Below are 57,671 nucleotides of genomic sequence, written 5' to 3'. Positions count from 1 at the left end.
TCCGAAGAGCTCCGTTCATGCTATTCAAAAGCTTGGAACGCGACGGCGGCTTGCGCGTGTTCCTGAAATACGTGGCCGAGCACGATCCCAAGCTGTACGGCAAGTGGCGCAAAAAAAGAATAGAGGGCGTCGACTTGGCGGACATTCCCCGCCTGCCGCGTCCAGAGAAGCTACTGCATCGGGCGACTTGACGGTCGCCTTCTTCGTGCTGATTAATCGTCCCCCGTGCTTCTGCCCGACCGGAAAGTGCTGGGAGAGTGTTCGAAGAGAGCCCGAAGAGCGTCCGTCGGACTGAATCGGCAGGGCAATAGTGAACCGAAGTATGTGAACAGTGAGTCTGATTGTTACTGCTTAGGTATCGGAATATTGAATGCGAAAATAGAATTTCTCTATTGGCCGGCCGGTTGACGAGAGTGATACAGTAAAGATCGTCTCTACCTATATGCCTGGATGTCGGGAGGATGGCATGGAGCTGTATTGGAAGCGTAATTTGTACATATTATGGCTGGGCTTGTTTTTCAACCACATGGCGTACACTCTCTCGGTGCCGTTTTTTCCTCTGTTTTTGCAAAATGATCTGGGCATCCGGAGCCGGCTGGAAGCCTGGTCAGGCATTTCGATTTCGATCAGCTTTCTGATCAGCGGGCTGTGCGCGCCATTCTGGGGTTCGCTGGCCGATAAATACGGCAGCAAGCTGATGCTCGTCCGCTCGGGTATCGGGCTCGGCGCGGCCCATCTCGCCAATTATTTCGTGCATGACCCGTACATGTTCATCCTCGTGCGCATTTTCCAAGGACTTATGGCCGGTTCGGGCGGATTGGATCTATAGAAGTTCTGAATGGATGAATAGAATATCGTGATATACGGTACGGCCGGATTTTGGTATACAGTATACATGCACGATATAAATCCGATAAAACCGATATGTATATTTGGTTTAGAGAAAAGGAGGAGCCAAGCGATGTCGCCACGACAACTAAAGCTGGGAGCCAATTTGAGCGGAGTCGGAAACAGCATCTCCTTCTGGCGGCACCCGGATGTCCGGACCGATGCGAGCGTGAGTCTCGATTTTTACAAGCAGCAGGCGCTCAAGGCGGAGGAAGGCAAATTCGATTTATTGTTTATCGCGGACGGCTTGTACATTAACGAGAAGTCCAATCCGCATTTTCTGAACCGGTTCGAGCCGTTGACCCTTTTGTCCGCTCTTGCGGCGGTCACCGCGAACATCGGACTCGTCGCGACTTTATCCACCTCTTACAGCGAGCCGTTCACGGTCGCCCGGCAGTTCGCATCGATCGACCACCTGAGCGGAGGCCGAGCGGGGTGGAACGTGGTCACCTCGCCGCTGGAAGGCTCTGCGCTGAACTTCGGCAAAGGGGGCCACCCGGACCACGCCTTGCGTTACGAAATCGCCGAGGAGCACTTGGAAGTCGTCAAAGGCTTGTGGGACTCGTGGGAGGACGATGCATTCGTGCGCGACAAAGCAAGCGGCGTTTTTTTCGATCCCGCCAAGCTGCATGCATTGAACTACAATGGGCCGCGCTTTTCCGTACAAGGTCCGCTCAACATCGCCAGATCCAAACAGGGCTACCCGGTCATTTTCCAGGCCGGTTCGTCGGAAGCGGGCAAAACGCTCGCCGCCAAATCGGCCGATGCCGTCTATACGGCGCACGAAACGTTCGAGGAGGCAAGGGAGTTTTACCGGGACGTGAAGTCGCAAGCGGCGGCATACGGAAGAAATCCCGACGAAATATTGATCTTTCCGGGCATCGGTCCGATCGTCGGCAAAACCGAAGAAGAGGCCGAGCGAAAGTACCGGGAAATCGCCGGGCTTGTCACGATCGATCAGGCGCTTCTTTATTTGGGTCGATATTTCGAGCATTTCGATTTCTCCCGTTTTCCGTTGGATGAGCCTTTCCCGGACCTCGGCGATTTCGGCAGCAACAGCTTCCGCAGTACGACGGACAAAATCAAGCGGGAGGCCAAGGAGCAGGCGTTGACGCTGCGGCAAGTCGCGCTTAGAGCTTCTACGCCGCGCACCGCGTTTATCGGCACGCCCGGGAAGATCGCGGATTTGATTCAGCAATGGTTCGATGGAGGAGCGGCCGACGGCTTCAATATTCGTACGGTTGTGCCGAACGCCTTGGCCGACTTCGTCGATCTGGTCGTGCCCGTTTTGCAGCAGCGGGGATTGTTCCGCACCGAGTACGAAAGCGATACGCTTCGCGGCAATTTGAATTTGGCCGTGCCGGGCAACCGGTATGCGCGGCAGTCCGTCCGCAATCATTAGAAAAATTGAATCGATCGATAGAGGAACTCTATTGGACGCCGGGGCGGAACGAATGATAGTGTTACATTATAAAATTAAATCCAATTATAACGATTGGAATTATTGGTTATAGAGGCGCGGCTGAAAATCTGCTGCAGACGGAGCCGCGCATTCATTTGAAGGAGGAAATTGGATGAGTCGAGTCGATATTGGGGCGTACTTGGATACGCACAATCAATTAATACGGGCCGTAGAAGGTCTGAGCAAAGAGCAGCTGACGTGGAAGGCAGCCCCCGAATCGTGGAGCGTGACCGAAGTGATTGCCCATCTTGCCGATCACAGCATTGTCGTTTCGTTCCGGATCCGCGATATTTTGGCCGATACGACGGTACGGCTCCCCGCTTTCAATCAAGATGCTTGGGTGAGCGGCCAAAAGGCGAACGACGGCGATGCGGCGGATATTCTGGCTCTGTTCGGGCAACTGCTCCGGTATAACGGTCTGCTGCTCCACCGATTGAGCGACGGCGATTGGGAGAGGACCGGCGTAAACGCCAAGGGCGAAACGGTGCGGATCGCCGATATCGTCCAAGGGTTCACGAAGCATGCGGGCCAGCACCTGAACCAAATCGCGCGGATCAAGCAGTCTTTCGTCGCCGTGTAAGGCATCAACTATAACGATGTGGAGTGTGAACAACGGTATGCAAAGGTCACTCAGGGTCAAATTCATCGCCCTGCTCTCTGCGGCAGTCATGATCTTGGCGGCTTGCTCAGAGGCGAATCCGAAGAACGGAACAAGCCAGCCGGGCAATGCCGGAAGCACGGGGAGCGCGGCGCAAGCGGCGCCCGGAGGCGAAATCTCTTACGCACTGGCCACATCGCCGGATACGCTAGATCCGCACCGCAGCGGTTTGGCCGTGGCCGTGAGGGTGTTCCGCACGTTTTACGACAGTCTCGTCGTACAGCTGCCGGACAATACGATCAAGCCGTGGCTCGCTACCGAGTGGACGATTTCCAATGACGGCAAAAGCTATACGTTCAAGCTGCGCAAGGATGTCAAGTTCCACGACGGCACGCCGTTTAACGCCGAGGCGGTCAAGTACAGCTACGACCGCATCCTCGATCCGGCGACCAAGGCCGCGAACTCTACGGCGCTGCTGAAGCCTTACAAATCGTCCGAGGTGATCGACGAATATACGATCAAGCTGAATCTGGAGACGCCCTCCGTCGCGTTTCTCGGCAACTTGAGCCAAGCGATGCTCGGCATCGTATCGCCGACGGCAGCGAAGAAATACGGCGATCAATTCGGCAAAAATCCGGTCGGCACGGGCCCTTTCAAATTCGTGAAATGGGACGACAATTCGGAGATCCGAGTCGAACGCAATCCCGACTATGGATGGTCGCCGGAGCTGGTCGCCAACAAAGGCAAGTCTTACCTGGACGCCATCGCCTTTAAAATTATCCCGGAGGAGGCGACCCGCATCGGCAGCGTCCAGAGCGGGCAAGTGTCAGCCGCCGAAACGGTTCCGCCGCAAAACATCGTGTCTCTCAAAAACGATGCCAAGCTGCAGCTGCTTCAAGTCAATACGGGGGGCGTGCCGTACACCCTGTTCTTCAATCAGGACAGGGCGCCGTGGAACAACGTGAAGGCGCGGCAAGCGGTGCAATATGCCGTCGACATCGACTCGATCGTCAAAAGCTTGTATTTGGGCACGTATCAACGGGCATGGTCGCCGTTGTCGCCGACCACGTTCGGCTACGATCCGTCGTTGGAGAACGGGGTCAAGCCGGATCTCGACAAGGCGAATCGGCTGCTCGACGAGCTCGGCTACGTCAAGGGGGCCGACGGCGTGCGCGAGAAGGACGGCAAGAAGCTGACGCTGCGTTATGTCGACGGCTCGCCCAACCGCGAGAAGCGCAACGACATCGCCGCGATCATCCAGCAGCAGCTGAAGAAGGTCGGCATTGCCGTCGACGTGGAAATTACGAAGGACGTGGCGACCGTCGTATACACGAATCAGGCTTACGACCTGTACGGCAACAGTCAAGTGAACTCGGACCCGGTCGCGCTCAATGCATTTTATCGGACGACCGCTCCGAACGTCCGTCCGTCCCTGTCCCACCTGTCCGACCCGGAGATCGACAAGCTGCTCGACCAAGGCGTTGTCGAGACGGATACCGTCAAGCGCAAGGAAATTTACAAGAAGGTGCAGCATTATATTATCGACAATGCCGTCATCCTGCCGATATACGTGTTCCCTTATACGGTCGCGGCTTCGAAGAACGTATCCGGGCTGAAATTCGATTCGCTCGGTTACCCGCTGTTCAACGACGTGTCGCTAGTCAAAAAATAAGGAGGCTGCGAAGATGGCCAAGGCCATAACGATTCGACTGTTGACCTCTCTCGGCGTCGTTGCAGGCTCGTCGATCCTGGTGTTCTGCGTGCTGTACGTGCTTCCGGGAGACGTCGTGATGAACATGATCGACCCGAGCTCGATGAGTCCGGAGGCGATTGCGAATTTGCGGCGTCAGCTCGGCGTCGACCGGCCTTTCTACGAGCAGTTTCTCCACTATTTCGTGCAGGTGCTCCAGGGAGATTTCGGGAAATCGCTGGTCAATTCGGAGCCGGTCCTGCCGAAAATCGTCGCGCATTTCCCGGCTACTCTGGCGCTGACGACCGCCGCCGCGGCCGTCTCCGTCGTCGTAGGCGTCGTGCTCGGCGTGCTGTCGGCCATTCACCGCAACAAGGCGATCGACATTGTCGCCCGCATCGTCGGATTATTCGGCATCTCCATGCCTACGTTCTGGTCCGGTATTTTGCTTATTCTCGTATTCTCGGTCTACTTCGGCTGGTTTCCGGCGATGGGCTCGGGCGGATTGGATACGCTGGTCCTTCCCGCCTTGACGCTGGGCATGCTCGGCGCCGGATTTATCGTGCGCATGGTGCGCAATTCGATGCTGGAAGTGCTGGGAGAGCCGTTTATTACGACATTGCGTGCCAAAGGCTTGCTGGAGAGGGCGGTTATGTATCGGCACGCGCTCCGCAACGCGCTCATACCGGCCGTCACGATGCTTGGCATCCTGGTCGGCGAAATGCTGGCGGGCGCGGTCGTGATCGAAACGGTATTTTCCCGGCAAGGCATCGGGCGCATCATATCCGACGCGATCATGACGAAGGATTTGCCGGTCGTACAAGGCGTCGTCTTGTTTACGGCGATCGTGTACGTCGTCGTCAACGCGCTCGTCGACATTTCGTATTCGTACATCGATCCGCGGGTAAGACGGCTGCAAAGCTAAAGGAGGTACATGCAGATGAGGGAAGCTGCATCCGTGAAACCGTTATGGCGAACGAAAGGGGCCGCTGCGGCAAGTCATCGTACGGTCCCGAAAATTCCGATGTCGAGACTGATGGCATACGGAGCCGGGCTGATCGTTTTGTTTCTTGCCGTCTGCGCCATCGTTCCGCAGTGGATTGCCCCCTATTCGCCCACCGACATGGCGGCGGACCGAATTCTCCTCTCCCCGGGAGCGGCGCATTGGCTCGGCACCGACTATTTCGGCAGAGATATATTCAGCGTCATCGTGCACGGAGCCCGGGAGTCGCTGTTCATCGGATTCGCCTCGGTCGTTGTCGGCGGACTTTCCGGAGGGCTGATCGGCGCCGTAGCGGGTTACTTCGGCGGCTGGGTGGACAGCGTGCTGATGCGGATCATTGACGTGGTCATGACGATTCCCGGCGTGCTGCTCGCTCTGGCGGTCGCCGCCGCGCTCGGCCCCGGGCTGTGGAATATTATTTTGGCCGTTGCGATAGCCTCGGTACCGAATTATGCCAGAATTATGAGGGGGCAAATTCTCGGCATCAAGAACCGGCCGTTCATTATGGCTTCCCGCTCCATCGGGGCTTCGGAGCTGTCGGTATTCGTCAAGCATGTGCTGCCGAATTCGTTGTCCCCGCTGCTGGTCATGGCTTGCATCGGCGTTGGCACGGCGATTTTGACCGGGTCCGGCCTCAGCTTTCTGGGGCTCGGCGTGTTGAAGGAAATACCGGACTGGGGGGCGCTGCTCTCCCAAGGAAGAGGTTATTTGACGGTCGCATGGTGGATTTGCACGTTTCCGGGACTGGCGATCACGCTGTTCGTCTTGTCGGTCAACATGATCGGCGACGAGCTGCGCGATGCGCTGGACCCGAAGAAGCGGCGGCTATAGGAGGAGACGCGGTTGAGTGGATTACTGGATATGGAGCGCGTAAGCGTCGATTTCGTTACGGGTCGCGGGGTGCTGCAGGCGATCAGCGACGTCAGCCTCTCGATCAAGGCGGGCGAGACGGTATGCCTGGTAGGAGAATCGGGGAGCGGGAAGACCGTTGCGTCCAAAGCGGTCATGCGTCTGATCGACGACGAGAACGGGAAGATCAGCGCCGGCTCGATCAAGCTGGACGGGATCGACATCGCCGGTATTCCCCCGCAGGCGCTCCGGTCGCTGCGCGGGAAGAAGATGGCGATGGTATTCCAGGAGCCGATGGCGGCGTTCGATCCCGTATTTACGATCGGCACGCAGATCGTCGAGACGATCCGCCGCCATGACCGGCGGCAGACGGCGAACCAGGCCCGGGAGCGGGCCGTGGAGCTGCTGCGGCGCGTCGGCATACCGGAGCCCGAGCTGCGGATGAGGCAATACCCGAACGAGCTGTCGGGCGGGATGCTGCAGCGGGCGATGATCGCGATGGCTCTCAGCTGCCGGCCCGAGCTGCTGATCGCGGACGAACCGACGACGGCGCTCGATGTCACCATCCAAGCGCAAATCTTGCAGCTGCTGCAGGAGCTGAAGAGCGAATTCAACATGTCGATTTTGCTCATTACGCACGATCTGGGCATCGCCGCGGAAATAGCCGACCGCATCGTCGTCATGTATGCGGGGCGGATAGTCGAGCAGGCTTCGACGGAAGAGCTGTTTGCAGAGCCTCACCACCCTTATACGCGCGGGCTGCTGCAGTCGATTACGACGATGGACAGCGACCGTTCGAGGAGATTGTATACGATCCCGGGCGCGATCCCCGGCCTTGCCGATTTGCCGGAAGGCTGCCGCTTCCATCCCCGCTGCCCTTACGCCACGGAGACATGCCTTCGCGAGACCCCGACGCTGCTGGACAGAGGAGGCAGGCAAGCGGCCTGCTGGAATACGGAGCGGCTGCTTGGCGACGGTCCGTACATATCTCCGCAGACGACAGCGGCTGCGGTCGAAGTCGTCGTCTCCTCCGTGTGGCTTCCGACGGAGGCGTCCGAGGAGCCGCAATCCGGCGCGTTGTTCGAGCTGCGGCATGTGACGAAGCATTATCCGATCGGTCGCTCGCTCTTCTCGAGACAGAAGAAAGCGGTGCAAGCGGTAGACGATGTGTCGTTCTCGATCCGAAAGGGGGAGACGTTCGGTCTGGTCGGGGAATCCGGCAGCGGGAAGTCGACGCTCGGCCGGGTGCTTCTCCATCTGGAGAAGCCTACTTCCGGATCCGTCCTGTTCGAAGGCCGGGAGCTGGGGGCGTTGTCCGGCGCACGCTTGCGCGAGGAGCGCAAGCATATGCAGATGATTTTCCAAGATCCGTACGGCTCCGTCGACCCGCGCTGGAAGGTCGGGGATATTATCGGCGAGCCGTTCGCCGTGCACGGCAATGTGGGCGTCCGGGAGAAGAGGGCTGCCGTCGAAGAGCTGCTGCGGCTGGTCGGCTTGAACGCGGCGTCCTACGACCGGTATCCGCACGAATTTTCCGGAGGACAGCGGCAGCGAATCGGCATCGCCAGAGCGATCGCGCTGCGCCCGAAGTTCGTGCTGGCGGACGAGGCGGTATCGGCGCTGGACGTATCCGTGCAGGCGCAAATCGTCAATTTGCTGCAGGAGCTCGGGCAGCGGCTCGATTTGACGTTCCTGTTCATCGGCCACGGATTGAATGTCGTGCGGTATGTATCGGACCGGATCGGCGTCATGTATTTGGGCAAGCTGGTCGAGATCGCCCCCAGCGAGCAAATGTTCCGTCGGCCTGCCCATCACTACACGAAAGCGCTCATCGCCTCGATTCCGGTACCGGAGCCGCAGCGGCGTCGCGAATTCGCGGCGATCCAGGGCGAAATTCCGTCGCCCGCCAATCCGCCCTCCGGCTGCCGATTCCGTACGCGCTGCCCGGCCGCCACGGCAAGATGCGCAGTCGAGCCGCCATCGCTTCGCGAAATCGATCGAGGTCATTATGTCGCTTGCCACGACCCCGTCTTATAAACGGAATATGGGATGCGTAAATGTTTTAATACGTAAAATCCGATTGACATACTTGGTGATGATAAGTAAAGTATAGGAAACATCAATAGCCGTCCACCGGGCACCCGGAGACCTGTAAGGCGATGAACCGATAGCGTACGCGGATTCGGTCCATGCTCTTGTCGGTCTCTTTATGCTATGAGGCGCGGGTTTCCCATTCTGAGTCGATCTGGAGAAAAGCTTATGAATATCGAAAATATCGAAGCGTTTGTGTACGTATTCCACTACGGAAGCTTTAATAAAGCGGCGGAGGTGCTGTTCCTGTCGCAGCCGTCGGTTACGGCGAGAATCCAGACCCTGGAGCGGGAGCTGGACTGCCGGCTGTTCGATCGACTGGGCAAGCAGGTACAGCTGACCGAGAACGGGCACAAGTTTCTGCCGTACGCGCAAGCATTGCTGCACACGTATCAGAAGGGCAAGCAGCATATTCGGCGGCAGCGGAAAGTTCCGCACGAGCTGCGGATCGGCTGCACCGTGTCGGTCTCCAACTATATCATCCCGGAGCTGCTGCCGAAGCTGATGGCGCTATACCCGGGCCTTCAAATCAAGGTGACGACGTCGGTTACCGACGATATCGTCGGCAAGGTGCTGAGCCGGGAACTGGATATCGGCTTCGTGCGCAACGTAAACCATCCGAATCTGCAGTCGCTCAAATTTTACGAGGATCCGATCCGGTTGTATACGTACGCGGACCATCCGCTTGCGGGAAAGCCGGAAGTATCGGTCGAGCTGCTCGTCGACCAGCCGTTCGTTTTCTTCGAGTGCGGCTCGCTGGATTGGCTCCGGATTCATCGGGTGTTCCAAAGTCTGAACAAGCCGCCGTCGATCGAGATTCATACCGATAACGCGGAGATGGCCAAGAAGCTTGTATTGAACAAAGCCGGCATCTGTTTTTTGCCCGGATTGTGCGTGCGCAAGGAAGTGGGGGAGGAGCTGCTCTGTCCGATCGATGTGGCGGAAATATCCGGCGTGGCGCTGCAAACGAACATCATCAGCCTGAACGGCGAGCAAACGGAGATCGTCCGTTTTTTATCCGACAAACAATTAGTGAGCACGCTAAAGTGAGAATGTGATATGCAACTTACGGGAGTGGAAGATAGTGGCGATCAGGCTCAGTATTTTGGATCAAACCCCCATCCTGCCGGAGGAAACGCCGACGCAGGCTCTCCGGCATACGATCGAGCTGGCCCGGTTGGCGGAGCGGCTCGGCTATTACCGGTTCTGGGTGTCGGAGCACCATGACTCGGACCGGGTGGCGGGCACATCGCCGGAGGTGCTCATCTCCCATCTGCTGGCGAAGACGGAGCGCATTCGGATCGGCGCCGGAGGCGTCATGCTCCAGCATTACAGTCCTTATAAAGTCGCGGAAAATTTCAACGTGCTGGCATCGCTGGCGCCGGGGCGGGTCGATCTGGGCGTAGGTCGCGCGCCGGGCGGGTTGCCCCGCTCGACACGGGCGCTGCAGCAGGGCGTCACGGAGGCGGCGACATTGGCGGAGAAGCTGACGGAGCTGCAGCATTTCGTGACCAACCAAGTCCCGGAAGAACACCCGCTCGCGGGGATCGTGGCCGGCCCGATCGCCCCGCAGCCTGCCGATATTTATGTGCTCGGCACGAGTATATCCAGCGCGGAAATCGCGGCGGAATCGGGTCTGCCTTATGTATTTGCACTGTTTATCAACAGTGACGAACAAACGGCCCGCGAGGCGTTCAAAACGTACGCGGACCGGTTTCGGCCGAAGCGCGGTCACGGACCGCAGCCGATATTGGCGCTTTCGGTCATCGTGGCCGATTCCGAGGAGGAAGCGCGGGAGCTCGCGCAAGAGTATAAGCTCGTGAAAATCAAGCTGGCCGGCGGCAGGACGCTTACCGTCGGGACGATCGCGCAGGCGGAGGAATACGGGCGGCAGTCGAACGAGGAATACACGGTCGAGACGCAGCTGGCCCAAATCGTCAAAGGGACGAAGGATTCGGTTCGCGCCCGGCTGCTGGAGCTCCAGAGCGCCTATGGGGTCGAAGAGTTTATCGTTGTCTCGACGAATTTGAAGAAGTTCGAGCAGCGCAAGCGTTCCTACGTTTTGCTGAAGGAGGCTTTCGCCGGGGAGACGGCGGCGACGGAACATTCGGCGGCCGGTCGGGAGCTGGAACAGTTTCATTGAATCTTTAAGGAGGAGATCGAGTATGGGAACGAAGAGACAAATCAAGCTTGGGGCGATTCTGCACGGCGTCGGGGGCAATATATCCGGATGGCGCCATCCCGATGCGATTACGGATGCGAGCGTGAACTTCGAGCTGTACAAACGATGGACGCAAAAAGCGGAGGAGGGGAAATTCGACTTCGTCTTCATCGCCGACGGGTTGTATATTACGGAAAAATCGATCCCTCATTTCTTGAATCGCTTCGAGCCGCTTACGATATTGAGCGCGCTGGCCGGGGTGAGCTCGAAGATCGGCTTGGTCGGCACGCTGTCGACCTCGTACAGCGAACCTTTTACGGTGGCGCGCCAATTCGGGTCTTTGGACGTAATCAGCCAAGGCAGGGCGGGCTGGAACGTGGTTACTTCCCCGCTGGAAGGCTCCGCGCTCAACTACGGCAAGACGGAGCAGCAGCATCCGACCCATCCGGAGCGGTACCAAATAGCGGATGAATATTTGGAGGTCGCGACGGGGCTGTGGGACTCTTGGGAGGATGACGCGTTCGTGCGCGACAAGGAATCGGGCGTTTTTTTCGACCCGTCCAAAATGCATGCGTTGAACCATAAGGGCCAATATTTCTCAGTCAAAGGCCCGCTTAATATTGCCAGATCCAGGCAAGGGCAGCCCGTCATCTTTCAGGCGGGGGCGTCGGAATCCGGGAAGCATTTCGCGGCGAAATGGGCCAACGCGATATTCACGGGTCAAGAAACGCTGGAGGAGGCAAAGCAGTATTACGACGACGTCAAAGGCCGCGCTGCGGCATTGGGACGCGATCCGGACGAAATCGTCATCCTTCCGGGAATCGGACCGATTATCGGCCGAACGCAGGAGGAGGCGGAGCGCAAATACGAAGAGGTCGCCAATCTGGTGTCGATCGAGAAAGCTTTGGATTTTCTGGGACGATTCTACGAGCATCACGACTTCTCGCAATATCCGCTTGACGAGCCGTTTCCGGATCTGGGCGACATCGGACGCAACAGCTTCCGGAGCGCAACGGACCGCATGAAAGTTTGGGCGAAGCAGGAAGGGCTGACCCTTCGTCAAGTCGCGCTGCGGGTCGCGACTCCGAAGACGGCGTTTCTCGGAACGGCCGAATCGGTCGCCGACAAGCTGCAGGCCTGGTTCGAGGCGGGGGCCGCCGACGGCTTCATCGTAGGGGCGGCGGCCCCGCACGGGCTGGAGGAATTCGTGGACCATGTCGTCCCCATTTTGCGGCAAAGAGGATTGTTCCGCGACGAATATGAGGCGGATACGCTGAGGGGCAATCTCGGTCTGCCGATTCCCGAAAATCGCAATTCGAAGCGGAGACAAGGAGTCGCGTTGGGCTAATCTCGGAATCGGGACCGGCGAGGGACGAGACTGCAAAAGTAGACCCAAGGCTAGAAGTTCAAGGTAGATGCTCAGGGTAGAAGTTCATGCTAGAAAGTTCAAGGCAGAAGCTCCAAATAGAACACCAAATAGTAGCCCATGCTTTGGCGCATGGGCTTCTTCTGCATGTTCATGCCTCTTGGCGGTAAAAGCCGAAAGTCAAAAGGAGAAAAGAACCATCTATAAGGAGTCGGGGAAATGTACGTAAAGCGAAGCGTCTGACTTTTAAATCAAGTTATAACCGCTGCGGTTCATAAAAATAACTCGATTTTAACGGAAGTGGAGTGCATTCCCCGACTCCTTGCCTTCATCGCTTCCTCTTTTTGCACGCTTTCTCAACAACCTCACTGAATAAAGTTACGTTCACTAATTGCCGCGGCATTCATGAGTTCCGTTATGCCGAGCAGCGGTAACGCTTCATGTCAAGGAAAGCGCGCGAAGGACCGATAACCCGAATAAATTCAATCGGAGCCGGTCGACACCACAGGAAACGGTTACGTACGCATTTGCTTGTCAGGCGCGCAACCGTTCCTTACTCGTCCAGCTCCCGCGCTTTACCTTTCAGCCATTCCAGCCGAAGCGCGAATTTGTCCCAATCTTTCCTCTGTACGGCGCGAACGAGAGAGCTGAACCGGATAATGTGCGCATAAAACCCGGTTACCCGTCGAAGAAACGTCCTGTCCGACGGGCCCTTGTAGTAATCGAGCACGGTACGGGTAAACGGTTCGCCGTAGGAAAGGCATATATCGTGATAATCGTAAGCGGGATCGCCCATCCGGAGCGAACCGAAATCAATGATCCCGGTCAGTTTGCCGGTAGCCGGATCATGGAAAATATGATCGTTTTTGAAATCCCCGTGAAGGAGGCAAGGCGTGAACCGGAAATGGTCGGAAGGATACAAAAATTCGTAAAACACGTGCATGATCCATAACCGCTCTCTCCGTTCGATCCTCGGAAATACGTATAGCTCCATAGCCCGGTAATAGGCGGACCAATTTTTCCTCCACTCGGACCGGAAACGGTTCGTATCGACGCGAGTCATCGAATCGCCGTCAAACGAATGCAGAGCGCTCAAAAATTCGGCAATTTGCTTAGCGGCGGTCTGCCGCTGCCGTTCATTCAAGCTCTCGAGCCGCTTCGCTCCGAGCGGTTCTCCCGGAATGATCGGGTAACCGACATAACACAGTTTGTCTTTCCGTCCGGAGGCGTACCGGAATTGCGGGATCGGCAGCGGCACATGCGTCCCCAGCTTGGGAAGCATGCGCTGCTCCAACCGGAGCGACGTAGTGTCCGACGTAAGCGGAAACCGGAAAACGAGACGATCTCCCACCACGATGACCAAGTTTTGCAGAGTGGAAGAAAAGACGCGATACTGTTCGCCGGAAAGCTCGGGGTGCCGCTCGCACAGGCGCGCGAACAGCGATTCCGCTTTCATCGTAGCCATCTTGACCGCCTCCGTTCGTTATGGCATTGCATCGTTGCGCTATTTGTAAAAACTGAGAATCAATTGATCCAGCGCCCGTCTGGCAAAAGAGTATTTGTCCAGCCCAAGCAAAGACTCGAATTCGGAAGACGAGACGAAGCGGGCGAAAACGGCCGATTTCGCCCGCCCCCTGTTCAGCGCATCGACGTAGCCTGCGTACGCGGGCTGATCGGGCTCCCGGCAGAGCAGCTCCCGATACAGGCAATGAACGAACGGCTCGTGCTTCATGGCGAATAGGCGGCGGATAGCGTGTGAGGCTTTGTCGTTTTTATCGTCCTGCCCCGCATTGGCGGAATGCGCAAACAAGCCGAGCGCTTCGTCGGTTTGCAAAATCTCGATCAGGACCCGGTGCTTGGACGTACCTCTCCCGAGCTGCCGGAGGCGGTGCGCCGTCCCTTCTTCATCCGGTTCCCGGTCCAATACGCGGCGGTACATTTCCGAGACGAAAGCCCGGTCTTCCAGTTGGGCGATTTTGTGCAGCTTGGCGGCTAGATTCAAGACAATCCCTCCGTTTGGGCAATAGTTCGCCATGATCATTCGTTTATTCAATTTTATGTTGCGGCACTCTCTTTCGAAACCGTCAATGGCGGAGGACAATCGATTAGGGCTGCCGATAAATTGTGCGAATATAGCAGTTCTCTTATCTTACATTCTGCCAATATCTACTGCCGTTCAAGGGTGAGTCCCCGTATATCCATTACTGTCACAGGGCGGGGGCCTTAGGATTTCTCCACCAGTTGCCTGTCAGCTACAAGGCGACTTGGCTCTTACCTGACCGGACTCGCACTGGCTAGTTGTGCCTAACTTGGCTAGGCGCTCATTAAATCGAGTAGGCCCATACCAATAGCATGGGCCTCTCATAATACATAATTCGGTGGTACATCCAACTGCGCCGATCGTTGCATGTACATGTATTTCCCTAATTTATTCGCTCCTCTTGCTATACACTGTCCGCCTATCCGCGAAAGTATCGGATTTCTTGAAGATAGCGCTCCAGCAATTCCAGAAAAGCTTCGATGTCTTTGTAAGTGATATCCCCGATATTCGCTATTCGAAACGTATTCAACTTGTTCAATTTGCCGGGGTAAATCGTAAAACCTTTGCCGTACAAATAATCATGCATTTCACGAAAGCTGTACGTATCGCAATCGGGCTCAAGGATGGAAGTAATGATTTTGGAATGATGATTCTCATCCACAAGATGTTTCAAGCCGAGCCGCGCAATCCCCCGGATTAATACTTCCCATGATCGGGTATACCTCGCATATCTTTCTTTCACCCCTTCTTCCTTTAATTCAACGATCGCTTGTTTCAATGCGTAAAAAGTTTGTACAGGCGGAGTAAAGCGCATTTGAAACGTTTCCGAAAAATGCTTGTATTGCGCATACAGGTCCAGATAATAACTCCTCGGCGGCTTATTCTTCATGCTGTCCAGCTTCCTGGTATCCGCTATGACGAACGATATTCCCGCCATTCCTTGCAAATTTTTGTTGGAGCTTGCGGCCAAATAGCTGATATTCATTTGTTTCATTTCAATGGGTATAGCCGCATAGGAGCTCATCGCATCCACGATCATATCGATCCGGTGCCGCCTGCATAGATCCCCGATAGATCGAATATCGTTTAAAAGACCGGTGGTTGTCTCGTGATGAACGACGGCAAGATGCGATATTTTTCGGGATGAATGCTCAATCAAAGCTTCTAGATCGGACAGATCGACAGGACTGTCGGAAGGACTTATAAATTCCGCGACATTCAGACGATATGTGTCCGCGATTTCGCACATCCGTTTCCCATACGCGCCGTTATTGATGATGACCACAACGTCCTGGTCGATAACGGAGCTTAGGATGGATTCAACCGCCGCAGTTCCGGAACCGCCGAACAAGACGGTCGTGTAGTGCGCAGGATCGCCGACCAATCCGGCCAGTTCAGCGGAGACGGACTTCATCAAATTGCCGAATTGTTCCTCTCGAGGGCAAATATCCGGTACTACCTGCGCGAATTTAACAGTATCGGTTGTTGTTGCGGGACCGGGATTCAGCAAAATCGTTCTCTTCACTGTTCGCATCTTACCACCCCTTTTCCCTACGGCAAATCGTTCCCCAGGAACAACTGCAAACGCTCTTTAATTTCATGAGGTTTTATTTGCGGGCGCCCGATTCCCTCCTTGTGGCCTTTGGAAATTTTCATATGGAGGAAAGTGAGCCCTTTTGTACGTTTCCATTCTTCCATTGCCGTTTTCAGCTCAGCCAGATTATGAACATATATCGACTTCACATAGCCGCAGGAAGCCGCCAGCTCCACGAATTGAACATTATGCGAAACCGTGCTTTGTCCCCCCGTCGAATCGTGAGCGTTGTTGTCCAGCAAAATATGCAGCATATTGTTCGGACTATACGTTCCGTTCGTAGCCAAACTTCCCATGCGCATAAGCAGGGAACCGTCGCCGTCAATAACAACGATATCCTTGTTGTTGTTTCGCTGAACGAGCGACAGTCCAAGTCCTAGAGAGCTGACGCACCCCATGGAGCCGACCATATAAAGATTGCCCGGGCTATCTTCGATTTCGTACAATTCCCGGCCCGTTATCCCTGTTGTGGCAAGCTGTACGGTATTGCCGTCTTTCATTGCATGAATGACCGTCAACGCTTCATACCGGGACGGCTTCTGATCCTCTTGCACCTTTACCGCTTTAAATTGGTTGCATCTTGTGGCAAGTTCCTTTTTTTGCAACGCCACTTGAGCGAACGTCCCGTCTCTGACCACAAAGAAAAACGGCTGATTGCGATCGATCCAGTTGCCGGCCTCGCTCAACTGCTGCAATGCTTCGTCCGTATCGCCGGACAAGTATTGCCATTTGACCTGCATGAGCTCCAGCAGTCGGGTTGTAATATGGCCGATTAACTCATGCTGCGGTTCGTCTCGCTTTCCCGGTTCGCCTCGAAGGCTGACAAACCCGAGTAGCGGAATCCGAAAAGGCCGGTTAAGCGACACGAGCGGCGAAACGGCATTTGTCAACCCCGAATTTTGCATCAGAACTACCGATTTTTGCCCTCCGATAAACGCCCCCGACGCAATGGCGACCGCATCTCCTTCGTTCGCTGCCGCCACATATTCGCATTCGTTAATGACATAATTGATTAAATGCTTTAAGCATGAGCACGGAACTCCGCTGTAAAATTGAAATTTTAATTTTTGTAATTGTTCTCCCAGCCGCTCGGTCTGAATCAAAATCGATCACCTCATTGTATTTTCGCCGACGGAAGATATTTCAGTTCCGCCTCTTGAAGCTCCTCGGCCCCTTGCAGCCTGAAAATTTCATCAACGGTCGCTACTTTGTTTTCCGCATGAATCAGACTTTGATCCATGAAAATTTGTTTCGAAATGTTCTGCATCGCGTCGAGAGATGCCCTTAAATTGTGGTTCGCCCAGATGACGACGCTGACCCCCAGTTCATGAAAACGATTTGTCGGAACCGAATAATATTTGGTAGGTACAATAACGACCGGGAGTCTTCCGTTCCATTCTTTCATAAACGCTTCGATCTCCGTTACGTCCGATCTTTTACTATGAATGAGGATCGCGTCGGCGCCGGCCTCGTAGTACGCTTCCGAGCGTCGCAGCGCCTCTTGCAGACCCCACCCCGTAATAAATGCTTCCACTCTCGCTATGACGGAAAAGTCGTCGTCTTGTTGAGCGTCCTTCATCGCTTTAATCTTTCCGGAAAACTCATCGATATCGGCAAGAGGCTGGGCGCTGCCGTTAATAAAGGAATTCGTTTTCGGAAACAACTTGTCTTCTATGCAAACGCCCGCAATATGTCGTTGTTCCAGTTTTTTAACCAATCGCCTTGCATTGTTGAAGTTCCCGTATCCCGTATCGCCATCAAGCAAAATCGGGATGGAAGTCGCATCGCTCATAAATTCCAAAACATCTAAAACCTGTGTCCAAGAAGCTTCGTTGTTGTCCCTGACACCCATCGATGCGGATATGGTTAACCCGCTGGCCCAAATTCCTTTAAATCCTGTCTCCTCCACGACTTTGGCCGACAGACCGTTATGAGCTTCCATCAAAAACTCCAAGTTTTGCGTTCCTATCAAATGTTTTAACATCGAAGTTTTTTTCACGTGCAGTCTCCTTTCGTTCATAGTCAAAGTCAATCTATTCTCAGTTGCAGGAAACGTACGGGCATAACGTTTGATTTGTTAGATTATCGCAAAATCGGGTAGGAGGCTACCAATTAGCTGAGTAGCCCATCTCCCGCACCACCTACGTACGTTCGGTATATGGCGGTTCACTAGATCACGCAGTTACTTGTCGATAATAATCTGAGAAGAAGAGGAAATCTAATCCTTTGAGGGCATTATTGCGTGGGGATGAAACTATTCGTCCATAATGCCAACTGTCGCCTAAATTCTTTTGTTTCGGCGATAATGACCCAATCCAAAACGAATAAACTCCCATAGCTTGTATAGGGGATAACGATGAGTCTAGGCGATGTAGTCCCGGATCAATCAAACATACCCATGATCGCGGTCATTGGGCTTTGGCGTCGTAGGTCTGCCGTTAGCGATACTCCTCGTGAATAACGGCTTTAAAGTAATAGGAATAAGCGACAGTCCGGATATTGACGGCAATGAACTGTAACATTTGGTTTCTACGGGCCGTCTAGCGGCCTCCGATGACGGGTTGAGTCCTCCAAAACCGTACTGTGATGAAAAGGAGGTCGTGCTATGTATGAAGTTTCAAACTCGATTGCCCGATGGGCCTCCAAAAGTCCGGAACGCGCTGCGGTTATCGATGAGCATGCGACGCTCTCGTACGTCGTATTGAACGAACGCGCCAACCATTGGGTCGGCGCCTTGCACGCGGCGGGCTTTACCTCGGGCGCAGGCGTGATTGTGCTGTTGCCGAATCGGGTCGAATTTATTGAAGTGCTTGTCGCGATGTTCCGGGCGGATGTCGTGCCGTTCTTCATGAATACCAATATCGCCTATTATAAGGCGGAAGATATTCTCAACTTGGTCGCTGCGACCCATGCCGGATTATTGATTACGACTCGTGTTTTTGCGGACAAAATGGCGTTCGGTGAGGATGAGGTTCCATTCCAAGTTTGGTGTGTGGATGACCTCGACCTTTCCGGGCAACCGATCGGTGAAATCTCCTCACCCCGTCATGGAACCGACATTGTCTTGTTTACGTCAGGGACGACCGGGAGTCCCAAAGGCATTGTCATGCCGAAATCGGCCTTTGATTTAGGGTTGCAGCCAAACGGCCACATAATGAAACCGAAGCTGCATTTGCTGGTAAAGCCGCTGGCATCCCGCGGAAGTATGACCACGACGTGCAACATTCTTCAAGAAGGCAATACCGTCGTATTGAGCAGGCAATCAAAGCCCGACGCATGGTTGAATCTTATGGAACGGCATGACATCTCATTCGTGAAACTGGGACCGAGCGAGCTCATGAGATGGTTGGATCATCTGGAGCGGATTCGGAGCGAGTTTCCGCCTTCCGTGAATCATATCATGTCCAACGGAGAGCCGCTGACTAACGCCTTGAAATCGAGAATAAAGAAGCTGCTGCCTCACATGCGGGTAACCGATCTGTACGGTACAAGCGAGGTTGGAGCGATCACGATGATCGATGATAATGAATGGGCCGCCAAGGATGGATCCTGCGGCCGGCCTATTTTTTTTGTTTCCGTGAAGCTTGTAGACGAGCAAAATCAGGAATTGCCTGCCGGAGAGATCGGGGAAATATGGGTCAAGACTCGCTATCGAATGAGGGAGTATTATCAGGATCCTGCGGCGACAAGCGTGACATGTGAAGGTGATTATGTCAAAACCGGGGATTTGGGCTTTCTCGATGAGCAAGGATATTTGTATCTGCGCGGCAGAAAACACGATGTGATCAAATGGGGCGGATTTCGAATCTTCCCAGCGGAAGTAGAGGATGTGTTGCGGGAAGTGAGCGGTATCGAGGATGCGGTCGTCATTGGAAACCATCGTCCGGAACGCATGCAAGAACCGGTCGCTTTTATTAGACTCCGCGAACAAGAGCCTATGACGACGGAGTCGGAAGCGAAGAAGAAGCGTGAGATTCTTGCGTACTGCGAAAGACGTCTGGCTCGCTATCAAGTTCCTGCAGAGGTTTGGTTTGTAAAGGAAATTCCGCTGAATGCCGCAGGAAAGGCCGACCGCCGTGAATTGGCGCAAAGAACCGTGACCCTGCAGCAAAAGGATGGACATTGAGCCGATATCGATGAGGGGAGAGTCACGAATGGCCGACAACCATAAGGAAAGGGAACAGAAATTTCGCGCATTGTTGAAACGGATAAAGAAATCGCCGCTATATCGAGATAAATTGACCGGCGTTGACTCAGTAAATGTTGCGCTGGACCGCGGCGAGCTTGTGGGAAACGTCATTTCGAAGAAGCCGGTCTATATCAATACGATTGCAACCGGCGGTTCCGGAGCGCCCGACACAGACCCGTTTCGGGATTTGCTTCTCCGGGGACGACACAAGTTAGCCGAAAGCCATTACCAGGAAGCGCGGGAATTGTTGGAGAAAGCAGTCGCCGATCGTCCTGACAGTGCGGAAGCGCACGCTTGGCTCGCTGCTGCGTATGGCCGTTTAATCGAAGCGGGCACCATGCTCGAGAAAATAAAGTTGCTTTCGTACCTGGAGAAGGAAATCGCGACAGCACTTGAGCTCGATCCCGCGCTGCCATTCGCAAGAAGAATGAATGGAGCAAGGCTGCTGAATACGCCGGATACGCTGGGAGGAGATTCTGCGGCGGCGGCGAAGGAATTTCTTTATTGTATCGAAAATGGAATGGACGAAGCCGAAATCTGGGCATCTCTGTGTGAATGCTATATCAAAATGGGAGATCGGGGCAAGGCGGTTCAAGCCCTGAAGGAAGCATTGATTCGTGAGCCGGGGGATCAAAAGGTCAATGATTTATTGCAACATCTATTCGATGGAAGTTAGCGCGCCTTGAACGGATGAAGAGGAGAAGGCCCTAAACCGTAAGCCGGTTTAGGCCTTCCTTGTTCGGAGTTTTTAGCCTTGTTGGCTTTGAAGGATGTTTCTCTGACTTCTCCGAATGTCGTCGTGTGCGCTTCTCTTGGGCCGGAATCCGAAGCTGTTCTCCGAGAACTGCTTCTCGTAGATCGGCGTGAGAACTTGGGCTATGGCCTGCTGGATGACTCGGTCCGCCACCGGTATGCCCAGATTCCTCTTCTTCCCGTTCTCTTGGAGATATTGCCTGAGTTCATCTACTCCTATCTCGTCGATTCCGTGAGAGATCCTTTGTTTGCTTTGACTCGTTTGAACGCTTCGTTCATGTTGTCATGCTCATGAAAAACAGATCGGGATGAAACCGCTCGGCAAACTGTTCCGCCAAATCGCCGATGATGCTATGCTCGGCGTTGCGAATGACGCCACCGATCAAAACAACGGTATAATGCGGCATCGGGGACAACATACTCGCAAACTCGAGGTCGCGGCGGATCATCTCGAACGACACGCCGAACAAGTCCATCAGCTCCGACGCTTTGATCGATTGCTCCTTATTCAGCTTTTGAATGATCGTCTGATGCCTTTGCTGCACGAACAATCAATCCGCCTCCTTCCAAACGTGCTTATATTCAGGTTCAAAGTGTACCATATCCCCGGGTACTACGAAAAGTTAGTACTATTCGCAGCATCGCATGAGCTTCTATAGGATCAGGTACTAGGATGTAGCGCTAAAAACAGCACGGCGTATGACCTTCCACGACAGGCGCGAGCGATCCAATCCTTATAAAAGAGGTGCTAGACATGATAATGAGAAGAAATACGGCGGCATTTTCGTTTATGGCTTGGACTTCGTTCGCTAGTGCGTTTCTGGCTATGTTCATCGGCATCTACACGCTTGAGGAGCCTCTATCGGAAAAAGGCTATTACGCCGTCGCCGCGCTTTATCTCACGATATCCGCGTTCGTCCTGCAGAAAACGATCCGGGACAACCAGGAAGACGACGAGCTGTACGGCCCGCGCAATAGCGATGCACAAGAATAGATTCGCCCGTATAGCGGCGGAGCAGACCAATCGCCAGGCTATATCGGGCATGCATGTTTATACCAATTTTGTTCCTAGTAGGCCTCTGTTGATTGTTAACCGTTCTGAAATCCATTACCATTGCGTTGAGTAAGAAAACTTATAGCAGCCGAGTGCCGTTTGGCGCTCGGCAAAGCGGATTCCGGGGTCCGCAGCAGCCACAGTTTTCGTCACATGAACAGGAGGGCGCGCATGAAAACCCAATCGCATAAAATGACGGTCTCGGTCGATGAACATACGTCTCATTTGGAACAGCTGAAATCTTTTTTCAGCCAGTTGGACGATGAAGGTGTAACGATTGAAAAGCTGCCGCGCGAAAGACGCGAACAATACCAGTTGAAGGCTATCAATTTGACTCTGCAGCACGTTTGGCACCATAACGAGTATTACCGGGCCAAAATGGAAGAAGCCGGCTTCAAGCAGCCGGAAATCGATAGTTTGGAGCAGCTGCCTTCCGTGCCGCTCTTGAAAAAAGACGTCATTCGCGGAGATAAGATGAAGCTGTTATGCGTCGAGCCGAAGGAGATCGGCCAAGTTCACCTGACCAGCGGCACTTCCGGAAAACCGATCTATACGTCTTACACGCTGGCCGATCAATACGTGTACGATTTGCTCCCCAAATATTTGGAGCTGTTCCAGGAGTCGGACAGCGATATCGCCGCCATCGCGCTTCCGTACGAATTCGCGCTTCCCGGCCTCGGATTTCAGCGATTGTTTCAATTTGCATTCGGAACCGCCACTCTTTCCCTCGGCAAGGGCGGATATATGGCCCCCGTAGACAAGTCGCTGGAGCTGATGAAGGAGTTTCAAGCGACCGTGCTTGTCACTACGCCTTCTTACGCGGCGCTGCTGGCGGAAGAAAGCGAACGGTTCGGCATTCGGCCGGGGGTAGATATCCGTTTGCGCAGAATCGTGCTGACCGGGGAAGGATGCTCCTACACGTTCCGCGAACGGCTGGAGAAATGGTGGGGCTGCGAAGTGACGTTCTTCTACGGTTCGACCGAATGCGGCGTAGTAGCGGTAGAATGCAAGGAACATAAAGGCTACCACATTATGGAAGGCCATGTCAAAACGGAAATCGTCGATCCCGCCACGGGCGCCCCTCTCGGGTACGGCAAAACCGGCGAGATCGTCGTCACTACGCTGCTGCGCGAAGGCATGCCGATGGTGCGTTACCGCAGCGGGGATATCGGCTATTTGCACAAATCGAAATGCGCTTGCGGCATTACGATGGATGTCCTGCATCTCAGAGGCAGAATGGAGACGATGCTGCCTTTGAACGGCGTCGACTACCCCCCGTTCCTGCTGGAAAACTTCCTGCTGGAAATTCCGGAAGTAAGCATGTGGTATCATTTCATCCTCGAGAAAGGCCGCTTGACAATCGAAGTAGAGCCGTTTCGCACCGCGCTTGCCGATGAACAACTGGCTAAGAAAGTTCGCGCTTATATGCAGGAGCGCGTCGGGATCGAGTGCGATGTCATCATCAAGTCACGTTTGCCTCGCACGTTCGGCAAAGCCGTCAGAGTCTTTGTTCGATGAAAGAAGGATCGAGTCGAGGAGGAGCGTTTTCATGTCCTACAAAAAGGAGCAGGAGCGGAATATCAGGGATTTGTTGGCTCGAATAACGAGATCGCCTATCTATAAACAAAAGTTAGCGGATTATAACCTTGCAGAGGCCAGTCTCGAACAAATCCTTTCAACGCTGCCGCTCACCACGAAATCGGATTTGCGGAAGGCAGGCGCCTTCGGCCATCTTGCCGTCGAAATGAAAGATGTGGCGCAATACCACGAATCATTCGGGACAACCGGGGAGCCGTCCGCTTCTTGGTTTACGAAGGACGATCTGGAAACCGGCGGCAAACAAATGGGAGAATGCGGCGTTCGCTTGAACGAGGAAGATATCGTGCTGATCCGGTTTCCGTATGCGATGTCGGTTCCCGCGTTCTTGATGCAGCATGCCGCACGTCAAGCCGGCTCTGTCGTCGTACCCGCCAGCGGACGCAATCTCGTAACGCCCTATCCGAGAGTACTCGAGCTGATGCAGCGCACTCGCGTTACGGTTATTGCCGGGCATCCGCGCGAGATGGAATTGCTCGCGGAAGCGGCGCGGCTGCTCGGTTTCAATGCGAAAGCGCATTTTCCCGCCCTGCGGGCCATTTGTGCGGCGGGCGAAGTGATGGGCGAGCTTCGCAGGAAACATATCGAGAGACTATGGGGCGTTCCGGTATTCGATTTGTACGGCTCTACCGAAACCGCCAATATCGCGGCGATGTGCGAGCATGGAGTTATGCATATTGCGGAGCAAGACTTTTTCGTCGAGGTGTTCAAGGAAGACGGCTCCGGTTATGCCGCGCCGGGCGAGAGAGGGTTCGCCGCGATCACGACGCTGTCGCACCAAGCTTCGCCGCTGCTGAGGTATTTCAATGAAGACGTAATCGCTGTCGAGCCGGCTTCTTGCGCTTGCGGCCGTGCCGGAAACAAGCTCATCCATTACGGCCGGCTAAAAGACAGAATCCGAATCGGTACGGTTGTGTTGGACGGCAAGGACGTTCAGGAAGCCGTATACGCCTTATCTCCCGCACCCGATGCTTGGAAAGCGATCGAACAAGAGAGCGGATTGCATTTCATTCTCGATTCGCACCGCAGCACCGAGTGGTCGGAGGAAGAGGTCCGAACGCGGTTGTCGGAAGCGTTACAGGTGCCGGTCATCGTGGAAATCGCGGCTGACGGCGCGTTGCTTAACCGGGAGGAGCTCATGCAAAATGCACCCGCGAAGAAACCGGTCTATATTCACAGCCGGGAAATCGGCGCCTCCGAGGCGGGCAAATCCATATTGCTGAAAGACTTGCTGACGCGCGGAATTCACAAGATTAGAAACGGCAAGTACGAGCAGTCGCGGGAATTGTTCGAAGAGGCGGCGGCGCTGGATCCTTGCAGCGCGGAAGCGCATGCTTGGCTGGCTGCGGCTTTGGGACGTCTGATCGAAAACGGTTGGAGCATGACCGAAAAAATCAAACTCCTTCCGATGCTGAAAAGAGAAATCGAGGCCGCTTTCGAAATCGATCCGACACTACCGCTTGCCAGAAGAATTAATGGTGCCAGACTGTTAAATACGCCGGGGATGCTCGGAGGAGATCCTGCAGCGGCTTTGGATGAATTCCTGTACTGTATCGACAAAGGAACGGACGATGCCGAGGCATGGGTATCGCTCGCCGAATGCTATATGAAAACGGATCAGATTGAAAAAGCGATCGGTACGCTTGAGAAGGTGCTCACTCGCGAGCCGCAAAATAAAAGAGCGGCGCAATTGATGCAGCAAGCAAATAACAAGGTAATAGGTGGAGCGAGTGAAGGAAAAGGGGGGAAGCGCGCGTGAATGAGCATGTGGAACAGCTGCAAAATCAATTGGATGCCGTCGATCAACAACTGCTGGTGCTCCTCTATGAACGAGTGCGTATTGCCGGGGCTATCGGCCAATTGATGGAATCCCTCGGCTTGCCCAAATACGATCCGTCGCAGGAGAAGCAGAAGATTGACGGGCTGGCGAAGCGAAATCCCGGGCCTGTCGACCATGCGGCATTGGAACAGTTGTTTAAAGCCATATTCGCGCTCTCCCAAGACCGGCAGCAGGCCGGAGGGCAGCGCAAACTGCTCGTAAGCCGCCAAACGAAAAGCGAGGATACGATCATCCGCGTGAAGGATGCCATAATCGGCGGAAGCGCGCACGTCCTGATTGCCGGTCCTTGCTCCGTCGAGTCCCTGGAACAGATGAGAGCAGTGGCTGCGGCGATGAAAAGCGTCGGCGCGGGCATCTTGCGCGGGGGCGCGTTCAAGCCGAGAACGTCGCCGTATGACTTTCAGGGACTTGGCTTGGAGGGTTTGAAAATGTTGAAGGAAGTGGCGGACGAATTCGATATGGTTACGATCAGCGAAATCATGACCCCGTCCCAGATGGAGGCCGCAGCCCAGTATATCGATATTATCCAGATCGGTGCCCGGAACATGCAAAACTTCGATTTGTTAAAGGCGGCCGGACAGACGAACATGCCTGTGCTGCTCAAGCGCGGCATCGCCGCTACCCTCGACGAGTTCGTTCTGGCGGCGGAATACATCATGTCCGAAGGAAACGAACAAGTGATGCTGATCGAACGCGGTATTCGCACTTATGAGAAATGGACCCGCAATACGCTCGATATATCCGCAGTTCCGCTCTTAAAGCAGGAAACCCATTTGCCCGTACTCGTTGACGTGAGCCACTCGACCGGCCGCAAAGACATTTTGCTGCCTTGCGCGAAAGCGGCGCTCGCCGCCGGCGCGGATGGCGTCATGGTCGAAACGCATCCGGATCCGCAGGCTGCGCTCTCCGATGCCGCTCAGCAAATCAATATCGACCAGTTCTACGCGTTCTGGAGCGGTCTGTACGGGTCCGGCTTGTATAGAGGCAAGATGTAGCGGAGAGATCATGCTGCTTCCCGAACGGTAATGGAGGGGAGGGGTGTTCATGACGGGGGCAAAGTTTAAGGGCATGGATGCGCACCATGAGAGAACGGTAGTCGATTTTTTGGAGAAGCTGTTGTTCGAACTATTGTTAAGGACCGACGGGAGGACGACTGATACGCTCGAAACGCTGATGGACGATAAAATGTCGGTCCGCGTTATTGCGCAGGAGCAGATCGAGGATGGGGATCTCGAAAAGTCCGGTGAAATCTCCGGAGCTCCTTATTACAGAAGAGAATCGATCCTGATCAGCGAGAAAAACAATATCGTTGTATCGCACAATATTGCGCTCGTCTGCTCGAAATATGTGCCTGCTCCGATGTTCGAGGCGCTGGCCGCCAAGCAGGAGGGAATTGGCAAGACGATCAGCAAGCTCGGTTTGCAAACTTCGCGCAAGCTGACCGGTTACGGCTGGAGAAGCGAACCGGAGTCGGTCGATTTGTTTCATAATCCGTTCAAGCTGCATTTTTCTCGGGCAAACGCGATGGTGCCATACAAACAGTACCGCATTTATTTCGATACCGTTCCAGGGATACACATGATTGAATATTTCAATCCGCAAATGATCCGTCACCGGTTGAATCCATATAGTTGAGCTGCCGATAATCGAATGGCGGCACATGGATACCTGCGCTTGAATGCGGCGCAGGTATTTTTGTCGGAAAGGCGCCGTTATGAAAATCGTCAGCCGGCTATCGAATATAACGCGAAAAGACCCTAAGCTTATCGGCTTAGGGTCTTTTCGCGCTTGCCGCATGAATCATGTCTTGGAATCGGACTACTTGGACGTATCGTCATGCGGGCCGGCTCCGTTAGAGAGATCGATTTCCGCCGACATCAGTTCGTTATTTATCGAATCGGACGATTTGGATGACTTGGAAGGCGTAGACGAATCTTCCTGTGAGCTGACTCCTTTAACAAGATCGACTCCCGCGGTCATCATTTGCTGACCTGTCTGAGCAAGGCCGGCTTTCACAGCATCGATGACTTTTCCGAGTATAACGTCGGAAGGCTGATTTTGCTTGGAAGCAGCTTCCAAAATTTGTTGGGCTGTTATTTCGGCTCCGCCTCTAGCTGCAACCACGAACTTTTCGGCGAAACCATTGGACTCTTTCTTTACCGTTTTAATCAACGTTTTCAAAAATTTGGACATGCATTCACCTCCCTTCAGGGCCTATTCCTCAGTGCTTGCGCTTGCGGCGTCTGCGTTCCTTTTTCTTGCGTTTTTTACGGGCTTTCTTCTCCTCGTGCTTGACCCATTTCAGGAGCGCCTTCCCGGTGGCGAGAGCAATGACTCCCATGAAGTCGGACATTCCGAGGCCGTCGGATTGTACCTCTTCAACCGCCGGTCTGCCTGCTACGGATTGAAGCTTTTGTTTGGCGGTTTGTCCGTATTCGGGATCGTTCTCCAACTTTCTCCAGCAGTTGGCCGCGTCCTGGTTCCGTCCGATCCGGTAGTACGCCTCGCCGAGCTCGTAGACCAGCTTCGAATCTCCTTCCGTTAAAGCGCCATTCTCGCGCATACTGTGATCGATGAGGAATTTATAGTCTTCTATCGCCGTAGCCGTCCGGTGGAAATGTTTCTCCGGCACCGCGTAAGCTACCTTCCCGCGAAGCAAACGAATTTTGGGGTTATTCGGATCGGCGGCGACCGCTTCGTCGAGCAGTTTCAGTCCGCGGTTCGAATATTTCAACCTTTCGAACGTCTTCGTGCTGTACCGTGCGATTAAATTCATTACCGCGCCATGGTAGGCGTCTGCAAGCGGGTGCCCCGGATGGTCATGGCGCAGCTGTTCCAACAGCCGGTATGCTTCCTGGATGGCTGATATATTGCCTCCGTTGCCTTCCTTATGCAGCTCGATCGCCTTGTCAAGCTTCTCTTGGAATGTGCTGTCGGTTGCAACTGCGGCGTTCTTTATGGATAGACTCGTCAATGTATTTCTTCCTTTCTCTCTTTATTTTTTGCCGCTCCGCAGGAAATGTGCACGACGGAACGATCCGGTATCAATTTCGATTCCGTTTCCTCCTGCGAAAGCATTATCGTCTTTCCGCTATTGAACAGCTTGAGGATCGCCAGATAGATTCCCATGACCGATATGACAAGGATAAATGTGGCTGCAAAATAACCAAGAATAAGCAGCGCTTTATCAAGCTTATTTCTCCTACTCATCGAGCATCCTGCCCCTCTTTCACCTCTTTTTATTTCATCATTTTTTTCTTTCGAATTTGGCGAGACGCTTCAAGGCGGCAGCCGCTTCGGTCGGTTTCCCCGCGGTTTGGTAGGCTTTGACCAGATTCCGCAATATTTCAATAACTTGCTTTTTGGACAGATAATCGGAATCTTCCTGATAGCGGTCCAGCAAATAAGTGAAGTCCTTGATCGCCGTATTCGAGCTTTGAAAATAAACTTCCGGCAGCCTTACGCAAACGTTCGCGCGCAGCATTCGGATTCTTTTCTGGTTCGGATCCATAGAAACGGCCCGATCGAGCGCATCCAGCCCGTTTTGCGCTTTCTCCGCTTTATCCAAAGGCTGAACCGCATCCCGCGCGAGCAGAGTCAGGCTGCTGCCGTAATAGGCTTCGATAAGGGCGTCGCGGGGGTCGGCGGCACGAAGTTTATTGAACTTTTCGTATGCCGCTTTCACCGCTCTCTTATCTCCGTCAATTCCCTTTTTAAAGAGCTTTTTGGCTTCCTCGAACTGTGTCGAATGCGCCGTATCTTTTGACATGAGCATCAACCTCCTGATACATAACGCCATGTAACAATTTATGCTGAACAAGCGTGCCCGTGTTAGGTGAATATATCAATCAAGCTGACAAGTGCAAGTGTCTATTTGCGTTCAAACCATAACAATCTGGTATACTTGCTGCTCCGGAAGCGGTACAAAGCGGGATATTTTGAATTCGGGATTGTATACATAGATTCCGCCGTCCAAACAGCAGTTTGAAAACTGATGAGGTATCCGCAGAACATGCCTCATCCTGCTCTGGCCGAAAAATATCGTATTGTCCGTTAGGGCAAGTCCGCGCGTGAAGCCCGCCGCTTGTATCGCCGTCTGCTTCCCGACAATGACACGAAACGACATGGAGTCGCAATAAGCCAATTGGTTTTTATGCATCATAACGGTATGCGGCATGTGCAATTCCCCGACAACGACATGATCCGACGGATTAACGTCGAGATTGCCGTCCGGGGCGAACCGGGTCAGGTCGATCGCGCCAATCGCACCCGTTCTTTTTAGCGGGTCTTTATACCATTCGTCAAAGGGAGAAAACATCGAAACGTACAAGGTGCTCTCTTCCAACCAGATGTCGTTGATATGATGCATATCTTTGTTATCCGGATGGAATCGAATTTCCCCGATCCGCGTGAACGTGTCGACCTCGTAGCAACCGATCGCGTCTATCGCCGTTTCCGCGATCAGAACGATTTTTTCGTTGAATTTCGCTACGCCGTGAAAGTCCAGTTTGCCTTGTTCCGATTTTGAAACCAATTGGAACCGCTCATCCAAAACAACAATCTGATTGGCGTCGGTTGCGACGATGAATCGATCGTTGACCCGTGTTATACCCATACAACCGCCCGTATACAGCTTCTTCAAGCCATTATGTTTAAAATCAAGTAAATAGAGTCCCCCTTCATCCGGTTCATTGGACGGACAGCTAACCAGAAGCCGCGTATCGAGATGTCGAAAAACAGGATCCTTCTCCAGCCCGTGGAGCAGCATAAAAGCACCTCTCTTCAAAGTCCAACCGCTTCGTACTTGTTATGGTATGCATGTCTTCTATATGCGTATGGATGAATGCTTACTTTATAAAAAATGTACATTTCCTGCACGGAGAGAGCGGGGAAACTTATAATCTAAAAATGGTCGATTTATACTGCTGCATTTGTCCGAGTCATGGCTCGTATTTTTTGCATTTCATATAGAGAAATCGTAAAGGAGGGTCAATATAGAAGTGAATAAGGATGCCGGAAAGCAAGCTGAAGAAGAGCAAAAAGTACGGGAGAAAGCACAAGAAGAGCTGGAAAAAGAACAAGAGGAAGCGGAGAAAGAGTCAAGGAAAGCGGCTAAGGAAGAAAGAAAAAAGGCGGAAAAAGCGCAAGAAGAACTGGAAAAAGCACAAAAGAAAACGGATAAAGAGAAGAGGAAGACGGAAAAAGAAGCGAGGAAGAAAGCGGAAAAAGCACAAAAGGAACTGATAAAAGCCCAAGAGGAAGACGATTGAAGCACGCCATCCGCACAAATATCGCACCGGAAGCGGTTGCCTTTGCGGCAGCTGCTTTTTTCCATGCGCTTGGAATATCGAACCAAGCACATGTTCCAAAGGCCGGCTCGGACATTGAAATCCGGCCCGGGCATAACGCGGAAAGAGGGTGTCAGTATGAGAGAAGCCATTCCGGACGGCATATACGAATCGTTGTGGAGCTGGGTCGAGACATCCCGTTCGAGAAAGTACCCCGATCACGAGTTGCAAGGCGTACTGTACCCGGAGGAGACGGTTAGCCTCACGAAAGCGGCAGGACCCGATGCGCAGGATCATCCGAACTTCCGGTCCAAATCCGTTGGCATACCGAAAGCATTCGTCGGCGTATTGCCCGAAGGCCGTTATTGGGTGGCGGAAGACCGGACGATTGCGGTCATTGCCCCGGACAACAAGTTGATATGGGACGTATCGATGCAATATCATTTTCCGAATGCGGCCCATCCCGTTTTTCAGCATGCGGATTTGCCTCAAGCCGACTATACCGCCGAGACCGTCGCCGTTTTGAGTTACGCTTGGGAATCGAATTATTACCATTGGTTGGGCGATGTGTTGGCACGAATTCACTTGCTGGATCTAAGCGGCATCCCTATTGACAAATACTTGATCAACGGCAATGACTCCGCCGCATTCCAAACCGAAACGCTGTCCATGCTTGGCATACCCGGCCATAAAATCATGCAAAGCAGAAGAGGGATGCACTTGAAAGCAAAGAGGCTGGTTGTTCCCTCTCTGGAAATGCTTCAACTTTTGCCGCTTACTCCGCATTCCATGGCCAAGTGGGCGATTCAATATTTGCGCTCGGAACTGATGAACAGCGTGCATTCCCGTCTTATCGAGGGATATGAACGTATTTATGTCAGCCGCGGAGATGCCGCTCATCGCGTTGTGACGAATGAAGACCGCATCACGGAAATGGTCGAGTCCTGCGGCTTTAAAATCATCGTACCCGGACATATGCCGGTAGCCGACCAGATCCGAACGTTCGCTTCCGCCGATATCATTGTCGCACCGCACGGAGCCGGGTTGACCAATCTTATGTTTTGCCAATCCGGAACACGTGTGCTCGAGCTGTTCTCGCCTAATTATGTAAATCCGTTGTATTGGTACATGAGCAACATTGTCCAACTGGACTACTGCTATTTCATCGGTCAAGGCGAGCGTCAACAGATAAGCTCGGGTATTGGGGACATCGGGTATCGCATGGAACCGATAACGGTCGATCTTGAGGCTTTCTCGGGTATGTTGAAGCTGCTCGGAGTCCAGGAATAGCCGATCCCTCCGTCACGGTATGGCCTGTGCTGAAGAAGCCGGTGAAATCGACGAGTTGATCTCATCGGCTTCTTCGCATTGGTCAAATCGCCTATTAATGCGCCGCAGGGTTAACGGTCCAAGTATAGTTTCTTCGGGCGCATATGCATTTGTCGGGCACGAAAGTCCGCTCTTTGCTCAGGGACGGTATCTGTCCTCCTGCGGAATTCACGAGACCGGAGGTTGCGGAAATATTGTTGGAGGGTATGAAACATAGGGGGGAGGGATAGTGGTTGTCGGAACAACATATAACGTGGCACCCATCCCAAATCGGGAGAGAAGACCGCTGCCGGTTGAATAAACACAAGAGCTGCGTATTATGGTTAACCGGGTTGTCCGGTTCGGGGAAATCGACTTTGGCTTATGAAATCGAGAAGGAGTTATTCAACCTGAATTGCCGTTCTTACGTGCTCGATGGGGATAATATCCGTCACGGCTTGAACCGGAACCTCGGATTCAGTCCGGAAGACCGCAAAGAAAATAATCGCAGAATCGCGGAGACGGCGAAGCTATTTGTAGATGCGGGGATTGTAACCGTTACGGCGTTCATTTCGCCTTACCGCGCGGATCGCGATATGGCGCGATCGATATTCGGCAACGGAAATTTTATCGAGATTTATGTGAAATGTTCGCTGGGCGAATGCGAAAGGCGAGATCCGAAAGGGCTGTACAAAAAAGCGAAGGCCGGGGAAATTTTGGAGTTTACCGGCATTTCCGCTCCTTATGAGCCTCCGCTCCGACCGGAAATCATTATAGAATCGGACAGACAGCCGGTAAGCGAGTCGGTCGCGCAGATTCTGGACTTTTTATTATTCCACAACTATATATTCAAAGAAATTCCGGATCGGTCATGAACAAGAAGCCGGTGAAATCATCCAAATGATTACACCGGCTTCTCTTCTATAGGTCAAACGCCAATTTATGCATCGTAGGGTTAACGGTCCAAGTACGCCATCTTCGGGCGCATATACTTCATATATGTCGGAAAAGCCGCGAAACAAACGGTGTTTTCCAACCGATCAAGGTGGTGAATTTATGAAAATCGCGTTATGCAGCCCCTCTCTCGAGCCCCATTTCGTCGGACTCGCGAAGGGGCGGTATTTGGACCATTTATTCGAGGCGCTCGCTCAGCGCGGTCCGGAGCATACGTTTATTCGTTATATTCCGGAGGCGGAAGGGGATACCCTCGAGCGGCGGCAAGAGCATGTCGGCCGTTTTTTGACAGAGCATGCGGTCGATTTGTTCGTCATAACCGATCCGTTCATTGGCGAGGAGCAAACCTGGCATAAGGAATGGTTCGGCAGAACGAAAGTGGCGGCCCTGCTCCTCGAGTGGTCTTCGCCGGAAGTGAAGGACGGCCGTCAGCCGGATGAGCGGAACAACGAACCGACCGGGCAAGCTCCCGGCTTCCTCCGGAGCTGCGACCTGGTGTTGACCCCGACGGATTCGCTCAAGCAGGCGGTGGCCTCGTCGGCCGGCATCCAGGCGGAAAAAATCGACGTCATCTCGGGAGGGATCGACCCGCTGTTCGGTCCGGTCGAGATAACGGAGCAACACCTTTCCCGTTACGGTATACCGGGCCGGTATGTATTATGCGCGGGGACCGGGCTTTCCGGACGGCAAGGGAAAGCTCTGATCGCCGCTTTCGGCATGGCGTGCCGGGAGCTGGACGATCCATTAAGTCTGGTGATCGCGGACGATGCCGTCGGTCAAGAGCGGGAAAAGCTGCTGGCTTTGGCCGATGCGGCCGGGGTGCGGGAACGTCTGCTATGGACCGGTCCCGTCGACGGCGAGGAACTGGCGAGCCTGTATGGGGGCGCCGAGTTGTTGGCGTTTCTCGGGACGGAAGGAAGCTTCGGGTTTCCGCTCCTGGAAGCGATGGCGTGCGGCACGCCCGTATTGGCGCCGGATCGCGGCGAATGGAACGAATTGGGGGATAACGCGATATACCGGGTCAAACCGTGCAATGCCGAACAGCTTCACATCGGATTGAAGGTACTGCTGAACGTAGGTTCGTCCAGGAGCTTTCTCGTCGATAAAGGGAAGATGCAGGCGCGAAAATACCAGTGGAGGGCGTGTGCGGAAAAAGCGCTGCGGGCCTTTTCCGAAGCTTGCCGGAAGCGGGTGGCGATATTCGCGGCCCGGTCAACTGTCCGAACGGGTTCGATCAACCGCCTTCAGCTTCTGCTGCCCGTATTGACCGAAAAGTATGACTGCGATCTATATGTCGGCAATGGATCCGGTCTGTCCGAGCATTTCTTGCGGAACCGAAAGGTCCGTCTGTTTCGCCATGAGGAGTTTCCCGAGAGGGCCGAGGATTACAAAGCGATCCTTTATCAGGTCGACTATACGGATCCCGAAGCGAGCGTGCCGGAATTCGTGCGGCAGCACCCCGGTATCGTCCTGGTGGACGATGAGGAGCCGAGCGGCGCCGTATCGCTGTTGTCCGCCGAAGCGGGCACGTTCGTCGTCCATCATGAGGAGACGGCACGATGGCTGCAAGAGAACGGCTGCAAATCCGTCAAGCTGCTTCGTAAGCCAGTCAAGCTTCCCGTCATGGTATCCGCGATCATGGATCGCGACTTCACCTTCGCGAGCTGCGGACGGATCGAGCCGGGCGACGGGCTCGATTCGGCGCTCGATGGAATACGGCGGCTTATCGACAGCGGGTATGACGACGTGCGGATGTGGGCGGCGGGCGAGTGCGATCCGGATTATCGCGAACGGCTGCTGGCGCATGCGGAAGAGCTCGGGGTATCGGACCGTGTCGAGCTTATCGGCCCTCTGGGGGAGGACGAATACGGAAGCCGGATGATCCGATCCGATGTCTGCTTATTTTTGCGCAAACCGGGCTCAGGCGAGCTGTCCGGGGATTTGCTCGACATGATGTCCTACGGCAAGCCGACGGTCGTGCTCGGTGCGGGGGCTCATCTGGAACTGCCCGACGATGTCGTACGCAAGACGGAGAATGATACGGGAGAAGGGAAGCGGCTGTCCGACGCCATGCTTCACCTGTACGAAGACAAGGAGCTTCGCAAGAAGATGCGAAAGCAATCCAGAGCCTATGTGGCCGCCAACCATTCGGCGTCCCGATACGCGAATCGCGTCCTCTCCCTGATTGAGGGCAATGAAGAAAACGAAAATACGGAAGAGATTGACGGATTTGAAACGGACGTCCCGCAGCCCGTTCCGGAGCCCGCGGCCGAAGAGGCTCCGCCTATTCTCGATGCGGGTCCGGAGCCGGGAGCGACAGGGAACGAAGCCGAGGTTAGTCCGGCAACCGGAAATGCCCTCACGCTCGGGCCGAACCGCATCCGCCGTATTCGCAAGGGCAAGGCGGTCAGATGCTATTTTTCATTCGATCTGGCGACGCTTCCGCCCGGTGTCACGATCAAATCGGCGGTCATGCATATTCCGGCCAGGACGAATGCGATCCGGGTCCATCGCATCAGCGCGGACTGGAGCGCGCAAGCCGTTGCCCGACGCAAGCCGCGCGTTCGGCCGAAGCCGATCTTCAGCAGCGTCCGCAAGCTGTCCAGGGGGGCGGCCGTCTTCCGGTGGGATTGCACGCAATTGGCTCGCATGTGGCAGACGGGAGCCATGAGCAACCACGGCGTGTATGCACCGGCCGTATCCGCGGTACGGAAGCCGTGGCTGTCCGTCGAGTACGGGTATGAAGGAGACATGAGATGAGAAGGGTGAAAAAAGCGATTATTCCGGCAGCCGGCCTCGGGACGAGATTTCTTCCCGCGACGAAGGCCATGCCGAAGGAAATGCTCCCCGTCGTTGACAAACCGACGATTCAATACATCGTAGAAGAAGCCGTTGCCTCGGGAATCGAGGATATTATTATCGTGACGGGAAGGAACAAACGTTCCATCGAGGACCATTTCGACATCAACCACGAGCTGGAGGCGAACCTGAAGGGTCAGCGGAAAGAGCATTTGCTCAAAATGGTCGAGGACATCGCGAATTTGGCCGATATCCATTACGTCCGGCAGAAGCAGGCGCTCGGCTTGGGTCATGCCGTCTGGTGCGCCCGCAAGTTTATCGGACAGGAGCCGTTCGCCGTCCTGCTCGGCGATATGATCGTCGATAGCGAGGTTCCGTGCTTGAAGCAGCTGCTCGACGTATACGAGGAGAAGCAGGCGCCGGTCATCGCCGTCGATGCGGTCGAATGGTCGGATGTAAGCAAGTACGGCGTCATCGACGGCGAGCCCGCGGGCGAGCATCTTTACCGGGTGAAGCGATTGGTGGAAAAACCGGTTGCCGATCCTCCGTCCAATATGGCGATCATCGGCCGGTACGTTATGGATCCGCAAATATTCCACATTCTGGAAAACTTGCCTGCCGGGATCGGTGGAGAAATCCAGCTCACGGACGCGCTGCAGCAATGGACGCAGCGGCATCCGATATACGCCCGCCTTATTGAAGGGAAGCTATACGACGTCGGGGACAAGATGGGCTTTCTGAAGGCGACGGTCGAGCTCGCCTGCAAGGACGACGCGCTGCGGGTGCCGTTCCGTTTATTTTTGCGCCAAATGGCTGCGGAAGGAGGAGAAACGCCATGAGCAAGACGCTGGTTACGGGGGCGGCGGGCTTTCTCGGCTCCCATATGGTTGCGCGGCTTCTCTCGGAAGGCCGGCAGGTCGTCGGAATCGACAATTTGAGCACGGGCAAAGCGGACAATTTGCGGGCTTTTCCGGACGGCGTCGGCGGATTCGTCTTTATCGGCTGCGACGTTACGGACCCCGGGGTACTGTCGATACCCGAGCTGGAAGGCGTGACGGAAATATTCCACCTCGCTTCTCCGGCATCGCCGAAGTTTTATCAGGCGCGTCCGTTCGATACGATCGAGGTGAATACGACCGGTACGAAGCTTATGCTGGAGCTGGCACGGCGCCGCGGCGCCAAATTCGTTTATTCGAGCACGAGCGAGGCGTACGGGGACCCGCTCGTGCATCCCCAAGACGAGTTATACCGGGGAAATGTCAACACTTGGGGGCCGCGCGCTTGCTACGACGAGGCGAAGAGACTCGGCGAAGTGTTTTGCTACGAATATTATCACCGCTTCGGGGTTCCGGTGAAGGTCGCACGCATTTTCAACACGTATTCCGCCGGGCTGCGCAACGACGACGGGAGGGTGATCTCCAACTTCGTAACCCAGGCGATCGCCGGCGACGATCTGACCGTGTATGGAGACGGCAGCCAAACCCGTTCGTTCTGCTATGTGGACGATACGATTCGCGGACTTCGCCTGCTGATGGAGAAGGAGGCGGCTGACGGGGAAATCGTCAATATCGGCAACCCGGTCGAGCATACGATCTTGCAGGTCGCCCATACCGTAATCCGTTTGTCCGGGGCGCCCGGCGGCATTCGCTACATGCCGCTTCCGGAGGACGATCCGAAGGTGCGCCGTCCCGTCATCGCGAAAGCGAAGTCGCTGCTCGGCTGGCAGCCGGAGGTCACGCTGGAGGAAGGACTTCGCCGTACGATTGCGGCTTACCGAGAGCGGATGCAAGGGGGAGCGCGTCCATGAAAATAGCGGTAATAGGCGCCGGATATGTCGGCAGCGTGACGGCCGCCGCTTTCGCGGCATCGGGACGGCGCGTTACGGTCATCGACTCGGATCCGCGCAAGGTGGAGCGGATCAACGGGGGCAGGAGCCCGATCTATGAGCCGGGTCTGGATGCTCTTCTCGGCTCCGTGGTCGGTCGGCAGCTGTTGACGGCATCGGACCGTTATGACTCGATCTCCGAAGCAGACGCCGTGTTCATCGCGGTCGGGACTCCGTCCCTGCCTGACGGAACGGCCGACTTATCGTATGTGTCGGCGGCCGCGGACAGTATCGGGTCCGCGATCAATCCGGACCGCTTCACCGTTGTGGTCGACAAATCCACCGTTCCGGTCGGCACGGCCGGTCTGGTTGCCTCGCGGATCGAGGAGCGATCGGGCTTGAAGCGGGGCGAGGCGTTCGCGGTCGCGAGCAACCCGGAGTTTTTGCGGGAAGGCTACGCGCTCGAAGACGTATTTTATCCGGACCGGATCGTCATCGGGACGATGGATCCGGAAGCGCGGCGCATATTGAAGCAGCTGTATCGTCCGCTGCTTGAGCGCCATAATTACAGCAGTCTGGCTGACGTCATTCCGCAGCCGGCTCAACCGAAAGCGGACACGATTTATTTCGAGACGGACGAGGGCAGCGCCGAGATGATCAAATATGTGTCCAACGCCTTCCTCGCGGTCAAAATCAGCTACATTAACGAGGTGGCGAAGCTGTGCGAAGCGATCGGGGCCGACGTAACGGACGTGGCCGCGGGAGTCGGGCTCGATTCGCGTATCGGCAGTAAATTTTTGCAAGTATCGAGCGGCTGGAGCGGCAGCTGTTTCCCTAAGGATACCGCGGAGCTGCTGTCCGCGAGCCGCAAATACGGCAGCGAGCTGACGGTAGTCAAGGCCGCGGTCGAATCGAACCGGGGCATGCACGACTATTGCGTGGAGAAAGTCCGGCGGCGTCTGAAATCGTTGATCGGCAAACGGATCGGAATATTGGGGCTGACGTTCAAGCCGAATACCGACGATGCCCGGCAAACGCAAGCGTCCGTCATTATCGGCAGCCTTTTGGAGCTGGGGGCGACGGTCGCCGTTCACGATCCTCAAGGAAAGGCGATGTTCCAAGCCTTGAATCCGAATCTTCAAGTCCGTTATTGCGATACGGGCGAAGAGACGGCGAACGGGACGGACGCTCTCCTGCTGCTGACGCATTGGGAAGAATATGCCTTATTGGACTGGAAGGCGATGCGTCAGCGCATGCGCACCCCATACATGCTGGATACGCGCAATTTTCTGCGCACGGCGCCCTGGGGCGAATGGGGCTACGAGTATGAAGGAATGGGGATCGGGACGGTCCGATAATGTTTGGAGCCTTGACATGCAAGCGGACCGAATGGGGTGATCGACCGAGATGGCTAATCGCCGCGAAGATTTATACGGGAAAGCCGCTACGGCTTTTATAGAACGGTACGGTACGAAGGTTCGGCGCGGTCCCTTTGCCGGCATGCGCTACTTGAACGAGCCTTCGATCAACGTGCTCGTTACGAAGCTGCTCGGCATTTACGAGCAGGAGCTGTACGACGTAATCGAGAATGAAATCATTCCCGCGCGGTACAAGCGGATCGTCAATGTCGGCTGCGGCGACGGGTATTATGCGGTAGGGCTCGCGCTCCGAATGAGGAAGGCGCGGATCATCGCTTATGACATCAAAGCTTCGGCACGGAGGAAATGCAGGGAAATGGCCCGATTAAACGGGACGATCGACCGGCTGGAGCTCGAGCCCTTCTGCGATACCGGAACGCTTCAAGATAAAGTGAAACGGAGCAAAGAACGGAGAACGCTGCTATTTTGCGATGCCGAAGGGTATGAGCTGGAGCTGCTGGATCCCGACCTCGTCCCGTCGTTATCCCATTGCGATATGCTGGTGGAATTGCATGACTTTATTCATTCCGGCATCAAGCGGGCGATATTGTCCCGCTTCGAGCAGACGCATGCTGTCACGCTGCTGAAAAGCGCGCCACGCGATCCCGAAAACTACCCTGAGCTGCAAGGCTTGAGCTTGCAAGAGCGCTCCTTGTGCGTTTCCGAGCGAAGACCGGCGGGTATGGAATGGGTTTTCCTGAAGAGCACGGCGGAGAAAGACTGATTCCGACCCAATCACGGACATTTAACGGATCAAAAAACCGGAGGCATCGACTCCGGTTTTTTCCTTTTTTATCGGAAGCCCGCGATATACAGAATATGCTTCAACTGATTGATATTGACCGTGATATCGGCATACCGGTCGTGCGTATCTTTGTATTCGGGAGGCCGCATGCCCGTTCCGACGACATAATAATGCTGCAGGCCGAGCAGTCCGCTCAGCATCGGATAGCACGTATGCACGAGCAACGGGGAGAACATTTCGATCACGCGGGTGCCGGGATTGCAGAAAACCGTATTCGTGAAGCCGGCGCCGTGCGGGCCGGCGACGGCTTCGGCGGAGGCGAACAGCCGGATTTGCTCGGGGAGGGTCATCTCTTCCAGATGAACTTTGCGAAAGCCGTGATTGCCGAGAACCCGCATGACGTCCTCCTCGTTCAGCAGCTTTCTCTTCTTCGCTTTTGCCCGGCTGATGTAGATGCGTTCCTTTTCCGCCGACGGTTCGATTCCGTGCGCGTCCATCAGCTCGCGGCGCAAAAAGTCGATCGACCATCTGGAACGGTATTTTCCGACGCACCGGGGAACCACGAGCAGGCGGCTGCGGATATGGAGTGCGTCATGACTCGGTATGATCCGTTCCCGGGAAATGCCGAGCATCTCCAGCGTCCGGATTTGGAAAGGAGCGGCACCCTTGCCGTTGATCACGAACGAATGCGGCTTGATGCCGGATTGCTTGAGCAGGTGAAGCATCGGCAGCACATCCATCATCCAGTGGTAGTAAATGTTGCTGTCTTTAAGGGCGAGTACGGCTACGGGATAAGGACATATTTGCTGCGGAGGCAAACTGCTTCTCTTCCATATGGTCCGCTGGGTCGGGTGTTTCTTCCATTCCAGGGAGTAGTCGCCGATCAGCTTGTTGTCGGGGGTAATGATATCGCATTCCGTACCGCAAACTGTCCCGCCCGGCATGAAGGCGACGGTCCCGTTACGTTCCCGGATTCTCGCCGAAGACAAATTGCGGAACGCCCAGTGCGGAGGGTTCTCCAGTCCGATCGGCGTCCGGAACTCGACGGGGCGGCCCAGCCGCAGCGTTTCGATGTAAGAGGGGGCTCCCTCCAACGCCGATGTCTCGGCCCATTCGTCAAACGTCCGATAATACCCGGAAGGAGGAACAAGCTCATCCTGGTCGGCCAAAGCGGTTCACCTTCTTTCCCCGGACATGGATGGCCGGAAATCTTATGTCACATCTGCAGCACCCGCTGCATAAACGCAACATACTTTCGATACATGTCGTCGATAGGCTTCGGTTTGCTGCAGTAGTGGTAGATGATCGGGTTAACGGCGCAGTCCGAGCTCCGGCTGTTCCACTCGCGGTCGATGAACCGGACATGCGGCGTATACGGCGTCGCGCCGCGAAAGGTTGCCGACTCCGTATCGTAGCCGATCAATTCCATAAGCGCCGCTTGCTCCCACCATCTATGGTCTACGTACTGGGTACTGTTCCAGATGTGATGCAGCATCTCGAACGTCTTCGGCAAGCTCCGGCAAATCCATACGCCGGTGTTCGGAATTTTTCTTCGCCCCGTCCTGTGCGCGACCATATGCATCGGCGTCCTCGTATTCAGCACGGTGCGGATATCTTTCCGCGGATCGCAGAAGATCGCGTCGGCATCGATCCAGATGACCGTTTCGTACAGCTTCAGCATATGGTGGATCAACACGATTTTGTCCCAGGCAGGCGGTCGCGAAGGGTCCAAACGTTTGTCGGGAAGCGGCAGCAGCAAGCTGTCCATGCGATGCAATTGGGCATAGTAGGCGGCCGTAGGCGCCATGAGACCAAGCATCTCCAAATGTTCGCTGCCGGTAGCCAGGCTGCATAATATCGTACGTTCCCTCCGTTTCCACTTGAGCGATGATAGGACGGGGATATTTGTCGATTTCTTCACGAAACTCCCACCTAACGGAATAGGTTATAGCTTGGCGATGCGTCTGATGAACGTTTTATATTTGCGTTCCATATCGGCAAGCGGCTTATCCGGCCCCGAATAATGCAAAATGTACGTCTCGGAAGCGGGGGCGGTGTAGCGGCTGTTCCACTTTTCGTCCAGAAAACGGACGTAGGGAGTAAAGGGGGTCGGTTTGCGGAAACGGCAAACGCGTCCCCTCGGCTCGTAGCCGATCAAGTCCATGAGGGCCGCTTGCTCCCACCAGCCGTCGTGGACTAGCTCGGTATGGTTCCATACCGCTTCGAGCAGCTCGAATGTGCGCGGATCGTTGTGGCACACCCATACGCCGGTATTCGGGATCGTTTTGCGCCCGAGACGGTGGGCGACCATATGCATCGGAACGAGCGGATCGAGCTCCGAGCGGATATCGACGCCGGGGTTTACGATTATCGTGTCGGCATCAAGCCATATTACGGTATCGTACAGTTTCAGCATGTGGTTCAGTACGATTACTTTGCTCCAAGCGGTGGGACGGGACGGATCCAGCCCGGTATGATAGAGCGGGAGCAGAAGATGGTCCATCCGGTGACGCTCCGCATAATAACGGGCGGTCGGCGCCATCCACCGCATGCACGAGATGTGCGGTTCGCCGACGGCCAAGCTGCAGACGAGCATTCGGCTTCGGGGTGTCCAGGCGATCTTCAGCGCCGGTATGGTCGAGTTGACGGACATGAGACACCTCCAGTCGGCATATTAGGAGCTATTGCGTAATAACTCCGAGCCACACAATAGCTCCTAGGTAATTCCGGCAAGCTTCAAGACGCTCCGGAATTCCTTCGGGTCGATCCGGATATCGTCCGCGTGGATACGCGGATTGACGAACTCGGGCGGGCGCTCGCCGACGCCGACCAAGTAATAATGCTCCAGGCCCATATGGTTGCTTATGACCGGATAGCACGTATGCATATGGTTCGGGGAAAACAATTCGATCACCTTCGTGCCCGGCTTGCAGAAGATCAGGTTCGTGAGACCCGCTCCATGCGGTCCGACGACGATGTCCGCCGACGCGAACAGACGGATCTGTTCGGCCACCGGCATCGTTTCCAGCTCGACGCTGCGAAATCCGTGCCTGCTTAACAGGCTCGCCAGTTCGGCTTCGTTAAGCAGCTTGCGTTTCGTCGCCCGCGCCCGGCTTATGAACAGGCGCACCCCCTTGCCATGCGGCCGAATGCCCGGCTTCTCCATCAGCTCGCGACGCACATAGTGAAGCGCCCATTTGGGTACGATGCCGAATTCGCATCCCGGCACAAGCAGCCGCTTCGCTTTCAGATGCATGTCGTCATCGCTGAACAGCAGCCGGTCGCGGGGAATGCCGAGCATATCCAACGTTTCGAATTGAAACGGCGCCAGCCAGTTTCCGTTCAGCACGTACTTGTCCGCCGGGATACCGAGCCTCTTGAGCAGATGAAACCGCGGCAGTACGTCTACCATCCAATGGTAGTAAATTCCGCTTTCCCGCATGCCCAGAAGCGCTATGGTTTCAGCCGTCTCGCGCAGCGGCGGGAGTCGGGTTAGCTGACGGAGCGACGGGTCGTTCGAGGCGCGATATACCAACCAGGACAAATCCCACATTTCTTGATGATCCGGGGCGATGATCGTGCATCTCGAGCGGCACACCCTCCCTCCGGGCATGATGACGACGTACCCTTTCCGCTGTCTCCACTTTTGCTCATGGAACGAACGGTACATCCAGTGAACGGGGCGCTCCAGCCCTTGCGGTTGCTTCAAATAGACCGGATCGGATTTGTAATACGAATGGAGCAGCTTGTCATCCCCGAGCCCCGAGGACCGGATCCATTCGTCCGGGGAACGGTAATGCCCCTTCGGCGGCCGCAGCTCCTTTGGAACGGTCAATGTCAACTCCCCCCTTCCTTCGATTGTCGTAATCGTTACTTGTATATGTCCGAACAGACCGGACGGACCCGGCAGATGGAGCGGGTATAATCGTAAAACTTGCGAAACGTATGGTCCAGATGCACATTTTCATGCTGTCCGCCGTTTTTCTATGACGGGCATTATCCCTTTGTCATAAGATGGGAGCAAGTTCAATGAGTACATGAACACACGGATGGAGGGATAATCATGTCTTCGGAGAAGGAGCAGACCGGCGAGCGGATCGAAAGCATCCAGCGAATGGTTTCGTCGGTACCCGGCTGGCTGGAACCAAATGAAGGAGAGACTCTTTATCGTCTCGCCCGTTACCAGGCTCCGGTGCCTACGATTGTCGAGCTCGGCTCTTGGAAAGGAAAATCGACGTGCTGGCTATCCTGTGCGGTGCAAGACCGCGGAGCGGGCAAGGTGCATGCCGTCGACCTATGGAACTGGAAGCCGCCGGGCAAGCCGCTCGATCATCCGGATGAGGTATTGGATGAATTCAAGGGCAATTTGCGGAAGCTCGGTCTTCTCGCAAATGTGGAAGCGATACGGATGAAAACGGTGGACGCCGCGCGGAAATGGCGGAGAAGAATGCCGATCGGTCTGTTGTTTATCGATGCATCCCACCGTTATGCATCTGTTCGGGAGGACTTTGAATATTGGAGTCCGATGGTCGCGAACGGCGGATACATCGCCTTTCATGACGTGAACACTTGGCCGGGGCCGACCAAGCTCGTCTCGGAGCTGCCGAAATGGTACGTCAAAGTCGAGACGAAAGGTTTATGGGTTTGCCGCAAAGTCATGGAGGAGCCGTAAACGCGGGCGGCGCAATTCGCTTGCGGAATATCGGAGAGTCGGGTGAACAGGACCTATGAATATATGTTTGGAAGGAGCGTTCTACAGCGGACACGGTTTGGCGGAAGGAAACCGCATTTTACTGCGCATACTGGAGCAGGCCGGTCACCATGTGCGGATCAACCCGGTCGATAAAGAGTGGGTGAAGCAGCAGATTCTGCCTCCCGGGGAAACGGCATATTTGCGGTCCTTCGAGGAGACGCCGCTGCCGACCCGCGATCTGTTTTTGTGCAACTGGATCGGTTCCGAGGTACGGCACGATCCCGATTACCGCGTGAACATCTGCCGCACGACGTTCGAAACGGACCGCATCCCGCAATCGTGGGTACGGGAGCTGAACAAATTTCACGAGGTGTGGGTGCAGTGCTCCTTCAATCAATCTACCTTTGCCGCATCCGGAGTGACGGCGCCACTTCGGCTCATCCCGAACTTTTTCGACGAAAGCCAGTTTGCCCCGGAAGGCGGCAGCATGCCGCTGAACGTGGGGAAATCTTATTTGTTCCTGTCCGTATTCGATTTGAAGGAAAGAAAAGGGTACGATGTGCTGCTTCGCGCATTTTTGAACGAATTTTCAAGCCGGGACGATGCGGCTCTTGTCATCAAGGTGCGCAGCGGCAAGCTCGTTTCCAAGCTGCACGAGGTGATCAAGGCGCATGCGAAGCCGGCCTGGCTGCGGCCTTGCGTGCATGTCATCGAGCGCATGCTCATCCCGGACGATTTGAGCAGGCTGTACCGCACTTGCGATTCTTTCGTTCTGCCTACGCGAGGGGAAGGCTGGGGCAGACCCTTTTTCGAAGCGATGCTTATGGAAATGCCGGTTATCGGAACGAACTGGAGCGGACAGACGGAGTTCATGAGCGAGGACAACTCGTTTCCGGTGAAGGTCGAGCGGCTCGTGCCGGTGAAGAACGTGCCGGAATTGGCCGGACATTATTGGGCGGAGCCGTCCCTTTCCGATCTGCAGCAGAAAATGCGGTATGTTTTTGAAAACCGGGAGGCTGCCAAAGCGATAGGAAAAAAGGCGCGCGCCGATCTGCTGTCCAAATATTCGATGGAGGAAACGTCGCGAAAGGTGGCAGCGGAGCTGGACAAATTCCGGTAACCGGGTCGACTGAATTCAGCGGAAAGAACGGTGACGGCTTTGAACATTTTGTTTAAAGGATTTTTTTATAACGGGAAAGGCTATGCCGAAGGAAACCGGGTGCTTCTGCATATGCTGCACCGGTCCGGGTATAAGGTCAAGGCGCTGCCCAGAGACTGGCAGTGGGAACGGAAGCTGGCCCTGACGAATGACGAGTTCTACTATGTCCGTCATTTGGAGAAGGCCGTGCTGAAAGGAAACGATATATTCCTCAACCGGGACGTCGGGTTCCGTATGGAAGCCAGACCCGATTTCCGCGTAAATATTGCGCATACGACGTTCGAGACGGACCGGATTCCATCCAGCTGGGTGCCGATTTTGAACAAGTTCAACGAAGTTTGGGTGCAGTGCCGATTCAACATCAAGACGTTCCAGGATTCCGGGGTGAAGGTGCCGATCCGCTTCATTCCTTATTTTTTCGATGACCGGAGATATGTCGTGGAAGGCGAGAAGTTCCCGCTGCCTTTGTCGAAAAGCTACAAGTTTCTATCGGTGTTCCAGTTGTGCGAGCGCAAAGGCTACGATGTGCTCATCCGCGCGTATTTGGACGAATTCAAGCCGGACGACGATACGGCGCTCGTCATCAAGGTTCGCAGTCCCGAGGAAACGCCGCGGCTGCTTAAAGCGCTGGAAGCCCATTCGAAGCCCATGTCCAAGCGGCCGGAGATCCATATCATCGACCGCATGCTGATGACGCCCCAACTGCTCAGCCTGTACCGGGCCTGCGACGCCTTCGTCCTGCCTACCCGCGGGGAAGGCTGGGGAAGGCCGTTGTTCGAGGCGATGATCATGGAGATGCCGACGATCGGCACGAATTGGAGCGGGCAAGCCGAATACATGAACGAGCACAACTCGTATCAGATCCAGGTCGAGAAGCTCGTTCGGATCAAGAACAACCCCGATTACGATATGTATAACGGGCATAAATGGGCGGAGCCTTCCGTGGAAGATTTGCGAAAAAAAATGAGACACGTATACGAACACCGGCAGGAGGCCAAAGCGGTAGGCAAGTATGCGCGCAAGGAGCTGCTGGAGAAATACAACATGGCGCTTGTCGAGAAAAAAGTGAAAGCCGAGCTGGAGAAATTCCGGAAGTAGGACTGCTGGAGGGCGGACGCGGAGGAGAGAGGTGCGAGAATCGGTGAATATTTTGCTAGACGGCATGTTCTATAACGGGCACGGGTTCGCGGAAGGGAACCGGATCCTGCTCCGTATTTTGGACGGGGCGGGGTACCGGGTACGAATCTCGGCAAGAGACCGCGCGGAGAAACGGTCCGTCCTGCCCGCGGACGAAATCCGGTACATTGCTTCGTTCGAGCAAACAGCCCTTTCCGCAAACGATGTGTACATTAGCAACCGGGTCGGTTCCGATGTCCGCGTCCATCCCGATTTTCGCGTCAACATAGCCCGCACGACGTTCGAAACGGACCGCGTCCCGGACTTTTGGATACCGGAGCTGAACCGTTTCGACGAGCTATGGCTGCAGTGCTCGTTCAATCTGGCTTCGTTTCGCAATTCGGGCGTTCGCGTTCCGTTGGTGCTGATGCCAAACTTTTTCGACGTCGGCCAATACGAGCCGGCAGGCGAACGCCTGCCGCTGCCTGCGACGGAACGGTACCTGTTCTTGTCCATATTCGATATGCAGCAGCGCAAAGGGTACGATGTGCTCCTGCAAGCGTTTCTGAACGAGTTTACTCCGCAAGATTCCGTAGCTCTCGTCATCAAAATCCGCGGAGAAAGCGACGCCGGAAAGCTGGAGAAAATAATCGGCGAACACCCGAAAGAGCGGAAAGAGAAGCCGCCGGTGTACATCATCGGCCAAATGCTGACCGTGCAGGAGCTGATGGGCCTGTACCGGTCGTGCGACGCCTTCGTGCTCCCGAGCCGGGGAGAAGGGTGGGGAAGGCCGTTTTTCGAATCGATGCTGATGGAATTGCCGGTGATCGGGACGAATTGGAGCGGACAGACCGAATTCATGCACGAATACAATTCGTATTTGGTCGACGTTGAACGGCTGATTCGGATTGAAAACAACGAGATTCCATTTTTCAACGGACATTATTGGGCGGAGCCGTCGCTCGGCGATCTGCAGAAAAAAATGCGATATGTCGCAGCGCACCGTTCGGAAGCCGCAGCGACCGGCAAAAAAGCGAGAAAGCAGCTGCTCGAAGACTATGGGATGGACCGATTGACCGCACGGGTCGTGGAGGCGCTGAATAAATATGTCTGACGATCGAAGGAGGTACGGAAGAAGCGTGAATGTGTTGCTGGAAGGCATTTTTTACAACGGACACGGACTCGCGGAAGGAAACCGGATATTGCTGCGCATGCTGCACGAGGCCGGGTTCCGCGTGCGGATCGAGGCAAGGGATGCAGACGAGAGGCACAAGCTGCAGGACCCGGAGGAGGAGCGTTTTATCTCTTCATTCGAAACGACGGAGCTCGTCTCGAACGATATTTATTTGTACAATTGGGTCGGCTCCTACGTCCGGCGCAGGCCGGAATTTCGCGTCAATATCGCCCGCACCACATTCGAGACGGACCGCATTCCGGACAGCTGGGTGCCCGAGTTGAACAGCTTCGACGAAGTGTGGGTGCAGAGCTCGTTCAACAAAACGACATTCGTGAGCTCCGGCGTAAACGTACCGATCCGGCTAATACCCAATTTTTTCGAGACGGACCGCTATACGCCTGACGGTCCTGTCCTGCCGCTGCCCGTAAGGGAATCGTTCCGCTTTTTGTCCGTCTTCGACCTGAAGCGGCGCAAAGGCTACGACGTTCTGCTTGACGCTTTTCTGGACGAATTTTCCCGGCAGGACGATATCGCGCTCGTCATCAAAATCCGCGACAACAACAAGGAAGGCTTGCTGGTGGAGCAGATCGAGGCCCACCCGAAGCCGAAGCGCGAGAAGCCGCCCGTCTACATCATTGATCAGATGCTGTCCCCGGAAGAGCTGCTCCAGCTGTACCGCGCATGCGACGCTTTCGTGCTGCCGACCCGCGGGGAAGGCTGGGGGAGACCGTTTTTCGAGGCGATGCTGATGGAAATGCCGGTAATCGGGACGAATTGGAGCGGGCAGGTCGACTTCATGAACTCTCGCAACTCGCATTTGATCGAGGTCGAACAATTCGTGGAAATTACGGATAACGAAAACCGCGCTTTTATCGGACATGTATGGGCGGAGCCTTCCAGGACCGATCTGTGCAAAAAAATGCGAACCGTCGCCAAAAGGCAATCGGAAGCCAAGGTACGGGCCGTCGAGGCGCGCAAGGGGCTTCTGCGCAAATTCGGCAAGCAAGTTACGGCGGACAAAGTGATCGGGGAGCTGTCCAAGTTTTGCGAAATATTTGCATAGCTTAAGCAATAGGGGAATGGAGAATGGAAATGACGAATGATCAGACATCGCATACGGTCGCGGTTATCGGTCTCGGTTATGTCGGATGCGTCTCCGCCGGTTGTTTGGCGCACATGGGTCATCGCGTAATCGGAGTCGATGTGAACGGGACGAAAGTGCAATTAATCAATGAAGGATTGCCGACAATCATAGAAGAAGGCATTGCATCCCTGATCATGGAACAGAGCGGGAAGGGGCGTTTATCGGCTACGACCGATCTGAGCTTGGCCCTGGAGCAATCCGACATATGCATGATTTGCGTCGGGACTCCTTCGAATAAGCACGGAGAACCCGATTTGTCGCATCTTTGGAGCGTTGCCAGGCAAATTAAGGAAGCGATCGCGAAACGGGACCGTTTCTTGACGGTCGTGGTGCGCTCCACGGTTCCTCCGGGCACGGGTAGCGCGATCGAATCGGTATTGGCCAAATCCGGAAAACGGGTCGGGCTGGATTTCGCCGTTGTCAGCAATCCCGAATTTCTGCGCGAAGGCTCCAGCGTCGAAGATTATTTCAACCCGCCGTATACATTGCTCGGTACCGGCAACGAAACCGCTCTAACCGCGCTCCGCCGCGTATATGGAGGGGTGCGGGCGCCCATCGTGGAAACGGACCGCGAAATCGGGGAAATGATCAAATACGTCAACAATTCCTATCATGCCTTAAAGGTCGTTTTCGCCAATGAAATCGGTGCGGTTAGCCACTCGCTCGGGATCGATCCGCGCAAGGTAATGGAGCTCTTCTGCCTGGACCGGCAGCTAAACGTATCGTCCGCTTACTTGAATCCCGGCTTTGCCTACGGGGGCTCCTGCCTGCCTAAAGATGTCAGGGCCATTGCCTCGATCGCGCGTTCGTTGAACGTGGAGACCGCCGTCCTGCCAGCCATCGAGAGAAGCAATGCGATGCATATCGACAGGGCGCTGGAGCTCATAGCCGCCGAAGGGCTTACTCGCATAGGCGTTCTTGGTCTGGCCTTCAAGAAAGGAACCGACGATTTGCGCGAGAGCCCGATCGTGAAGCTTCTGGAACGGCTTATCGGCAAAGGCTACGATATTCGCATTCACGACCGGAACGTCGAAGACTCCAGGCTTATCGGAGCGAACAAAGAGTATATGGAATCGGTCGTGCCGCACTTGATCCGACTGATGGAGCCGGATTTGGAGAAGCTGAAACGGCACTCCGACCTGATCGTGGTCGCCCAAAAAAATGAACAGTATATCGAGTTCGTGCATAACGCGCTGGATACGAAAATCGTCATTGATCTGGTAGGGATATCGGACTCGCTGACGGGTTTCAACAATTATAAAGGGCTTCTATGGTAAGGAGACGTCGGAGGGAAACCGGGGGGGATAATGAGTGAGTAAGGAAGAATACTGCCGAGAGCTTCGTCTCGGTAGTATTTTTTTGCATGCGGTTTTCGAAGGCGAATCGTTACAATTGAAATAAATGTTGATTGATAACCATCCCTTTATTTTGGAAATAATCGGCCAACGCTTTTCGATCGGGGTTCTGAAGCAGAATGATTCCGTCCACCTCTCCTCTATTGAATAGACTCCAAGCGGTATCGGCATGAAGTTGATTTTCATAGTAAGAGCGAACTTGTACCGGACAATGAGGAACGACGTTGTTCGCCATCATTTGGATAAGGCCTTTGTTCGCGAAGACGATTACGCGGATAGGGCCGGTACGGTGGCCATATTCGAATTGGCGCAGTCGGCGGATGCCGCAGCTCAGCTTTTCCGTATAGGTTGCCATGCCGTCATGATGGGACAGGGAACCGGAATGGACCCGGTACCGGTATAACACCCGGTCTATTTTCTCGATCGGCCCGAGCTGGAACAGCTTCAGCCACAAGTCGTAATCGTGAGTAATCCGATAAACCGAATCATAACCTCCCGCTCTGAAAAAACGCGCTCTCGAATATAGAGCGGTACCGTGGCATAGCGCACATACGAAGTAACGGTTTCTGTAAAGCTCATCCCTGCTTAAGCCATAGTTGAGATTGGACTCTACCCGCCGAAGACGCGCCGGATCGATGCCGCTTTCGCCTATACATGAAATCCGCGAGCCTACTACGATTAATTCGGGGTGCTCCCGAATATAGTCGGCCTGAACGGTTAATCGGTCGGGAAGGCTTATATCGTCGGCGTCTTGTATGGCAATCCATTCCCCCTCCGCCTCTTCAACCGCGATATTCAGTGCGATGGGGGTACCGCAGTTTGCCGGTAAACGGTATTTTCTGATCCGCGTATCGGTAATGCCGGAGAGGATTTCCCACGTGCCGTCGGTGGATCCGTCATCCACGATAATAAATTCGAAATTGCCGTAAGTTTGGGCCAATATGCTGTTTACGGACTGTTCCAAATAATCGGCTCCGTTATATACCGCCATCACTACCGATATTTTCATAATAGGAACCCTCCAATCGGTATGATCGTTCCTACTACTATATTCAGGCCGGTCCGAAATGTTTAGACGCTGTTCATGTCATCCTGTCCAATCACCCTTCGCGCAAGGTCATATGATAAGGTAGCAGCTTTACCCGCTAATAACGCAATCCGTATGGATGTGTGTCAAATGGTAAAAAGAGGCATTTCTCCAATGGCATATACCGGTTTCTCTTTCGGGTTATGAGGCATTTAATAGAATGATCGTACTATGGACCATCAGTAATACGGGGAGGGGTAATGTTTCAATTATGAATAACGAACAGTTTATTAAAGGAATTTCGTTTCGGTTCGTCCAACCCGAAACGCCGGTGCAGAAGGAAAAGCTGTACGGGACCGATGCCGCGCTGGAATTCTCCAACACCGTGCTTCCGGCAGATGAGCTCCAAATGAGGGACGCGATCAACAGCATATGGCAAATGCCGAAAATGTCCTCCTACGCGATCGGGTCGATTATTAATCGGGTCGTCTCCCAGCTGCCGCCGGGTCAAAGCTTCGTAAACGTAGGCGTATGGAACGGATTTTCCTTTTTATCGGGCTTGCTGAACAACTCCGGCAAAACATGCATAGGCGTGGACAATTTCTCGCAATTCGGCGGTCCGCGGGCGCAATTCATGTACCGGTTCAACCTGCATAAAGGCGATGGCCATCAATTTTACGACATGGACTATATCGAATACTTCGCCAATCTTCATCAAAGCCCCATCGGCCTCTATTTCTTCGACGGTCCTCACGATTACATGAATCAGCTGCAAGGCTTGCAGGTCGCCGCCCCGTATTTCGCCGACCAGTGCATCATATTGGTGGACGATACGAATTGGCCGGAGCCTCGCCAAGCGACGCTGGACTTTATGGCGGCTCACCCGGGGGAATACCGGATGCTGCTGGACGTTACTACGTCAAGCAATGGTCATCCCACGTACTGGAACGGACTTATGATTTTGCAAAAAGGGTAAGAATCGGGAATGACCATGGAGTCGGTGCGGCCTTCAAAGATGGATTCCGCACCCATCTTACCGATATTGGAAGGAGGGAGTTAAGACATGAGCGAAGCGACACCGCGCGGTGCTTATCCGTCGCTTTGGGACTGGGTCGAGACGTCGCGCGCCGGACGATTCCGCGATCATGAAATGCAAAACGTAATGTACATGGAGGAAACGATAAGCCTTTCGAGACCGAAAGGAGTGGAGCCCCCTACTCATCCCGGCTTTCAAAAGCAATCCGTCACGATACCGAAAGCTTTCGTCGCGGTTCTGCCGCAGGGACGTTATTGGGTAGCGGAAGACAGGATGGCCGCCATCATTGCCCCGGACAATAAAATCATTTTGGACATGTCGATGCAGTATTACAGGCCGAATTCGATTCATCCGGTCTATAAGAGGCGCGAATTGCCGCAAGCAAAAGCTACGACGGAGACGGTTGCCGTCGTGAATTTCATATGGGACAACAATTATTACCACTGGCTGGGCGAGGTGTTGGCCCGTATTCATCTGCTGGATAAGAGCGGCATTCATATCGACAAATATATCGTAAACGGCAAAGGCTCGACCCGATTTCAAACGGAGACTCTGGCCATGCTGGGCATTCCGGAACATAAGATCGTGAGGAACAAACCGGGAATGCACCTGAAGCCGAAGAGGCTGATCGTTCCTTCGTTGGAAACATACCGGCTGCAGCCGTTCCTGCCCCATTCGATGCCCAAGTGGGCAAGCCGATATTTGCGCACCGCCTTGTCGAATCGGATCGGGCAGACGACCGAAACCGGTTATCGGCGAATCTACGTCAGCCGCGAAAATGCCCAAGTCCGCAAAGTGACGAACGAAGAGCAAGTGTGCCAATTGCTAAGCGGTTACGGATTTCAAAAGGTGCTGCTCGAATCGCTGACGGTTGACGAGCAAATACGGCTTTTCGCTTCCGCCGATACGATCGTGGCCCCTCACGGCGCCGGGCTGGCCAATTTGCTGTTTTGTCGTCCGGGAACGAAGGTGCTGGAGCTGTACGCACCCAATTACGTGAACACGGTGTATTGGTATTTGAGCAACCATTTCGGGCTTGATTATTATTATTTATTCGGCGAAGGAGAGCGCCTGCCGGACACCTCCGGAGTCGGAGACGCGGACTGTCGAACGGACGACATCACCGTCGATCTCCGGGCTTTGGATGAACGGGTCGTGCGCATGCTGACGGAGGGGTCCGGATGAGCGAAGCAGTTCCTGCTGGCATGTACAATTCGCTTCGCGATTGGATCGCGAAATCCGTTTCGAAGCGGCTTGCACATCGATAAATACATCATAACGAATGACGGCGCCTCCCGGTTTCAGGATGAGACGCTCGCCCTGCTGGGCATACCGCGGGAGAAGGCCATCCGATCGTACGAGGGGCTGCACCTGAAGGCCGCGAGGCTCGTTGTCCCTTCGCTTCAACCGTATTGGCTGGAGCCGTTCATAGCCAACCCGCTTCCCAAATGGGGGACCGATTTTTTGCGCGAACAGCTTCTGAAGTCGGTGAATCCGCGGCCTTTATCCGGATATGAGCGAATATATATAAGCAGGGGCGACGCGAAGCACCGGAAAGTGCTGAAGGAACATGAGGTGACGAGAGTTTTGGCTGCACGCGGATTCCGGGCAATATCGCTAGGGACGATGTCGGTCGCCGATCAAGTAAGGCTTTTCGCATCCGCCGAATGCATAATAGCCCCGCATGGCGCCAGCCTCACCGACCTTATGTTTTGCCGGTCGGGAACCCAAGTCGTCGATATTTACCCGACCCGCTATATGTACCCTCTTTTTGGCACCCCAGCAGTTACTATGGTTTGCGGTTTTTCTATTTGATAGGTCTTGGAAATCGTCTGTCCGAAAGCGAAGGCATCGGCATGGTGGGACATGTGCACGACGACATTACGGTCGACCTCGGCGCATTGTCCGACATGCTGAAGCTGTTGGAAGTATGAGGGAAGGGGAGGCTGCACATTAGTCGCGATCCTTTCATAAAATATGGGGAAGTTCGATCATGAGGGGGGAGTGCTCCGTGCAGGAGGAGGTCACTTCGATTATCGCCCATATGGCCAAGTCGCATTGCGAAATGGCCCGCGTACTCGAGGCGAAGCGGCAATCGATATTCAATATCGCCCATATCGTGACGGCGCTGCCGAACGAAACGATCCAATTCGAAGGAACCGAAGCGATCGCCACGAATTCGATCGATTTGACGAAGAGCGTATCCGCCTACTTGAGCAGCTTGGCCGATTTGGCCGACGCGATCGGGGACCATCTCGAGATGGTCATCAAGGAGATGTCCGACCAGGAAGAAGAGTAAGAGAGCGGCGCGGCTCGCCGCGAGGCGAAAGGGGGAGAAGGAGTGGAACGGTCGGAATCGTTCTTCTGGATGCTGCGCGCTTCGGCCAAAATGCAGCACGACATATCGCTCATTTTGGAAGCGAAGGCGAATGAAGCGGAGAAATCGCGGGACTGGATATGCGTTCATTTGAATCATCAAAGCTACGACAACCATGAGGATCAGCTGAAAAAACCGCTTGAAATGCACGAGTCGTTCGTAGAGCTGATCGACGGGCTGACCAAAATGGAAAATGCGCTAGCCAAAAATTTGAAGGTCGTGCTGAACAAAAACGAAGATATGTCCTCGGACGGCATGGGCGGCTTTGGCAGTTTGTTCGGCGGCGGATTAGGGGACGGAAACTGATGGGATGGCTCGAACGGCAGCGGGAGATGAAGCTCGATATATTGGAGTCGCTCGCGCGCAGCCAACGGGCGATGGCGCGCATTATCGAGAGCGCCGCGGACGCAGGCGCGGGCGCGGGCTCCGTCGCCGATGGCGGAGCATCGGCGACGGAGGAGCCCCTGCGGAAAAGCATCGAGGCGATTGCGCAATACCAGCTCGCGATCATGGAGAAGATGATCGGCATCCGTATCGGAGAAGTGAATTCGTCGCCGCCATCCGCGCCGTGGACGAACAAGGCTCTGGGCGTCGCGCCGTGCTACGATGCGATCGATCCGGAAGACGGCGAAAGCACCCTCGCTTGAGGAAGCGGGGGTGCTTTCGTTCGTGCCGATATTCGTCAGATCGAGAACTTGCTCAAAGATTCCTTCAACGAATTGGACAAGCTCTCCAGCTTCTCGGACAGCCTGACCAGCCCTCCGCTAATGCTGAGCTGCTCCGAGCTGAGCGAGGCCACTTCCTGGGACGTGGCCGACGACTCCTCGGCGACGGCGCTTACGTTGCCCATCGCTTCCGAAAGCACGATCTGGGAGTCTTTCAGCTGCTGGACGGAGACGGTTACTTCCTTCAGCTTGCCGGCGAAGCCGTCCATTTGCGATTGGACCTGCTTGAATATTTCGTCCGCGTCTTTCACCGAAGCGATCTGCTCCTGGAAGATCGGATACGCCTCCGACAAGACGCCGACCGTCTCTTTCATCTCCGTCTGGATGCGTTCGGTAATTTGCGCCACGACGTCGATCGATTGCTTGGACTGGTCGGCCAGCTTGCGGATTTCGTCGGCCACGACCATAAAGCCTTTGCCCGCAGCACCTGCACGGGCCGCTTCGATCGTCGCATTGAGCGACAAAATATTCGTCTGTTTCGTAATATTGTTCAGCATGTCCAATATTTTGCGGATCGAGCTCGTGCTTTCCTGAAGCTTCTCGACCTTGTCCGCCATGGAGCGGATCATATCCTCGGTCGTTCCGGTTTTCGTAATCAGCTCGGACATGTAGTCCGTTCCTTTGCGGCTTGCCGACTGCACTTCGGCTGCGGCCGTTTCCATTATCGCGTTCGCGTCGACGACATGGTCGACCTTCATGCTGATGCTGCCGGTCAAGTCGCTGCCGCGTTCGGCCTCCACGGCGAGGCTGGATGCGCCGTTCGCGATTTCCTCCGTGGCCACGGCGATTTCCTTGGCGGATAGCGCCGTCTTCTTCGAGGAGTCGGACAGCTCGGAAGCGGTGTGTAGCACCTCCTGCGCCGATAAGTTCGTTTGCGCGACCAGCGTCGTGATCTGTTCCATCATCTGGTTGAAGCTTGCGGACAGCTGGCCGATTTCGTCCTGGCGGCCGTTATCCTTCGTCCGGACGGTCAAATTGCCCCGAGCCCCTTCCATCATCAGGTTGCGCAGCGTCACGAGCGGACGGGCGATAAACCGGATGACGATCATGCCTACGCCGATGGCGAGAAGGGCGGCTACCAGTACCATGACGAGCGTAATGATGAAAATGATCCCGGCGTCCTCGACGAGCACTTCCACCGGGATGACCCCGGTCAGCAGCCAATCCGCTTTCTGGATCGGATCGTATACGGCGAGAATCGACTCGCTGCCTTTGCCGTCGGGGCTTTTTCTCGTCCCGGTAAAGTTGGACGCTTCCTCCCCCGACTTGGCGATATGGCCGACGACATCGATGTTGTAGACCGCCTCCAGCTCTTCCGTTTTCTCGGAATAAATCACTTTATTGTCTTTGCCGATAATCGTAATGTCGCTGCCGTCGCCGATCGAGACGACGCCGAGGGCGTCTTTCAAGGCGGACTGCTTCACCTCGATCACGAGCATGCCTTCCACGGTGCCGGATTTGATGTTTCGCAGGACGCGGCCGAGCGCGAACGAATTGGGGGTGCTGACGTAGCCGGCTTTGCTGCTGGGCAGCCAGATTCCCCGACCGTCGCCTTCCTTCACTTTGTTGAACCATTCCGTTTTGTAGATGTCGTCCTTCAGTGCCGTCGAGGAGCGATATGTATCGGTTGCATCCGCACTAATCGGTATGATATTGATGTCGGCGAGCTTGTTGTTGGACAATACGTAGCTTTTCAGCCTGGTGCTCACCAGCTGTCCGGTCTGGAGCTTATCGAATTGCGACAGCGTCTTGTCCTTGTATTTGGTCATGTTGTCGGCGACCGTGTCATCGGACATGAGCTGGATGGAAATGTTTTCGACGCTTTCCAGCAGGAAATCGACTTTGTCGGTCGCCTGGGAGATCGTCTGCTGCGAAGCGTCGGCGACCTTGTTCTTGATTACGCTTTTGGAAACCTGGTACGACATGATGCCGACGGCAAGAACCATCGCCACGATGCTGACGAAGAAAATAAGAAGCAGCTTCATGCCTACCGATTTGGCAGGGTTTTGCAGCCTCAGCTGCTGCCGAAGCCCTTGCATGTCGGTTGCGGACACGTTGTCTCTCGCGCTGTTCCAAGCATTCGACATTCGCGAGAACCATTTCGACAATGTCCCTTTCATAAAAATCCCACCTTTGCGTGTAATGTCGTTGTGCCCAAAGAAGCATGCATACCCATATTCGACAAGAACGGCCATATTCCTTTTTGAAAACGACAAATTTCGTAGAATTTTATTCCAGTTCTTATGAGTCGGGGCGGGACTTATAGCCGTTATCGTTGGAAATATAAGACGGTTCATAAGTCTGCGGGGTAGGTAATAGGGCATGAAAAAAGCTCCCTTTTCGGGAGCTT

Annotated in this window: 56 protein-coding genes and 1 pseudogene (1 of these 57 only partly in view); 40 read left to right on the top strand and 17 right to left on the bottom strand. The window is 54.7% G+C overall.

Translation table 11 applies throughout. From position 1 onward, the window contains the following. The 11 genes from FE784_RS09965 to FE784_RS09915 form a co-directional block, all read left to right on the top strand. Positions 1-191, top strand: the 3' portion of a protein-coding gene (locus FE784_RS09965) for a serine/threonine protein kinase (RefSeq protein WP_139602039.1). The gene continues 460 nt to the left of window position 1, outside the view; 191 of the gene's 651 nt are visible here — the last part of the coding sequence; its start codon lies off the left edge, out of view; it ends in the stop codon at positions 189-191. Positions 192-466: 275 nt separating this feature from the next. Then, positions 467-829: an MFS transporter gene (locus tag FE784_RS09960; RefSeq protein WP_139602038.1), complete on the top strand. Its 363-nt coding sequence runs from the start codon at positions 467-469 to the stop codon at positions 827-829. Positions 830-961: 132 nt separating this feature from the next. Then, positions 962-2,290, top strand: coding sequence for an LLM class flavin-dependent oxidoreductase (locus tag FE784_RS09955; protein WP_139602037.1), 1,329 nt, complete (start codon positions 962-964; stop codon positions 2,288-2,290). 172 nt (positions 2,291-2,462) lie between these two features. Next, positions 2,463-2,930, top strand: coding sequence for a DinB family protein (locus tag FE784_RS09950; protein WP_139602036.1), 468 nt, complete (start codon positions 2,463-2,465; stop codon positions 2,928-2,930). 37 nt (positions 2,931-2,967) lie between these two features. After that, complete coding sequence (locus tag FE784_RS09945; protein WP_139602035.1) at positions 2,968-4,620, top strand: ABC transporter substrate-binding protein; 1,653 nt, start codon at positions 2,968-2,970, stop codon at positions 4,618-4,620. A gap of 13 nt (positions 4,621-4,633) precedes the next feature. Next, positions 4,634-5,563, top strand: coding sequence for an ABC transporter permease (locus tag FE784_RS09940; protein WP_139602034.1), 930 nt, complete (start codon positions 4,634-4,636; stop codon positions 5,561-5,563). Positions 5,564-5,578: 15 nt separating this feature from the next. Then, positions 5,579-6,472 carry an ABC transporter permease gene (locus FE784_RS09935; protein ID WP_139602033.1) on the top strand — a complete coding sequence of 298 codons (894 nt, stop codon included), beginning with the start codon at positions 5,579-5,581 and terminating at the stop codon, positions 6,470-6,472. A 12-nt stretch (positions 6,473-6,484) separates the two neighbouring features. Then, on the top strand, positions 6,485-8,527 hold the full coding sequence (locus FE784_RS09930) for an ABC transporter ATP-binding protein (protein ID WP_176706097.1): 2,043 nt from the start codon (positions 6,485-6,487) through the stop codon (positions 8,525-8,527). Positions 8,528-8,749: 222 nt separating this feature from the next. Continuing rightward, complete coding sequence (locus FE784_RS09925; RefSeq protein ID WP_139602032.1) at positions 8,750-9,631, top strand: LysR family transcriptional regulator; 882 nt, start codon at positions 8,750-8,752, stop codon at positions 9,629-9,631. A gap of 34 nt (positions 9,632-9,665) precedes the next feature. Then, positions 9,666-10,724 (top strand): LLM class flavin-dependent oxidoreductase, encoded by a 1,059-nt coding sequence (locus tag FE784_RS09920; RefSeq protein WP_139602031.1) that lies wholly within the window; start codon positions 9,666-9,668, stop codon positions 10,722-10,724. 22 nt (positions 10,725-10,746) lie between these two features. Beyond that, the gene (locus tag FE784_RS09915; RefSeq protein ID WP_139602030.1) at positions 10,747-12,090 is read left to right on the top strand and encodes an LLM class flavin-dependent oxidoreductase; all 1,344 of its coding nucleotides are present in this window, start codon (positions 10,747-10,749) and stop codon (positions 12,088-12,090) included. A 571-nt stretch (positions 12,091-12,661) separates the two neighbouring features. Here FE784_RS09915 and FE784_RS09910 read toward each other — a convergent pair. From FE784_RS09910 to aepX, 5 genes are all read right to left on the bottom strand, one after another. Further along, entirely contained in the window at positions 12,662-13,573 is a 912-nt protein-coding gene (locus FE784_RS09910; RefSeq protein WP_139602029.1) for a phosphotransferase family protein, read from the bottom strand. A gap of 39 nt (positions 13,574-13,612) precedes the next feature. Beyond that, entirely contained in the window at positions 13,613-14,110 is a 498-nt protein-coding gene (locus tag FE784_RS09905; RefSeq protein ID WP_176706096.1) for a DUF4214 domain-containing protein, read from the bottom strand. Between the two features lie 457 nt (positions 14,111-14,567). Then, positions 14,568-15,683 (bottom strand): 2-aminoethylphosphonate aminotransferase, encoded by a 1,116-nt coding sequence (locus FE784_RS09900; protein WP_139602027.1) that lies wholly within the window; start codon positions 15,681-15,683, stop codon positions 14,568-14,570. A gap of 17 nt (positions 15,684-15,700) precedes the next feature. Next, entirely contained in the window at positions 15,701-16,843 is a 1,143-nt protein-coding gene (gene aepY / locus FE784_RS09895) for a phosphonopyruvate decarboxylase (protein WP_139602056.1), read from the bottom strand. Positions 16,844-16,857: 14 nt separating this feature from the next. Continuing rightward, complete coding sequence (gene aepX / locus FE784_RS09890; protein WP_139602026.1) at positions 16,858-17,742, bottom strand: phosphoenolpyruvate mutase; 885 nt, start codon at positions 17,740-17,742, stop codon at positions 16,858-16,860. 606 nt (positions 17,743-18,348) lie between these two features. Between aepX and FE784_RS09885 the strand changes: the two genes are divergently transcribed. Both FE784_RS09885 and FE784_RS09880 read left to right on the top strand, forming a co-directional pair. After that, positions 18,349-19,869, top strand: coding sequence for a class I adenylate-forming enzyme family protein (locus FE784_RS09885; RefSeq protein ID WP_139602025.1), 1,521 nt, complete (start codon positions 18,349-18,351; stop codon positions 19,867-19,869). Between the two features lie 28 nt (positions 19,870-19,897). Beyond that, the gene (locus FE784_RS09880) at positions 19,898-20,608 is read left to right on the top strand and encodes a tetratricopeptide repeat protein (RefSeq protein WP_139602024.1); all 711 of its coding nucleotides are present in this window, start codon (positions 19,898-19,900) and stop codon (positions 20,606-20,608) included. A 352-nt stretch (positions 20,609-20,960) separates the two neighbouring features. Here FE784_RS09880 and FE784_RS09870 read toward each other — a convergent pair whose 3' ends face one another. Next, on the bottom strand, positions 20,961-21,230 hold the full coding sequence (locus FE784_RS09870; protein WP_246131972.1) for a DeoR family transcriptional regulator: 270 nt from the start codon (positions 21,228-21,230) through the stop codon (positions 20,961-20,963). 212 nt (positions 21,231-21,442) lie between these two features. Here FE784_RS09870 and FE784_RS09865 point away from each other — a divergent pair, with 212 nt between their 5' ends. The 5 genes from FE784_RS09865 (at position 21,443) to FE784_RS09845 (ending at position 26,810) form a co-directional block, all read left to right on the top strand. Beyond that, on the top strand, positions 21,443-21,679 hold the full coding sequence (locus FE784_RS09865; protein WP_139602054.1) for a YiaA/YiaB family inner membrane protein: 237 nt from the start codon (positions 21,443-21,445) through the stop codon (positions 21,677-21,679). 231 nt (positions 21,680-21,910) lie between these two features. Further along, a complete protein-coding gene (locus tag FE784_RS09860; protein ID WP_139602022.1) occupies positions 21,911-23,257 on the top strand; it encodes a phenylacetate--CoA ligase family protein in 1,347 nt (448 codons plus the stop codon). Positions 23,258-23,288: 31 nt separating this feature from the next. After that, on the top strand, positions 23,289-25,094 hold the full coding sequence (locus FE784_RS09855; RefSeq protein ID WP_139602021.1) for an AMP-binding protein: 1,806 nt from the start codon (positions 23,289-23,291) through the stop codon (positions 25,092-25,094). After that, entirely contained in the window at positions 25,091-26,170 is a 1,080-nt protein-coding gene (locus tag FE784_RS09850; protein ID WP_139602020.1) for a bifunctional 3-deoxy-7-phosphoheptulonate synthase/chorismate mutase, read from the top strand. The genes FE784_RS09855 and FE784_RS09850 overlap by 4 nt, the downstream gene beginning before the upstream one ends. Before the next feature lie 49 nt (positions 26,171-26,219). Then, entirely contained in the window at positions 26,220-26,810 is a 591-nt protein-coding gene (locus tag FE784_RS09845; RefSeq protein WP_246131970.1) for a 4-hydroxybenzoate synthetase, read from the top strand. Between the two features lie 183 nt (positions 26,811-26,993). Here FE784_RS09845 and FE784_RS09840 read toward each other — a convergent pair whose 3' ends face one another. The 5 genes from FE784_RS09840 to FE784_RS09820 form a co-directional block, all read right to left on the bottom strand. Beyond that, positions 26,994-27,368 carry a hypothetical protein gene (locus tag FE784_RS09840; protein WP_139602019.1) on the bottom strand — a complete coding sequence of 125 codons (375 nt, stop codon included), beginning with the start codon at positions 27,366-27,368 and terminating at the stop codon, positions 26,994-26,996. A 28-nt stretch (positions 27,369-27,396) separates the two neighbouring features. Further along, on the bottom strand, positions 27,397-28,149 hold the full coding sequence (locus FE784_RS09835) for a tetratricopeptide repeat protein (RefSeq protein ID WP_246131969.1): 753 nt from the start codon (positions 28,147-28,149) through the stop codon (positions 27,397-27,399). Beyond that, on the bottom strand, positions 28,146-28,385 hold the full coding sequence (locus tag FE784_RS09830; RefSeq protein WP_139602018.1) for a hypothetical protein: 240 nt from the start codon (positions 28,383-28,385) through the stop codon (positions 28,146-28,148). The genes FE784_RS09835 and FE784_RS09830 overlap by 4 nt, the downstream gene beginning before the upstream one ends. A gap of 37 nt (positions 28,386-28,422) precedes the next feature. Continuing rightward, positions 28,423-28,944, bottom strand: a complete 522-nt coding sequence (locus FE784_RS09825; RefSeq protein WP_139602017.1) for a hypothetical protein — start codon at positions 28,942-28,944, stop codon at positions 28,423-28,425. Between the two features lie 111 nt (positions 28,945-29,055). Further along, on the bottom strand, positions 29,056-29,943 hold the full coding sequence (locus FE784_RS09820; RefSeq protein ID WP_139602016.1) for a hypothetical protein: 888 nt from the start codon (positions 29,941-29,943) through the stop codon (positions 29,056-29,058). 232 nt (positions 29,944-30,175) lie between these two features. Here FE784_RS09820 and FE784_RS09815 point away from each other — a divergent pair, with 232 nt between their 5' ends. The 9 genes and pseudogenes from FE784_RS09815 to FE784_RS09775 all read left to right on the top strand — a co-directional run bounded on the left by FE784_RS09815 (position 30,176) and on the right by FE784_RS09775 (position 39,491). Continuing rightward, a complete protein-coding gene (locus tag FE784_RS09815) occupies positions 30,176-30,445 on the top strand; it encodes a hypothetical protein (RefSeq protein WP_139602015.1) in 270 nt (89 codons plus the stop codon). 156 nt (positions 30,446-30,601) lie between these two features. After that, positions 30,602-31,753 (top strand): glycosyltransferase family 61 protein, encoded by a 1,152-nt coding sequence (locus FE784_RS09810; protein ID WP_176706095.1) that lies wholly within the window; start codon positions 30,602-30,604, stop codon positions 31,751-31,753. Positions 31,754-31,893: 140 nt separating this feature from the next. After that, positions 31,894-32,022, top strand: a pseudogene (gene sat, locus FE784_RS09805) (sulfate adenylyltransferase); the annotation flags it as partial. A gap of 3 nt (positions 32,023-32,025) precedes the next feature. Beyond that, complete coding sequence (cysC, locus tag FE784_RS09800; RefSeq protein WP_139602013.1) at positions 32,026-32,646, top strand: adenylyl-sulfate kinase; 621 nt, start codon at positions 32,026-32,028, stop codon at positions 32,644-32,646. Positions 32,647-32,827: 181 nt separating this feature from the next. Continuing rightward, entirely contained in the window at positions 32,828-35,485 is a 2,658-nt protein-coding gene (locus FE784_RS09795) for a glycosyltransferase (protein WP_176706094.1), read from the top strand. Next, entirely contained in the window at positions 35,482-36,363 is an 882-nt protein-coding gene (gene galU, locus FE784_RS09790) for a UTP--glucose-1-phosphate uridylyltransferase GalU (RefSeq protein WP_139602011.1), read from the top strand. Before FE784_RS09795 ends, galU begins: the two co-directional genes overlap by 4 nt. Then, positions 36,360-37,331 (top strand): NAD-dependent epimerase/dehydratase family protein, encoded by a 972-nt coding sequence (locus tag FE784_RS09785; RefSeq protein WP_139602010.1) that lies wholly within the window; start codon positions 36,360-36,362, stop codon positions 37,329-37,331. Before galU ends, FE784_RS09785 begins: the two co-directional genes overlap by 4 nt. Further along, positions 37,328-38,707 (top strand): UDP-glucose dehydrogenase family protein, encoded by a 1,380-nt coding sequence (locus FE784_RS09780; RefSeq protein WP_139602009.1) that lies wholly within the window; start codon positions 37,328-37,330, stop codon positions 38,705-38,707. Before FE784_RS09785 ends, FE784_RS09780 begins: the two co-directional genes overlap by 4 nt. Before the next feature lie 49 nt (positions 38,708-38,756). Continuing rightward, on the top strand, positions 38,757-39,491 hold the full coding sequence (locus tag FE784_RS09775; protein ID WP_139602008.1) for a class I SAM-dependent methyltransferase: 735 nt from the start codon (positions 38,757-38,759) through the stop codon (positions 39,489-39,491). Positions 39,492-39,559: 68 nt separating this feature from the next. Here FE784_RS09775 and FE784_RS09770 read toward each other — a convergent pair whose 3' ends face one another. The 4 genes from FE784_RS09770 to FE784_RS09755 all read right to left on the bottom strand — a co-directional run bounded on the left by FE784_RS09770 (position 39,560) and on the right by FE784_RS09755 (position 43,347). After that, the gene (locus tag FE784_RS09770; protein ID WP_139602007.1) at positions 39,560-40,681 is read right to left on the bottom strand and encodes a glycosyltransferase family 61 protein; all 1,122 of its coding nucleotides are present in this window, start codon (positions 40,679-40,681) and stop codon (positions 39,560-39,562) included. Between the two features lie 47 nt (positions 40,682-40,728). Further along, entirely contained in the window at positions 40,729-41,433 is a 705-nt protein-coding gene (locus FE784_RS09765; RefSeq protein ID WP_139602006.1) for a putative nucleotide-diphospho-sugar transferase, read from the bottom strand. A gap of 24 nt (positions 41,434-41,457) precedes the next feature. After that, positions 41,458-42,165, bottom strand: coding sequence for a putative nucleotide-diphospho-sugar transferase (locus tag FE784_RS09760; protein WP_139602005.1), 708 nt, complete (start codon positions 42,163-42,165; stop codon positions 41,458-41,460). A 63-nt stretch (positions 42,166-42,228) separates the two neighbouring features. After that, positions 42,229-43,347: a glycosyltransferase family 61 protein gene (locus FE784_RS09755; protein ID WP_139602004.1), complete on the bottom strand. Its 1,119-nt coding sequence runs from the start codon at positions 43,345-43,347 to the stop codon at positions 42,229-42,231. Between the two features lie 228 nt (positions 43,348-43,575). Between FE784_RS09755 and FE784_RS09750 the strand changes: the two genes are divergently transcribed. From FE784_RS09750 to FE784_RS09725, 6 genes are read left to right on the top strand one after another with little or no spacing between them, the layout of a single operon-like run. Further along, entirely contained in the window at positions 43,576-44,184 is a 609-nt protein-coding gene (locus tag FE784_RS09750) for a class I SAM-dependent methyltransferase (RefSeq protein ID WP_139602003.1), read from the top strand. A gap of 55 nt (positions 44,185-44,239) precedes the next feature. Continuing rightward, the gene (locus tag FE784_RS09745) at positions 44,240-45,325 is read left to right on the top strand and encodes a glycosyltransferase (RefSeq protein ID WP_139602002.1); all 1,086 of its coding nucleotides are present in this window, start codon (positions 44,240-44,242) and stop codon (positions 45,323-45,325) included. A gap of 30 nt (positions 45,326-45,355) precedes the next feature. Further along, positions 45,356-46,462 carry a glycosyltransferase gene (locus tag FE784_RS09740; RefSeq protein WP_139602001.1) on the top strand — a complete coding sequence of 369 codons (1,107 nt, stop codon included), beginning with the start codon at positions 45,356-45,358 and terminating at the stop codon, positions 46,460-46,462. 31 nt (positions 46,463-46,493) lie between these two features. Beyond that, entirely contained in the window at positions 46,494-47,594 is a 1,101-nt protein-coding gene (locus FE784_RS09735; protein WP_139602000.1) for a glycosyltransferase family 4 protein, read from the top strand. Between the two features lie 25 nt (positions 47,595-47,619). Further along, positions 47,620-48,720, top strand: coding sequence for a glycosyltransferase (locus tag FE784_RS09730; RefSeq protein ID WP_176706093.1), 1,101 nt, complete (start codon positions 47,620-47,622; stop codon positions 48,718-48,720). Between the two features lie 23 nt (positions 48,721-48,743). Then, positions 48,744-50,078 (top strand): nucleotide sugar dehydrogenase, encoded by a 1,335-nt coding sequence (locus FE784_RS09725; RefSeq protein WP_218103762.1) that lies wholly within the window; start codon positions 48,744-48,746, stop codon positions 50,076-50,078. A 109-nt stretch (positions 50,079-50,187) separates the two neighbouring features. Here the strand turns inward: FE784_RS09725 and FE784_RS09720 are convergent, their stop codons facing one another. Continuing rightward, complete coding sequence (locus FE784_RS09720) at positions 50,188-51,165, bottom strand: glycosyltransferase family 2 protein (protein WP_139601998.1); 978 nt, start codon at positions 51,163-51,165, stop codon at positions 50,188-50,190. Positions 51,166-51,454: 289 nt separating this feature from the next. Between FE784_RS09720 and FE784_RS09715 the strand changes: the two genes are divergently transcribed. The 7 genes from FE784_RS09715 (at position 51,455) to FE784_RS09690 (ending at position 55,243) form a co-directional block, all read left to right on the top strand. Then, positions 51,455-52,159, top strand: coding sequence for a class I SAM-dependent methyltransferase (locus FE784_RS09715; RefSeq protein ID WP_176706092.1), 705 nt, complete (start codon positions 51,455-51,457; stop codon positions 52,157-52,159). Positions 52,160-52,246: 87 nt separating this feature from the next. Continuing rightward, on the top strand, positions 52,247-53,404 hold the full coding sequence (locus FE784_RS09710) for a glycosyltransferase family 61 protein (RefSeq protein ID WP_139601996.1): 1,158 nt from the start codon (positions 52,247-52,249) through the stop codon (positions 53,402-53,404). 69 nt (positions 53,405-53,473) lie between these two features. Continuing rightward, positions 53,474-54,034, top strand: coding sequence for a glycosyltransferase family 61 protein (locus FE784_RS09705; protein ID WP_176706091.1), 561 nt, complete (start codon positions 53,474-53,476; stop codon positions 54,032-54,034). Beyond that, positions 54,031-54,153: a hypothetical protein gene (locus tag FE784_RS42365; RefSeq protein ID WP_281287060.1), complete on the top strand. Its 123-nt coding sequence runs from the start codon at positions 54,031-54,033 to the stop codon at positions 54,151-54,153. Before FE784_RS09705 ends, FE784_RS42365 begins: the two co-directional genes overlap by 4 nt. A 59-nt stretch (positions 54,154-54,212) precedes the next feature. Continuing rightward, positions 54,213-54,518 carry a nucleoside-diphosphate sugar epimerase gene (locus FE784_RS09700; protein ID WP_139601994.1) on the top strand — a complete coding sequence of 102 codons (306 nt, stop codon included), beginning with the start codon at positions 54,213-54,215 and terminating at the stop codon, positions 54,516-54,518. A 42-nt stretch (positions 54,519-54,560) separates the two neighbouring features. Continuing rightward, entirely contained in the window at positions 54,561-54,902 is a 342-nt protein-coding gene (locus FE784_RS09695) for an alpha-helical endospore appendage domain-containing protein (protein WP_139601993.1), read from the top strand. Continuing rightward, the gene (locus tag FE784_RS09690; RefSeq protein WP_139601992.1) at positions 54,902-55,243 is read left to right on the top strand and encodes a hypothetical protein; all 342 of its coding nucleotides are present in this window, start codon (positions 54,902-54,904) and stop codon (positions 55,241-55,243) included. Before FE784_RS09695 ends, FE784_RS09690 begins: the two co-directional genes overlap by 1 nt. A gap of 35 nt (positions 55,244-55,278) precedes the next feature. Here FE784_RS09690 and FE784_RS09685 read toward each other — a convergent pair whose 3' ends face one another. Next, the gene (locus FE784_RS09685) at positions 55,279-57,441 is read right to left on the bottom strand and encodes a methyl-accepting chemotaxis protein (protein WP_246131968.1); all 2,163 of its coding nucleotides are present in this window, start codon (positions 57,439-57,441) and stop codon (positions 55,279-55,281) included. Between the last annotated feature and the right edge of the window lie 230 nt (positions 57,442-57,671).

Source organism: Paenibacillus hemerocallicola (genome assembly GCF_006265175.1).
Lineage (GTDB): Bacteria > Bacillota > Bacilli > Paenibacillales > NBRC-103111 > Paenibacillus_AB > Paenibacillus_AB hemerocallicola.
Note: the sequence above shows the minus strand (reverse complement) of the source record. Positions and strands in the feature narration are given on the sequence as shown.

What these genes read in the sequence shown, in the direction of transcription:
- FE784_RS09750 (WP_139602003.1), top strand. Translation starts at nt 43,576, where the DNA reads ATGTCTTCGGAGAAGGAGCAGACCGGCGAGCGGATCGAAAGCATCCAG.
- FE784_RS09935 (WP_139602033.1), top strand. Translation starts at nt 5,579, where the DNA reads ATGAGGGAAGCTGCATCCGTGAAACCGTTATGGCGAACGAAAGGGGCC.
- FE784_RS09945 (WP_139602035.1), top strand. Translation starts at nt 2,968, where the DNA reads ATGCAAAGGTCACTCAGGGTCAAATTCATCGCCCTGCTCTCTGCGGCA.
- FE784_RS09820 (WP_139602016.1), bottom strand. Translation starts at nt 29,943, where the DNA reads ATGCTGCTCCACGGGCTGGAGAAGGATCCTGTTTTTCGACATCTCGAT.
- FE784_RS09690 (WP_139601992.1), top strand. Translation starts at nt 54,902, where the DNA reads ATGGGATGGCTCGAACGGCAGCGGGAGATGAAGCTCGATATATTGGAG.
- FE784_RS09900 (WP_139602027.1), bottom strand. Translation starts at nt 15,683, where the DNA reads ATGCGAACAGTGAAGAGAACGATTTTGCTGAATCCCGGTCCCGCAACA.
- FE784_RS09855 (WP_139602021.1), top strand. Translation starts at nt 23,289, where the DNA reads ATGTCCTACAAAAAGGAGCAGGAGCGGAATATCAGGGATTTGTTGGCT.
- FE784_RS09860 (WP_139602022.1), top strand. Translation starts at nt 21,911, where the DNA reads ATGAAAACCCAATCGCATAAAATGACGGTCTCGGTCGATGAACATACG.
- FE784_RS09710 (WP_139601996.1), top strand. Translation starts at nt 52,247, where the DNA reads ATGAGCGAAGCGACACCGCGCGGTGCTTATCCGTCGCTTTGGGACTGG.
- FE784_RS09910 (WP_139602029.1), bottom strand. Translation starts at nt 13,573, where the DNA reads ATGGCTACGATGAAAGCGGAATCGCTGTTCGCGCGCCTGTGCGAGCGG.
- FE784_RS09795 (WP_176706094.1), top strand. Translation starts at nt 32,828, where the DNA reads ATGAAAATCGCGTTATGCAGCCCCTCTCTCGAGCCCCATTTCGTCGGA.
- FE784_RS09915 (WP_139602030.1), top strand. Translation starts at nt 10,747, where the DNA reads ATGGGAACGAAGAGACAAATCAAGCTTGGGGCGATTCTGCACGGCGTC.
- FE784_RS09725 (WP_218103762.1), top strand. Translation starts at nt 48,744, where the DNA reads ATGGAAATGACGAATGATCAGACATCGCATACGGTCGCGGTTATCGGT.
- FE784_RS09925 (WP_139602032.1), top strand. Translation starts at nt 8,750, where the DNA reads ATGAATATCGAAAATATCGAAGCGTTTGTGTACGTATTCCACTACGGA.
- FE784_RS09685 (WP_246131968.1), bottom strand. Translation starts at nt 57,441, where the DNA reads ATGAAAGGGACATTGTCGAAATGGTTCTCGCGAATGTCGAATGCTTGG.
- galU (WP_139602011.1), top strand. Translation starts at nt 35,482, where the DNA reads ATGAGAAGGGTGAAAAAAGCGATTATTCCGGCAGCCGGCCTCGGGACG.
- FE784_RS09720 (WP_139601998.1), bottom strand. Translation starts at nt 51,165, where the DNA reads ATGAAAATATCGGTAGTGATGGCGGTATATAACGGAGCCGATTATTTG.
- FE784_RS09885 (WP_139602025.1), top strand. Translation starts at nt 18,349, where the DNA reads ATGTATGAAGTTTCAAACTCGATTGCCCGATGGGCCTCCAAAAGTCCG.
- FE784_RS09745 (WP_139602002.1), top strand. Translation starts at nt 44,240, where the DNA reads ATGAATATATGTTTGGAAGGAGCGTTCTACAGCGGACACGGTTTGGCG.
- FE784_RS09810 (WP_176706095.1), top strand. Translation starts at nt 30,602, where the DNA reads ATGAGAGAAGCCATTCCGGACGGCATATACGAATCGTTGTGGAGCTGG.
- FE784_RS09840 (WP_139602019.1), bottom strand. Translation starts at nt 27,368, where the DNA reads ATGTCCAAATTTTTGAAAACGTTGATTAAAACGGTAAAGAAAGAGTCC.
- FE784_RS09960 (WP_139602038.1), top strand. Translation starts at nt 467, where the DNA reads ATGGAGCTGTATTGGAAGCGTAATTTGTACATATTATGGCTGGGCTTG.
- FE784_RS09825 (WP_139602017.1), bottom strand. Translation starts at nt 28,944, where the DNA reads ATGTCAAAAGATACGGCGCATTCGACACAGTTCGAGGAAGCCAAAAAG.
- FE784_RS09955 (WP_139602037.1), top strand. Translation starts at nt 962, where the DNA reads ATGTCGCCACGACAACTAAAGCTGGGAGCCAATTTGAGCGGAGTCGGA.
- FE784_RS09950 (WP_139602036.1), top strand. Translation starts at nt 2,463, where the DNA reads ATGAGTCGAGTCGATATTGGGGCGTACTTGGATACGCACAATCAATTA.
- FE784_RS09700 (WP_139601994.1), top strand. Translation starts at nt 54,213, where the DNA reads ATGAGGGGGGAGTGCTCCGTGCAGGAGGAGGTCACTTCGATTATCGCC.
- FE784_RS09715 (WP_176706092.1), top strand. Translation starts at nt 51,455, where the DNA reads ATGAATAACGAACAGTTTATTAAAGGAATTTCGTTTCGGTTCGTCCAA.
- FE784_RS09880 (WP_139602024.1), top strand. Translation starts at nt 19,898, where the DNA reads ATGGCCGACAACCATAAGGAAAGGGAACAGAAATTTCGCGCATTGTTG.
- FE784_RS09775 (WP_139602008.1), top strand. Translation starts at nt 38,757, where the DNA reads ATGGCTAATCGCCGCGAAGATTTATACGGGAAAGCCGCTACGGCTTTT.
- FE784_RS09830 (WP_139602018.1), bottom strand. Translation starts at nt 28,385, where the DNA reads ATGAGTAGGAGAAATAAGCTTGATAAAGCGCTGCTTATTCTTGGTTAT.
- FE784_RS09940 (WP_139602034.1), top strand. Translation starts at nt 4,634, where the DNA reads ATGGCCAAGGCCATAACGATTCGACTGTTGACCTCTCTCGGCGTCGTT.
- FE784_RS09845 (WP_246131970.1), top strand. Translation starts at nt 26,220, where the DNA reads ATGACGGGGGCAAAGTTTAAGGGCATGGATGCGCACCATGAGAGAACG.
- FE784_RS09785 (WP_139602010.1), top strand. Translation starts at nt 36,360, where the DNA reads ATGAGCAAGACGCTGGTTACGGGGGCGGCGGGCTTTCTCGGCTCCCAT.
- FE784_RS09760 (WP_139602005.1), bottom strand. Translation starts at nt 42,165, where the DNA reads ATGTCCGTCAACTCGACCATACCGGCGCTGAAGATCGCCTGGACACCC.
- FE784_RS09780 (WP_139602009.1), top strand. Translation starts at nt 37,328, where the DNA reads ATGAAAATAGCGGTAATAGGCGCCGGATATGTCGGCAGCGTGACGGCC.